57 protein-coding genes and 1 tRNA gene (2 of these 58 running past the window's edge) are annotated in these 55987 nt (G+C 62.7%); 33 read left to right on the plus strand and 25 right to left on the minus strand.

Annotated elements, in window-relative coordinates; all coding sequences use genetic code 11:
• Together KY465_RS05220 and KY465_RS05225 are read left to right on the plus strand one after the other, a co-directional pair.
• Positions 1–432: the 3' portion of an ABC transporter ATP-binding protein gene (locus KY465_RS05220; protein WP_219200464.1), read on the plus strand. It extends 267 nt beyond the left edge of the window; the window shows 432 of its 699 coding nt (coding positions 268–699); its start codon lies beyond the left edge, outside the window; the stop codon is at positions 430–432.
• Positions 429–1199, plus strand: coding sequence for an alpha/beta fold hydrolase (locus KY465_RS05225; RefSeq protein ID WP_219200466.1), 771 nt, complete (start codon positions 429–431; stop codon positions 1197–1199). Before KY465_RS05220 ends, KY465_RS05225 begins: the two co-directional genes overlap by 4 nt.
• A gap of 60 nt (positions 1200–1259) precedes the next feature.
• On the opposite strand, the gene KY465_RS05230 is transcribed toward KY465_RS05225, so the two are convergent.
• Positions 1260–3053 carry a PRC-barrel domain-containing protein gene (locus tag KY465_RS05230; protein WP_219200468.1) on the minus strand — a complete coding sequence of 598 codons (1794 nt, stop codon included), beginning with the start codon at positions 3051–3053 and terminating at the stop codon, positions 1260–1262.
• A gap of 4 nt (positions 3054–3057) precedes the next feature.
• On the opposite strand from KY465_RS05230, the gene KY465_RS05235 reads away from it, so the two are divergent.
• Entirely contained in the window at positions 3058–3414 is a 357-nt protein-coding gene (locus KY465_RS05235) for a hypothetical protein (RefSeq protein WP_219200470.1), read from the plus strand.
• 15 nt (positions 3415–3429) lie between these two features.
• Here KY465_RS05235 and KY465_RS05240 read toward each other — a convergent pair whose 3' ends face one another.
• Positions 3430–4362, minus strand: coding sequence for a sugar-binding transcriptional regulator (locus tag KY465_RS05240; protein WP_255561499.1), 933 nt, complete (start codon positions 4360–4362; stop codon positions 3430–3432).
• A 284-nt stretch (positions 4363–4646) separates the two neighbouring features.
• Between KY465_RS05240 and KY465_RS05245 the strand changes: the two genes are divergently transcribed.
• The 5 genes from KY465_RS05245 to KY465_RS05265 are packed head-to-tail and all read left to right on the plus strand — an operon-like array spanning position 4647 to position 10328.
• Positions 4647–5633, plus strand: coding sequence for an ABC transporter substrate-binding protein (locus KY465_RS05245; RefSeq protein ID WP_219200473.1), 987 nt, complete (start codon positions 4647–4649; stop codon positions 5631–5633).
• A gap of 11 nt (positions 5634–5644) precedes the next feature.
• A complete protein-coding gene (locus tag KY465_RS05250; protein ID WP_219200475.1) occupies positions 5645–7348 on the plus strand; it encodes an ABC transporter permease in 1704 nt (567 codons plus the stop codon).
• Positions 7336–8421 (plus strand): ABC transporter ATP-binding protein, encoded by a 1086-nt coding sequence (locus KY465_RS05255; RefSeq protein WP_219200477.1) that lies wholly within the window; start codon positions 7336–7338, stop codon positions 8419–8421. Before KY465_RS05250 ends, KY465_RS05255 begins: the two co-directional genes overlap by 13 nt.
• On the plus strand, positions 8415–9569 hold the full coding sequence (locus tag KY465_RS05260) for an MBL fold metallo-hydrolase (protein ID WP_346432593.1): 1155 nt from the start codon (positions 8415–8417) through the stop codon (positions 9567–9569). The genes KY465_RS05255 and KY465_RS05260 overlap by 7 nt, the downstream gene beginning before the upstream one ends.
• Before the next feature lie 9 nt (positions 9570–9578).
• Complete coding sequence (locus KY465_RS05265) at positions 9579–10328, plus strand: 5'/3'-nucleotidase SurE (protein WP_219200478.1); 750 nt, start codon at positions 9579–9581, stop codon at positions 10326–10328.
• A gap of 16 nt (positions 10329–10344) precedes the next feature.
• Here the strand turns inward: KY465_RS05265 and KY465_RS05270 are convergent, their stop codons facing one another.
• The 7 genes from KY465_RS05270 to KY465_RS05300 form a co-directional block, all read right to left on the minus strand.
• On the minus strand, positions 10345–12018 hold the full coding sequence (locus KY465_RS05270; protein ID WP_219200479.1) for a Na/Pi cotransporter family protein: 1674 nt from the start codon (positions 12016–12018) through the stop codon (positions 10345–10347).
• A 207-nt stretch (positions 12019–12225) separates the two neighbouring features.
• Entirely contained in the window at positions 12226–13242 is a 1017-nt protein-coding gene (locus KY465_RS05275) for a sugar-binding transcriptional regulator (protein WP_255561432.1), read from the minus strand.
• A 101-nt stretch (positions 13243–13343) separates the two neighbouring features.
• Entirely contained in the window at positions 13344–15317 is a 1974-nt protein-coding gene (gene ptsP, locus KY465_RS05280; protein ID WP_219200481.1) for a phosphoenolpyruvate--protein phosphotransferase, read from the minus strand.
• A gap of 69 nt (positions 15318–15386) precedes the next feature.
• Positions 15387–15764, minus strand: a complete 378-nt coding sequence (locus KY465_RS05285) for a PTS glucitol/sorbitol transporter subunit IIA (protein WP_219200483.1) — start codon at positions 15762–15764, stop codon at positions 15387–15389.
• 69 nt (positions 15765–15833) lie between these two features.
• The gene (gene srlE, locus KY465_RS05290; protein WP_219200485.1) at positions 15834–16835 is read right to left on the minus strand and encodes a PTS glucitol/sorbitol transporter subunit IIB; all 1002 of its coding nucleotides are present in this window, start codon (positions 16833–16835) and stop codon (positions 15834–15836) included.
• 16 nt (positions 16836–16851) lie between these two features.
• Positions 16852–17598 carry a PTS glucitol/sorbitol transporter subunit IIC gene (gene srlA / locus KY465_RS05295; RefSeq protein WP_219200487.1) on the minus strand — a complete coding sequence of 249 codons (747 nt, stop codon included), beginning with the start codon at positions 17596–17598 and terminating at the stop codon, positions 16852–16854.
• A gap of 53 nt (positions 17599–17651) precedes the next feature.
• Positions 17652–18089 carry a transcriptional regulator GutM gene (locus KY465_RS05300; RefSeq protein ID WP_219200489.1) on the minus strand — a complete coding sequence of 146 codons (438 nt, stop codon included), beginning with the start codon at positions 18087–18089 and terminating at the stop codon, positions 17652–17654.
• A gap of 189 nt (positions 18090–18278) precedes the next feature.
• On the opposite strand from KY465_RS05300, the gene KY465_RS05305 reads away from it, so the two are divergent.
• Positions 18279–18953 carry an HAD family hydrolase gene (locus KY465_RS05305; protein WP_219200490.1) on the plus strand — a complete coding sequence of 225 codons (675 nt, stop codon included), beginning with the start codon at positions 18279–18281 and terminating at the stop codon, positions 18951–18953.
• A 24-nt stretch (positions 18954–18977) separates the two neighbouring features.
• Here the strand turns inward: KY465_RS05305 and KY465_RS05310 are convergent, their stop codons facing one another.
• The 5 genes from KY465_RS05310 to KY465_RS05330 form a co-directional block, all read right to left on the minus strand.
• Positions 18978–20309, minus strand: coding sequence for a pyruvate dehydrogenase complex dihydrolipoamide acetyltransferase (locus KY465_RS05310; RefSeq protein WP_219200492.1), 1332 nt, complete (start codon positions 20307–20309; stop codon positions 18978–18980).
• Positions 20309–21319 carry an alpha-ketoacid dehydrogenase subunit beta gene (locus tag KY465_RS05315; RefSeq protein ID WP_219200494.1) on the minus strand — a complete coding sequence of 337 codons (1011 nt, stop codon included), beginning with the start codon at positions 21317–21319 and terminating at the stop codon, positions 20309–20311. Before KY465_RS05315 ends, KY465_RS05310 begins: the two co-directional genes overlap by 1 nt.
• Positions 21319–22353 carry a thiamine pyrophosphate-dependent dehydrogenase E1 component subunit alpha gene (locus tag KY465_RS05320; protein ID WP_219200496.1) on the minus strand — a complete coding sequence of 345 codons (1035 nt, stop codon included), beginning with the start codon at positions 22351–22353 and terminating at the stop codon, positions 21319–21321. The genes KY465_RS05315 and KY465_RS05320 overlap by 1 nt, the downstream gene beginning before the upstream one ends.
• Before the next feature lie 76 nt (positions 22354–22429).
• A complete protein-coding gene (locus KY465_RS05325; RefSeq protein ID WP_219200498.1) occupies positions 22430–23749 on the minus strand; it encodes an NAD(P)H-dependent oxidoreductase in 1320 nt (439 codons plus the stop codon).
• A 356-nt stretch (positions 23750–24105) separates the two neighbouring features.
• Positions 24106–24195: transfer RNA gene (locus tag KY465_RS05330), tRNA-Ser, on the minus strand.
• 376 nt (positions 24196–24571) lie between these two features.
• Between KY465_RS05330 and KY465_RS05335 the strand changes: the two genes are divergently transcribed.
• The 15 genes from KY465_RS05335 to KY465_RS05405 all read left to right on the plus strand — a co-directional run bounded on the left by KY465_RS05335 (position 24572) and on the right by KY465_RS05405 (position 37921).
• Positions 24572–25219, plus strand: a complete 648-nt coding sequence (locus KY465_RS05335) for a 50S ribosomal protein L21 (protein WP_219200500.1) — start codon at positions 24572–24574, stop codon at positions 25217–25219.
• An 84-nt stretch (positions 25220–25303) separates the two neighbouring features.
• Positions 25304–25573: a 50S ribosomal protein L27 gene (rpmA, locus tag KY465_RS05340; RefSeq protein ID WP_219200503.1), complete on the plus strand. Its 270-nt coding sequence runs from the start codon at positions 25304–25306 to the stop codon at positions 25571–25573.
• A 137-nt stretch (positions 25574–25710) separates the two neighbouring features.
• Positions 25711–26397 carry a GNAT family N-acetyltransferase gene (locus KY465_RS05345; protein ID WP_346432594.1) on the plus strand — a complete coding sequence of 229 codons (687 nt, stop codon included), beginning with the start codon at positions 25711–25713 and terminating at the stop codon, positions 26395–26397.
• A 158-nt stretch (positions 26398–26555) separates the two neighbouring features.
• Entirely contained in the window at positions 26556–27617 is a 1062-nt protein-coding gene (gene obgE / locus KY465_RS05350; protein ID WP_219200504.1) for a GTPase ObgE, read from the plus strand.
• 28 nt (positions 27618–27645) lie between these two features.
• A complete protein-coding gene (gene proB, locus KY465_RS05355; RefSeq protein ID WP_428982945.1) occupies positions 27646–28764 on the plus strand; it encodes a glutamate 5-kinase in 1119 nt (372 codons plus the stop codon).
• Positions 28765–28855: 91 nt separating this feature from the next.
• On the plus strand, positions 28856–30136 hold the full coding sequence (locus tag KY465_RS05360) for a glutamate-5-semialdehyde dehydrogenase (protein WP_219200508.1): 1281 nt from the start codon (positions 28856–28858) through the stop codon (positions 30134–30136).
• A gap of 43 nt (positions 30137–30179) precedes the next feature.
• A complete protein-coding gene (locus KY465_RS05365) occupies positions 30180–30773 on the plus strand; it encodes a nicotinate-nucleotide adenylyltransferase (RefSeq protein ID WP_219200510.1) in 594 nt (197 codons plus the stop codon).
• A gap of 92 nt (positions 30774–30865) precedes the next feature.
• On the plus strand, positions 30866–31339 hold the full coding sequence (rsfS, locus tag KY465_RS05370) for a ribosome silencing factor (protein WP_219200778.1): 474 nt from the start codon (positions 30866–30868) through the stop codon (positions 31337–31339).
• A 111-nt stretch (positions 31340–31450) separates the two neighbouring features.
• On the plus strand, positions 31451–31933 hold the full coding sequence (gene rlmH / locus KY465_RS05375) for a 23S rRNA (pseudouridine(1915)-N(3))-methyltransferase RlmH (protein ID WP_219200512.1): 483 nt from the start codon (positions 31451–31453) through the stop codon (positions 31931–31933).
• Positions 31934–32006: 73 nt separating this feature from the next.
• Positions 32007–33485: a murein hydrolase activator EnvC family protein gene (locus KY465_RS05380; RefSeq protein WP_219200513.1), complete on the plus strand. Its 1479-nt coding sequence runs from the start codon at positions 32007–32009 to the stop codon at positions 33483–33485.
• Positions 33475–34797, plus strand: a complete 1323-nt coding sequence (locus tag KY465_RS05385; protein WP_219200515.1) for a S41 family peptidase — start codon at positions 33475–33477, stop codon at positions 34795–34797. Before KY465_RS05380 ends, KY465_RS05385 begins: the two co-directional genes overlap by 11 nt.
• A 375-nt stretch (positions 34798–35172) precedes the next feature.
• A complete protein-coding gene (locus KY465_RS05390) occupies positions 35173–36120 on the plus strand; it encodes a divergent polysaccharide deacetylase family protein (protein ID WP_346432595.1) in 948 nt (315 codons plus the stop codon).
• A gap of 10 nt (positions 36121–36130) precedes the next feature.
• Positions 36131–36706 (plus strand): RNA pyrophosphohydrolase, encoded by a 576-nt coding sequence (locus KY465_RS05395; protein ID WP_219200519.1) that lies wholly within the window; start codon positions 36131–36133, stop codon positions 36704–36706.
• Positions 36703–37398 carry an aspartate/glutamate racemase family protein gene (locus KY465_RS05400; protein WP_219200521.1) on the plus strand — a complete coding sequence of 232 codons (696 nt, stop codon included), beginning with the start codon at positions 36703–36705 and terminating at the stop codon, positions 37396–37398. Before KY465_RS05395 ends, KY465_RS05400 begins: the two co-directional genes overlap by 4 nt.
• Before the next feature lies 1 nt (position 37399).
• Complete coding sequence (locus KY465_RS05405; protein WP_219200523.1) at positions 37400–37921, plus strand: GNAT family N-acetyltransferase; 522 nt, start codon at positions 37400–37402, stop codon at positions 37919–37921.
• Positions 37922–37995: 74 nt separating this feature from the next.
• On the opposite strand, the gene KY465_RS05410 is transcribed toward KY465_RS05405, so the two are convergent.
• The 7 genes from KY465_RS05410 to KY465_RS05440 form a co-directional block, all read right to left on the minus strand.
• Positions 37996–38403: a F0F1 ATP synthase subunit epsilon gene (locus KY465_RS05410; protein ID WP_219200525.1), complete on the minus strand. Its 408-nt coding sequence runs from the start codon at positions 38401–38403 to the stop codon at positions 37996–37998.
• Positions 38404–38513: 110 nt separating this feature from the next.
• Positions 38514–40040, minus strand: coding sequence for a F0F1 ATP synthase subunit beta (atpD, locus tag KY465_RS05415; protein ID WP_219200527.1), 1527 nt, complete (start codon positions 40038–40040; stop codon positions 38514–38516).
• 22 nt (positions 40041–40062) lie between these two features.
• Positions 40063–40947: a F0F1 ATP synthase subunit gamma gene (locus KY465_RS05420; RefSeq protein ID WP_219200529.1), complete on the minus strand. Its 885-nt coding sequence runs from the start codon at positions 40945–40947 to the stop codon at positions 40063–40065.
• 29 nt (positions 40948–40976) lie between these two features.
• Positions 40977–42506, minus strand: coding sequence for a F0F1 ATP synthase subunit alpha (gene atpA, locus KY465_RS05425; protein ID WP_219200531.1), 1530 nt, complete (start codon positions 42504–42506; stop codon positions 40977–40979).
• Complete coding sequence (locus tag KY465_RS05430; protein WP_219200533.1) at positions 42506–43066, minus strand: F0F1 ATP synthase subunit delta; 561 nt, start codon at positions 43064–43066, stop codon at positions 42506–42508. Before KY465_RS05430 ends, atpA begins: the two co-directional genes overlap by 1 nt.
• Positions 43067–43336: 270 nt before the next feature.
• Positions 43337–43726 (minus strand): AGROH133_08824 family phage infection protein, encoded by a 390-nt coding sequence (locus KY465_RS05435; protein WP_219200534.1) that lies wholly within the window; start codon positions 43724–43726, stop codon positions 43337–43339.
• 199 nt (positions 43727–43925) lie between these two features.
• A complete protein-coding gene (locus KY465_RS05440) occupies positions 43926–44756 on the minus strand; it encodes a helix-turn-helix domain-containing protein (RefSeq protein WP_255561433.1) in 831 nt (276 codons plus the stop codon).
• Positions 44757–44898: 142 nt separating this feature from the next.
• Between KY465_RS05440 and KY465_RS18765 the strand changes: the two genes are divergently transcribed.
• Complete coding sequence (locus KY465_RS18765) at positions 44899–45099, plus strand: DUF2061 domain-containing protein (RefSeq protein WP_219200539.1); 201 nt, start codon at positions 44899–44901, stop codon at positions 45097–45099.
• Positions 45100–45212: 113 nt separating this feature from the next.
• Positions 45213–45545, plus strand: coding sequence for a hypothetical protein (locus KY465_RS05450; RefSeq protein WP_219200541.1), 333 nt, complete (start codon positions 45213–45215; stop codon positions 45543–45545).
• Between the two features lie 15 nt (positions 45546–45560).
• Here the strand turns inward: KY465_RS05450 and KY465_RS05455 are convergent, their stop codons facing one another.
• Positions 45561–47696, minus strand: a complete 2136-nt coding sequence (locus tag KY465_RS05455) for a primosomal protein N' (protein ID WP_428982946.1) — start codon at positions 47694–47696, stop codon at positions 45561–45563.
• 240 nt (positions 47697–47936) lie between these two features.
• Between KY465_RS05455 and fsa the strand changes: the two genes are divergently transcribed.
• The 7 genes from fsa to KY465_RS05490 all read left to right on the plus strand — a co-directional run bounded on the left by fsa (position 47937) and on the right by KY465_RS05490 (position 54454).
• The gene (gene fsa, locus KY465_RS05460; RefSeq protein WP_219200546.1) at positions 47937–48590 is read left to right on the plus strand and encodes a fructose-6-phosphate aldolase; all 654 of its coding nucleotides are present in this window, start codon (positions 47937–47939) and stop codon (positions 48588–48590) included.
• A 108-nt stretch (positions 48591–48698) separates the two neighbouring features.
• Positions 48699–49727 carry an MBL fold metallo-hydrolase gene (locus KY465_RS05465; RefSeq protein WP_219200548.1) on the plus strand — a complete coding sequence of 343 codons (1029 nt, stop codon included), beginning with the start codon at positions 48699–48701 and terminating at the stop codon, positions 49725–49727.
• A 75-nt stretch (positions 49728–49802) separates the two neighbouring features.
• On the plus strand, positions 49803–49964 hold the full coding sequence (locus tag KY465_RS05470) for a DUF1328 domain-containing protein (RefSeq protein WP_219200549.1): 162 nt from the start codon (positions 49803–49805) through the stop codon (positions 49962–49964).
• A 143-nt stretch (positions 49965–50107) separates the two neighbouring features.
• Positions 50108–50986: a diaminopimelate epimerase gene (gene dapF, locus KY465_RS05475; RefSeq protein WP_219200551.1), complete on the plus strand. Its 879-nt coding sequence runs from the start codon at positions 50108–50110 to the stop codon at positions 50984–50986.
• Between the two features lie 68 nt (positions 50987–51054).
• Positions 51055–52299, plus strand: a complete 1245-nt coding sequence (gene mtaB, locus KY465_RS05480; RefSeq protein WP_219200779.1) for a tRNA (N(6)-L-threonylcarbamoyladenosine(37)-C(2))-methylthiotransferase MtaB — start codon at positions 51055–51057, stop codon at positions 52297–52299.
• Positions 52290–53783 carry a signal recognition particle-docking protein FtsY gene (ftsY, locus tag KY465_RS05485; protein WP_219200553.1) on the plus strand — a complete coding sequence of 498 codons (1494 nt, stop codon included), beginning with the start codon at positions 52290–52292 and terminating at the stop codon, positions 53781–53783. Before mtaB ends, ftsY begins: the two co-directional genes overlap by 10 nt.
• Positions 53780–54454 carry a septation protein A gene (locus KY465_RS05490; RefSeq protein WP_219200555.1) on the plus strand — a complete coding sequence of 225 codons (675 nt, stop codon included), beginning with the start codon at positions 53780–53782 and terminating at the stop codon, positions 54452–54454. The genes ftsY and KY465_RS05490 overlap by 4 nt, the downstream gene beginning before the upstream one ends.
• A gap of 14 nt (positions 54455–54468) precedes the next feature.
• Here the strand turns inward: KY465_RS05490 and KY465_RS05495 are convergent, their stop codons facing one another.
• The 3 genes in view from KY465_RS05495 to KY465_RS05505 are tightly spaced (each overlapping or abutting the next) and all read right to left on the minus strand, a layout consistent with a single transcriptional unit that may run on beyond the window.
• A complete protein-coding gene (locus KY465_RS05495; protein ID WP_428982926.1) occupies positions 54469–55107 on the minus strand; it encodes a DsbE family thiol:disulfide interchange protein in 639 nt (212 codons plus the stop codon).
• Entirely contained in the window at positions 55104–55277 is a 174-nt protein-coding gene (ccmD, locus tag KY465_RS05500; protein ID WP_219200557.1) for a heme exporter protein CcmD, read from the minus strand. The genes KY465_RS05495 and ccmD overlap by 4 nt, the downstream gene beginning before the upstream one ends.
• Positions 55274–55987 carry the 3' portion of a heme ABC transporter permease gene (locus KY465_RS05505; protein WP_219200560.1) on the minus strand. 48 nt of this gene lie beyond the right edge of the window, so 714 of the gene's 762 nt are visible here — the last part of the coding sequence; the start codon falls outside the window, past its right edge; it ends in the stop codon at positions 55274–55276. Before KY465_RS05505 ends, ccmD begins: the two co-directional genes overlap by 4 nt.

Raw genomic sequence — 55987 nt, forward strand, 5'->3', positions numbered from 1 at the left:
GGGCTGACGGTGCAGGAAAACCTCGAACTCGGGCTGCTCGGGCTGAAGGGGGCCAAGCCCGCTTCGAAGCTGAACCCCGTTCTTGAGAGATTCCCGCGGCTGGCCGAACGCGCCAAACAGTCGGCAACCACTTTGTCAGGCGGTGAGCAACAGATGCTCTCGCTTGCGCGCATCATGGTTGCCGAACCGCGCGTTGTCCTGATCGACGAGCCTTCCGAAGGCCTGGCGCCGATGATCGTTGCCGAAATCTTCGCCATCGTTCGCGAGATGCGAGACGCCGGCTGCGCAGTCGTGCTCGTCGAACAGAACATCCACGAAGCGCTGGCAGTCTGTGACCGCTTTGTCCTGATCGAGCGGGGCGCAGTCGTTTTTGCAGGCGCGGCGGAAGACGATGCTGCCCGGGCCGCCCTTCTGGAGAAACTGGCGGTGTGACGACGGTTGAGGAGACGCCTGTCGGGCCGATCGAGACGCTCTGGCGGGGAGCGAGGACGGGGCAAGCCGTGGTCTTTCTCCATCACGGTTTCGGAACTGCAGAATCGATGCGCCCGCTCATGGACGTGTTCTCGCGGCACCGGCCAGATCTTTCTCTCCTGTCCTATTCGCGTCCCGGCTGCGGACGCTCACCGGCCCGTGCCGCGCACAAGTCCCCGGACTATCTCGAATACGAGGCGCTGCATGTTCTGCCGGCCATCCTGCGGGCCACCGATTTGAGTCCTGTGCACCTGGTCGGTCACAGCGATGGCGGAAGTATCGCGCTGATCGCCGCTGCCCAGGGCGCGCTGGACATTCGATCCGTCACTGCCATCGCGCCCCACAGCTTTATCGAGGACCGCACGATTGCGGGGGTGCGTGCGGTCGCCAAATACCGTGATGATCCCGCATTCATGGCCGCGCTTGCCCGGCGTCATGACGATGTCGAGGCGGCTTTTGGCTCTTGGCTCGACATCTGGCTCGCGCCCGAAATGCAGTCCTGGTCGATTTGTGACCTGTTGGGACAGATCCGCTGTCCGGTGGGCATCATACAGGGCACAGAAGATGATTTCGGAACCGGCGCACAGCTCGATGTGGTCGCGAAGGCACTGCCGCAATCCCGGGTCCGCACCCGTCTGATCGGCGGCGCCGGGCATGACGTCTACAAGGAGCAGCCAGCAGCTATCTTCGAGTTTTGGCAAGAGGTGGGGCGATTGCCCCGGCTTTGAGACGAGAAAAATCCGCCTGGCTTGACCAGGCGGATTATCAGTTCAGCTATTTTCGCTGCATCAGTTCATATTGACTTCGATCTGCTCTTCATCCGGCAGTTCCAGATCATCGTCATAGTCAAAATCATCGGCTGCCTCGATCTGATCCTCGGTGAGGGTCGTGATCACCAGCTGGTCGCCGCGAAGATTGACGTTCGTCATCGGCACCGGAACTTCTTTCTCGCCAATGCCGAGGAAGCCGCCGCTTCCGACCACCAGATGCGTTTCACCGTTGATCTTGATGAAGCCTTCCGGTTCGCCGAGATCTTCACCGCCAGCGGTCACCACTGTCATGTCCATCAGCTGATCGACGGTCATGGTCTGAGCGGAGGTCGCCTGCGGCTGGTCACTGGAAGCAGTGTCGCTGGCCATCTCTTCTGCCGGCTCTTCAGTGGAATTCATGTCACTGGCGGCCTGGTCTGCCGCCTGGTCTGCCGGCTGTTCGGCTTCTGTGCCTTCGTCCGGAGCCAGTTGGCCGGTCGCCGATGCATCCTGCTGCGGCTGTTCCTGCCCCTGCTGCTGCATCTGCTGGCGGCGCTGCTCGCGCTCTTCCGCCGTTTCCAGAATAATTTCGGCTTCACCGCTCTGCTGGATTTCGATCGACGGCTTCTCCGACATCATCACCGAAACCTTCGGCTCGACCCGCTGATACGAGATGCGCGGCTCGCCACTTTCATACGAGTAGCTGGGCTGGTTGTCCGTACCGACGATCTCAACCTGTGGCTCCGACTGGACGAGCTGGGTATCACCCTCGACGCGCTGCGTACCATCGTCGGCCATCGCGTTCTGTTGCGTGCCCTCTGCGCCGTCGGCTTGTTCGTCAAGATCGATGTCGACATTCAGCTGCGGATCGCCCTGGGTCACTGTGATTTGCGGCTCGCCCTGGGTGACCTCGATCTGCGGATCAGGATCACTCACCTGCACCTGAGGCTCGGAACGCAGGACGTAAACGCGCGGTGCCGGGATATCGACACGGACAATGATTTCAGGGATTTCGACCGAAACGTTCGGCTGTTGTTGTTCGAGCTCGACCTCGAGGCCCTCCTGCGTGATATCAACCTGCGGCTGCTGTTTGGTCACCCGAACATTTGGCGCCGGCACCTGCACGTCGACATTCGGCTCTGGAACCGTGACCTCGGCCTCGCCTTCGACAGTCACCGTCTCTGAAACATCGACTTCTTCACTGAGCTTCTCGCTGTCTTCGGCGCGCACCTCTTCGCTATCCTCGGCGCGCATATCCGCATTGCCGGCGTCGGCAATCTGTTCCTGCAACGTGCTGCACTCTTGCGCCCGGTCCTCGTTCAAAGCTGCGACCACAGCCTCCGCCGAAACCGTGTCCACCGGCTCCTGGCGGTCCATGATCAACTGCCCGAGCTCGCGGCATTCCGCGCTCTTGCCTTCCAGCTGTTCAGGATTGATCTCGATGGTCTGCGCTGAAGCACTCATCGTGAAGGGAAGGACGAAGGCCGTGCTGATCAACAGCTGGCGGTGGGTCAAATATTTTAGCATCTCAATCTCCCGGTTGCGTATAGCGAAAAAACCACGACCGTCCGCTGCTCGCTCCATTGCGGCGGGCCGACAGGTGAAGCAGCGATCGGGTGTTGCAAACCAACGTGCTAGGGTGGGAAACGTTCCGCCGAACCAGTGAGAAAGGAAGGCGACGGCTAAGGGGGCCCCGTGCGGCACGCCACCTCCAACGTCTTCGAGGCAAACGCGCAGAGATGCCCACTTGTCGGTCGAGCCGATGCCCTCGCGGCAGGCACTCGCTTGTTGCCTCGGTTTCAAACTCAGGCTAGGTTTGATGCAAAGGAGCATCGTGATGCACAGGGATCCCACAACGTTTCTCGACCGGATGCTATCCGGAACACCGACCGACGTCCGGCTTCTTGCTCAGCGGTTCCGCGACCACGCCATTGAACCGCGTTGCTCGATTGAGGAAACGCGCGAATTGGTGGCTGACCTCGGCTATGAAAGCATCGAAGCCTTCTGCGCGGCTGCCGGTCTTCCTGCGCATCTGGCGGCGCGCTGGGAACGATTCGGTGCCTCAGGCAGTGTGCGGCAATTGCTGTTGATGATGCGCAGCCAGCGTGAGGCAGTGGCCGCCGCTGTTGAGGATTTCGAGTCCTCCACCCATGTCGGTCTTGATGATTTCATGCGCGAGCGCGGCATCATCTGATCGGCTGATTTGCCGTCAGTCCTCATCCACTTGCCTGCGCTCGATCAATGCCTGGGCTGTTTCACTATCTGTAATCAGGGTCCTGGCCGGCACCGCGCGCAGGGCGGCCTCGATCGCCGGGATTTTGTTGCGCCCCCCGGCAGCCAGCACGACATGTGGAATGGCTGCAACCACCGGAAGATCGACCGCCATGATGCGCTGGTTGATACCGTGATCCACAAGACATCCCCGCCCGTCAATGAAATAGCACAGCATGTTGGCCACCGCGCCGCGCTCGCGAAGCGGCGCAATCAGATCCTTGGGGACAATGTTATGCCGAAAGATCGTCGCATCGGGTGAGACATCCCCGACCGTCAGGACCGCCATGTCCGCCGCCGCGGCGCGGTCACGCACCTCTTGCAGCAAGGGCTGCTCCCAGAGGCGCTGGCGCAAGCCGGCATCGTCAACGACCACCGGCGCGCTGATCTGATAACTGTCGACGCGCATCCGTTCCGCCACTTTTGTCGCGACGACAGAGGGATTGATCCACTGTGAATGCGGCAGACTGCCGACGAGGCCGATTACGGTCGCGTCCTTTAACTCGCGCTGCTGCAGGAAACTCAGGCTGGAATGCAGCGTCGCTCCACCCCCGATCGCAAGCGTCATGCCGTCCTGGAACTGAGTTGCCAGATATCGGGCGACGGCGTGACCGATGGCCCTCTCCAGATTTCGAGATTCGACGGGGGTCGGCACCACCACGGCACTGTGCAGATCCCAGTGCTGTTCAAGCGCGCGTTCGAGCGCCACCTGCTCGACCGTGTCGGCATTGATCGTGGTGACGACCATGTTCTCGCTGGCGCTGGTGGCCAATGCGCGCATGACCTTCATGCGGCTGACGCCCAGCAAGTTAGCGATGCCTTCCTGGGTCATCCCTTCCACGTGATACAGCCAGGCCATTTTCACAGCCATGTCGGCGGAAACGAGTGTGGGTCGCGAGACCGCGCCCTTCGGTTTGCGTGACACCGGGTGCTCTCCTGTCATCTGGCCTCTGCGGCGCAATCTGTCGACCACCCTAAAGAGCGAGGCATCGCCGTCAACGAAATTTTATTGCGTTCTTTTGTTATTGACGTATTACAGATGTGCATATTGAATGGTCGTGCGCAATCGTCACATTGCAGTGTCGTTGCGGAGGTAGGGAGGGGGTCCTGCGTGATTATCAGGCAGGATCCGCAATCGATTAGGAGTTCGTTCCCATGGCAAAATTGACACGCAAATTCACGTTCGCAGCCGCTCTGCTCGGCTCGACGCTACTGGCATCGGCGACCCTCGCCGAACCGCTGGTGCTCTATACTTCGCAACCCGACGCGGATGCCGCAAAGACAGTAGAGGCATTCGAGGCGGCCAACCCGGGCATTGAAGTGGAAATCTTCCGCTCTGGCACCAGCGACCTGATGACCAAGCTCGCGGCCGAGTTCTCGGCAGGCAGTCCGCAGCCGGACGTGTTGCTGATCGCCGATGCCGTGAGCATGGAGACCTTGAAAAAGGACGACCGGCTCATGGCCTATCCCGAAGCGAATCTCGAGGGATTCGAGGAAGCCGCCTATGATGCTGACAAGACCTATTTCGGCTCCAAGCTCATCACCACCGGCATCGCCTACAATACCGCGGCTGAACAGAAGCCCGAGCACTGGTCCGACCTGACCGGTGAGGCCTACAAGGGGCTGACCATCATGCCCAGCCCGCTGTACTCCGGCGCCGCCGCATTTCTCCTGTCGGCCTTCGTCAACCGCGACGATCTCGGCTGGGAGTATTTTGAAGCCCTCAAGGAAAACGACCATGTGGCGGTGCGCGGCAACGGCGCGGTTCTGAAATCGGTCGCCAGTGGCGAGAAGGCCTATGGCATGCTGGTCGATTTCATGGCCATGAACGCCAAGAAGGACGGCTCGCCAATCGAGTTCGTGTTCCCGGAAGAAGGTGTGACCGCGGTCACCGAGCCGGTCGCCATCCTGTCGACGGCGAAGAACCCCGAAGGCGCCAGGAAGTTTGTCGACTTCATCCTTTCTGATGAGGGTCAGAAGCTGGCACTCGAGCAGGGCTACCTTCCCGCCAAGCCGTCCGTCGGCTCGCCCGACTGGCTGCCGGAAGGCACCGATATCAAGATCATGCAGGTCGACGTGCAGAAGGTGGTCGACGAGATCGGTGAGAACAAGACGAAGTTCTCCGAGATGTTCGGCGGCTGAGGTCTCCGCGCATGCTCGCGTATATTCGTGATCGTCAGGGCCAGCAATTGGCCCTGACGATCGGCATTGTCGCCCTTATCGTCATCTTTTCCCTGCTGCCGATGGGCCGGCTTCTCCAGGAAGTCGTGCTGCCGGGCGGCACGCTTTCGCTCGATATCATCCGCAACGGTCTTTTCAGCGAGACGACCTGGGTCGCCACTTGGAACACGATCGTCGTCGGGCTGGGCGGCACCCTGTTTGCGCTGGTGCTCGGCGTGGCCGTGGCACTCCTCGTGTCGCTGACCAATGTGCGCCAGCGGCAGGCATTCGTGCTCTGTTTCGTCACCCCGCTGATGATCGCGCCGCAGGTGACTGCTTTGGCCTGGCTGCAACTGTTCGGACCTTCCAGCCCGCTGCTCAACATTCTTGGCATTGCACCGCCGCTTGGCACCCGCAATCCGCTTTATTCTCCCGAGGGCATCATTCTGCTGCTCGGCATCCAGTATGCGCCGCTGGTGTTTCTCATCGTGCGTGCCGGGCTGCGCAAGCTGCCGCGGGAACTCGTCGAAGCCGCGCAATCAAGCGGCGCCGGCTGGTTTCGCGTCCTTCGCACCATCATCCTGCCGCTGATGACGCCGTCCGTCGTCGGCGCTGCCGCTCTCACCTTCGTCTCCTGCGTCGGCAATTTTGGCATTCCCGCCTTTCTCGGCATTCCGGCGAACTATCTCGTTCTGCCGACTCTCATCTATCAGCGCCTGGCCGGTGGCGGTCCAGCCGTGCTGTCGGACGTGGCATTCCTTTCCGTTCTGATCGGCATCATCGCGATGTTCGGTATCGTCCTGCAGGACCGCATCGCCAGCCGGCGCGACTTCCGCATCTCCTCGACCTCGCTGCCCGCCGCACCCTACGGTCTCGGAAAATGGCGGCCGCTCGTCGAAACCGGCATGTGGGCGCTGATCCTCGTGATCCTCGTGCTGCCGCTGGTCGGACTGATCCTCACCTCGCTGGTGCGCGGTTACGGTATCACCCTGACCGCCGAAACCGCCACGCTGGAAAACTACGCCTTCGTCATCTTCGAGCACGCGGCGGCCCGGCGCGCCTTCGGCAACAGCCTGTACCTGTCTGCAGCCGCTGCCATCTTCGCGGTCTTCGTCGCGATCCCGCTCGGTTACGTCATCGCCTGGGGCAAGCAGCGCTGGATCAAGGTGCTCAATCTGGCGGTCGAGCTGCCTTACGCGCTGCCGGGCGTTGTCCTCGCGATCGCCTCGCTGCTGTTGTTCCTCAAGCCGATGCCGATCACCGGCGTTCAGATCTACAACACCGTCTGGATCATCCTTTATGCCTACCTCGCCAGGTTCCTCATCCTGGCAGTCAGGCCGACGGTGACCGGCTATTTCCAGCTCGACCGCGCGCTGGAAGAGGCGGCGCAGGTTGCCGGGGCCGGGCTGTTCACACGCATGCGCACGATCATCTTCCCGCTCATCGCGCCGGCGGCAGTCGCCGGAGGCCTGCTGATCTTCATGACGGCGCTGTGTGAACTGACCGTTTCGGCACTGCTGTGGTCTTCCGGCGCCGAAACGATCGGCGTCATCATCTTCGCATTCGAACAGGGCGGTGATTCCAAATATGCAGCAGCCGTCTCGGCCATCATGGTCGCGACCACCTTCCTGTTGATGCTGGTCGCCAGCCTTTTTGCAAACAGATTACCGGACGGGGTCCTTCCATGGCGGGATTGAGCATTCAGAGAATCAGCAAGCATTTCGGCGCCGCCAAAGCCCTGGATGATGTTTCCATCGAGGTCGCCGATGGCGAGTTTCTCGCCGTTCTGGGTCCCTCAGGCTGCGGAAAGACGACGCTCCTGCGTATGATTGCCGGCTTTGAGGACGTCAGCGGCGGCAGCATCGAGATCGGCGGCGTAGAGGTCTCCTCGCTGGAAAGCAGCCTGCCGCCGGAAAAACGGCGCGTCGGCATCGTCTTCCAGAACTATGCGCTCTGGCCACACATGACCGTCGCCGAAAATATTGGCTACGCCCTCAAGGTAGCCCGGGTACGCCGCGCCGAGCGCGACAAACGCGTTGCGGATGCGCTGGCCCTCGTCGACATGCAGCAATATGGCGACCGGCGCCCGGCCAACCTGTCGGGCGGTCAACGCCAGCGTGTGGCGCTGGCACGGTGCCTCGTGGCCGAACCGCGGCTGGTGCTGTTCGACGAGCCGCTGGCCAACCTCGACGTGCATCTTCGTGCCTCGATGGAAGACGAGTTTGCGAAGTTTCACAAGCGGACCGGGACGACAATCGTCTACATCACCCACGACCAGGCGGAAGCAATGGCACTGGCCGACAGGATCGCTGTCATGGACCAGGGCCGTCTGATGCAGCTGGCAACGCCGCACGAACTCTACCATGAGCCGGTGAACGAGATGGTTGCCTCCTTCATCTCGCAGGGCATGGTGCTTCCGGCCGAGGTTTTGACGGCGGAAAGCGGTGGCCAGTGCCGGGTCCGCCTCCTCGGTCACGAACTGGATGTCCGCTGCCGGGCCGGCGAACAGCCCGATCCGAATGCGAAGATCTGTATCCGCCGCTCGCAGATTGCCGCTGCCGACGCCGACGAACCCGGATTCGACGGCACGGTCGTCAAGGCAATCTATCGCGGTGGCGCCTCGCGGATCGAGTTCGAGCCCGATGCCCTGCCGGGGACCCGTCTGCACTTTGACGAGGCCGATCCGGTGCGCTGCGAAACGGGCCAACGCCTGCGGCTGAAGTTGACGAATGGCTGGCTGATCCCGGAGAGGGAAGCGGCTGGATGTTGAAACTGAGCCTTCAGGGCGGGTTTGGCGAGAAGGGTCGCACCAGCGTTGCCGTCGAAGATAACGGCACGAGGGTGATGCTCGACGCAGGAATCAAGGTCGGTGCCACCGGCCACGAGTATTACCCGATGCTGGCGGGGCCGGCGGACGAGATCGACGCGCTGATCATTTCCCATGCCCACGAGGATCACGTCGGCGCTCTATGCCGACTGATCGCATTGGGGTACGGCGGCCCGATCTACATGACGGCCGAAACGCGTCAGGAAATGCCGACGACCCTGGCACAATATGCCGAGGCCGGCGACCTGAATGCCTATCTTCCTCCCGATGATCAAATCCACCTCTTCCAGCCCGGCGAAACGCTGGTTTGTGGCGACCTGATGGTGACGACGGGTGCCTCGGGCCACGTGGCCGGAGGCGTCTGGATGGCGGTCGCGAGCGGCGGAAAACAAGTGGTCTACGCCGCCGACATGGTGCCGGAAAGCACGGTCTTTGCGATGGATCCGCTGCCGGCCTGCGACCTGCTCATCCTCGATTGCTCCTATGGTTGCGACGAGGTCCCGGGCACGGTGCGGGCCCGCGAAATTGCGCAGTGGGTGGCTGAGCATCCGGACGGCTGCCTGCTGCCGACGCCGCTGTCGGGTCGCTCGCTCGAATTGATGGCCGCTCTCGACACCCCCTTCGCGATCGAGAAGGGAATGCGCCACGCCCTGCATGACCAGATCATGGCTTCGAACGCGTTGCGCGCATCTGCTTCTGAGCTGCTTCGCGCCCGCCTTGCGGCAGCTATAGATTGGGAGGTGGGCGAGCCCTTGCCCGCTTCGCCTCTCATCGTCCACGACGGAATGGGGGTTGCCGGCCCTTCCCGTGCGGCGATCGCAGCGGCCGATGCCGCCGGCATGCCCGTTCTCCTGACAGGTCATCTGCCGCCGGGATCACCTGCCGATCTTCTGCGCAGGCGCGGCCGCGCCGACTGGATTCGCATGCCGACACATCCGACGCTGAACGAGAACGTCGCCCTGTGGGAGAATGCCGGCCGGCCCGCCGTGCTCGGCCATTCCTGCGAAACGGCCGTGCTTCGGCAGATGCAGGATGCCATTCCAGCCTTGAAGACCGAGCTCCATACCGGTCAAAGCTACACCATTGATTGAGGATTCTTGATGCGCATTCTGATTTCCAACGACGACGGCATCGAAGCCCCCGGCATTGCGCTTGCCGCGGAGGCCGCGCGCCAGATCAGCGACGACGTTTGGATCGTTGCTCCCGACGGCAAGCGCACCGCCGCTGGCACCTCCCTGACCATCGCCCGGCCGCTGACCATGCGCCGTCTCGACCCGCAGCGTTATTCCTGTTCGGGGACACCCGGCGACTGCATCGTCACGGCCATGACATGGCTGTTCAAGGGCGACCGTGCTCCGGACCTGGTGGTCGCCGGCGTCAATGACGGCCGCAATGTGGCCGAGGATCTGGCCTATTCGGGAACGCTCGGAGTGGCGCGCGAGGCAACATTCTGGGGCATCCCGGCTATCGGTTTTTCCCAGGTGAAGGAAGCCGACCGGCAGCCCGGCGATGCCGCATGGCTCGCCGATCTGATCGGCCGCTTATGGCAACAGCGCGCCGACTGGACGCTCGAGGGCCATTGGCTGAGCGTCAATCTTCCCGCCAGCCTGCCTGCGTCATTCAATCAGCCGCAGATCGGCCGGGACAAGATCGCGCGCCAGTGCAAGGTGAGAAAAGACGAGGGCGACATTGTGGAGCTCGTCGTGCCACGCGGCCGCGCCCATTCCAGCACAGCCGGTGACGAGAACAGCTATCTGGCCGCCGGCGAGGCCACCGTGACGCGGGTGAACTGGTTTGGAAATACCCCGCTCGCCGAGGGCTTCATTCGCAATCTGTCGCCCAGCAACTGAGGCTGCCTTCGGCAGCTTACAGGCGCTTCAACCGGGACTCGCTCAAGAGGCCGCGCTCCTCGAGAACCGGGTAGGCCAATGTGGCGAGGAGCGAGTTGATCTGCTTGAGATCGCGGATCGTGTCGAGGTGAAGTGAGCTGGTTTCCACGCTCTGTTCAGTCCCCTGTCTCAGACGCTCGAAATGCCGCTGGCTGGTTTCCTTCTCCACTTCGCGCAAATCGTCCTTCTCCTTCACGAGTTCGCGCGCCGTGTCCGGATCCTGCGTCACCAGAAGATTGAAGGCTAGGCGCGCATTGGCAAGGACCGCGGCATGGAAATTTGAAAGTTCCCGCCATCCTTCATCGGTGAACTCGACGCGCCGATCCATCTTCTTCTTGACGTGCGGCAGCATGTTGCGCACGAGAATGTCGCCAACCTGCTCCAGCTTGACGGAAACGCCGAGAAGGTCCTGACAGCGCTTTGCCATGTCCTCGGTCATTTCGTTGCGCGTTATCCGAGCGAGATACAGCTTGATAGCCGCATGCCGCCGGTCGACCTCGTCGTCAAGCGCCGCGAATGCCTTGATGCTGCGCGAATCCGCATCCTCGTACAATTCGAGGATCCGTTGCAGCATGTATTCGATGGATTCGCACATTTTAACCGCTTCGCGCGTCACATTTGCCAGGGCCTGCGGCGGATTGGCGAGCGCGCTGTCATCAAGCGCACTCGTCTCTGCCACGGCAGCGGCACCGTCCACCTCTTGGTTCGATGCGTCTGTCTGCAGCGCGACCAGTGCTTCCGTTGCCCTCAGCACCAGTCCTGAAAGCGGGATACCGGCGAAGAGGATGAGCAGATTGAAGACGATGTGCGCGTGGATGATCCGGTTTTCCGGCGTGCTCCCGAGCATGTCGAGCGGGGGTGCGAAGAAAACCACGATGATCAGCACCACGATTGATCCGGCGCCGCGCATCAAGAGGTTGCCCTGCGGGACGATGCGATAGGCCGGTGGCGCACCGCGTGTCAGCATCGGGGCGATAAAGGAACTGCCGAGATTGACGCCGAGCACCATGACAATTCCAAGTTCGGGAGAGACGATGCCCTGGGCCGCAAAGGTTGTCAGCAGGAGCACCGCCGCGATGCTCGAGTGAAACAGATAGGTGACCACCGCTGCGAGCAGGAAGGCGGTGATCGAATCGTTGGAAAGATATTCGACGATCAGGGGAACGATGGTGCTTTCACGCAGGGGCGCCGAAGCTTCGCCCATCATGTCGAGCGAGAGGATCAGGAGGCCGATGCCAACGAGGATACGGCCCATCTGTCGCCATTGGCGGCGCTCCGTTGCCAGGAATATGAAGGTTCCAACCAGAAGGCAGATCGGCACAAGCAGGGTCAGATCGAAACTGAGGATCTTCACGACCAGGGCAGAACCTACCTCGGCTCCGCGCACGGCGAGAATACCGGCAAGCCCCGTGACGATACCCAGCCCGGCAAAGGACCCGACCAGCAACGTCACTGCGGTCGAACTCTGCAGCGCAACCGCCAGCGCCATGCCGGTCAGTGCCGCCAGCACGGGATTGCCCAGCGTTTTGCGCAGCTTCTGGCGCAGGATATTGCCGTATGCACGCTCGACGCCGGTGCGGACCATCCGCGTTGCCCACAGCAGGAGCGCGACCGCCCCCGCCATATGCAGAAAGAATACCGAACCGCTCATCGATGGAATTGCCTCTGGATCCGATTGCTGAACGCCGGCGGTCACCGGCACAATGCGACACGCTGCGACGATGCGGCGCAAAGACGATGTTACATTGGTAATTTCAATATTACAATTGTTCAGCCGGAGGGCGGCCGCAGAATCCTTGCTCCGATCGGCGGCCGAAGCTGACCCTGCAAGCGGGAGCCGGCGCGGGTCGAGACTTCATCACCCCTTCAGCAGGGCGCGGGCGGTATGCTCGTCGGTGATGAACACGGTAGGGCCCAGCAACTGCATTGCGCCGCGCAGGGCCTGGATTTTTTCGGCGCCGCCGGAGGTCAGGATGCGAAGCGGTGCCTTCCTCAAACAGGCGATCTCGACCGACATCCCGCGGTCATTGATCTCGTGATCGACCAGTCGCCCGTCACTGTCGAAGAAGTGGAAGAGCAGGTCGCCGACCGCACCCTTCGCTGCCAGTTCCTCACGCTCTTTTTCGCAGAGGTAGCCGCCACGGTAGAAGGTGGTCACCGAGTCGATGTCACCCACGGACACAACCACCGCATCGAGCGCTTCGGCCATCGCCAGCACGTCGTTCAGTCCGCAGCGTTCGATCAGAGCGCGCTTGGTCTCTACGCTGTCAACCACGGCGGGAGCCGGGATGAGATAGCCATCGCCCTTGAAGATCTGCGCAAAGCGCCAAGCGAATTCCGGAGGGTTGAAGTCGCGTGCGATGCCGACGCCTCCCAGAAGGGCGATCGCTTTGAAGTCGTCCAGCGGCCGGGCGCGGATGTAGGCGATCGAACTCGACAAAGTGCGCCCCCAGCCGACGCCGACCGACATCCCTGACATCATCGCTTTCGATAGATAGCCGCCTGTCGCTGCCCCGATAACAGAAATTGGATCGGCAGTGGCATCGCTTATCGGTGCGACCACGGCCTCATCAAGTCCAAAACGCTTTTCAAGTTCACGCTCGAGACGGATGATCTCTGTCAGCTCCGCCTCGATGCTGATCTTGACTTCCTGGCGCGTGCGCGCCTCGGCGAGCATGCGCACGACGCTGACGCGGCCAATACCGAGCACCTCGGCAATCTCGTTCTGGGTCATCTGCTCGATGAAATACATCCACGCGGCGCGCGCGCGCAATCGATCCGAGCGCGTGTTCTCCGTGGCTTCCGGCAGTGAGGAATCGGCGCCTCGATTTCGGCTGGTCGATCGCGCGCTCTTGTTCCTTCGATCCCTGCCCATGCACCCTACCCTGCTCGATCCTTGGCTCGCGGCGGGCTGTCAATGCGGATCCGGGCGGAGGAGACCTGCGCGCCGCGAACCAACCGCCCTTGCGGAGAGATCTACTCGTTTTCCAACAGTTCGCACACCTGCTTTTTGACGGAAAGAATGGATGCCGGGCTCATTGAGAGCTCGGTCAGACCCATTTCCAGGAACCGGGGCACCAGGTCTTCACGCGCGGCCACCTCGCCGCACATTCCGATTTCAATGCCGGCTTCGCGCGCAGCGGCGGCGGCCTGGGCAATTGCGCTCATCACCGCCGGATGGGCTGCATCGTTGAGAGCGGCAACCGCCGGATTGAGCCGGTCGGCGGCCATCACATACTGGGTGAGATCATTCGTTCCGATGGAGAAGAAAGCCGCCTCGCGGGCCAGAAGCGGAGCGGAGAACACGGCCGCGGGGGTCTCGATCATCACGCCGAGCTCGAAATCGGAGTGTGCGTGTCCCTCCTGCGTCAGCTCGGCCTTGCATTCATCGATAAGCGCTCGCGTGAGGCGCAACTCTTCGATGCGAGATACCATCGGCAGCATGACCTTGAGATTTCCGCTCACCGCTGCGCGCAGAAGAGCCCGCAACTGCGGCTTGAAGATGTCCGGTCGATCAAGACACATCCGTATCCCCCGCCAGCCGAGAAACGGGTTGTCTTCTTCGACGAAATCAATGCCGGCTATCGGCTTGTCCCCGCCGACATCGAGCGTGCGGATGATCACCGGATGCGGTGCGAACGCCGCCGCGAGCTTCGCATAGGTTTCCGTCTGCATATCTTCCGACGGCAGATGCATGTGACGCATGAACAGAAGTTCGGTTCGAAACAGCCCGACGCCCATTGCACCGGCTTCAAGCGCCACATCGATCTCATCAAGCGAGCCGAGGTTTGCAGCAATGTGGATCAACTGGCCGTCCGCGCGGCGGGGCTCCGCCGTCCGGAACGCTTTCAGGGCCGCCCGTTCTTGCTCGTCGGCCGCGATCTCCTCCTCTAGCCGCACGCGGGTATCCGCGTCCGGATCCGCAAAGACGAGACCACGCGTACCGTCAACGCCAATCTGTTCGGCGTTTCGCATCTGCTCAACGCTGTCCCCGATCCCGAGAACGGCCGGAATGCCGTGAGTGCGGGCGATGATCGCCACATGCGAGGTTGCCCCGCCGTGACCGCAGACAATGCCGCCGAGCCGCTTCAAAGGCGCGCGCGCAAGGTCCCAGGCGCCGATGTCACTGGCAACGAGAATCGCCCCTTCGGCGAGATCGTCCAGTCGAACTTCCTCCTCGCCGAGCAAGGCCAGGCAGATCTGCCGCGCGACCGATTGCAGATCCTCCGCGCGCGCCCTGAGATAGGCATCTTCAAGCTTGGAAAATTCATCGACAAGGCGCGTCGAAGCGGCGATCACCGCCGAGACGGCATCCAGGCCGCCGTCGATAATGGCCTCGCTGGCACTCTTCAACTCATCGTCGCCCGCTATATCGCGCAGGGCCTGCAAAATCTGGCGGTCGGTGTCGGCAATGCCAGGGTCGGAAATGGAAGCATCAAGGCGGCGCTCCACCGTCGTCACCGCCTGCGCCAGGCGGGCTTTCTCCTTCGGGCGATCCGCCGGCGCCAGCGACACTTCGGCCGGCACGATCTTCGGTGGAAAATGCGCGAAAACCGGTCCGAGGGCGATGCCGCGGCTGGCCGCGGCTCCGGGAACCGCATTGCTAGGAACTGAGACTGCCGCTTCGCGATCCACCGGAGCGGCATCCGAAGGCGCGCCGTCCGAAGCCATGGTGCCGCCGGCCTCATCAATACCGGCGGCAGAATCCTCAAGGTAGGAAATCAGCATCTCGACGGCCTCGACAGCATCAGCGCCCTCGGCACTGATCGTCACCTCGTCATTTTCCTTGACGCCGAGCAGCATGACCTTGACCGAACTCTTGGCGTTCGCCTGCTTGCCGCTCTTGCGGATCTCGATAGTGCTTTCAAAGCTCTTGGCAAGCTTGACAAAGCGTGTGGCGGGGCGAGCGTGCAAGCCCTCATGCACTCTGACGATGGTCGAGCGTTCCATAATTTCAACCTGTATTTGCTAGCGGATCGTCGTCGCCCCAGCGCTGCTGGCGGAGCGGCTATCGATTGTCTATTCGCCGATTATGATTTCGGCGCCGGCCACGAGGCTGGCAGCCAGAGCGGTCGCATCCACTTCCTCGGCGCAGATCTCGCCCGGCCGCTCTGCCGCACTGGCACCGTTGAAGGAGATCACCACGTGGCCAATCTCCTGCACCTTTTTCCAGGCCGTCTCACCGAGCGCGGTGATCCGGCTCGATAGTGTCCCGATGCGGATCGTCGTCCCGACAGCCGGTACATCCGCCGCCGGCGCATCACCCTTGTGCAGGACAGATACCTCGGCAAGTTCGTCGGGTGCACCATCGGCGAACAGGATGACCACCCCGCCTTCGGCGAGATCGGCGACTTCCGGCCCCACGGCAGTGATGCGCGTTCTCAGATACACCGGCATGCAAATGGCTCCGTCATTTGGTTATCAATATGGCGGTCGGGACCATGTGGCGTCCCGACCGCCAGGGTTCTACAGAACGAGTAGGCTGACCACCCAGGCCAACAGGACCGAGATCGGCCCCATGAACTGGCGGCTGACCAGAACAGCCGGCACGCCGATCTCGATCGTTTTCGGCTTCGCCTCACCCAGCGCCAGGCCGACCGGGACAAAGTCACAGCCCACCTGCGTGTTGTAGGCAAACAGCGCCGGCAATGCCATCGCCGGCGAGATCGTCCCATTGGCAATCTGCGGGCCGATAATGGCGACACCGATCACCTGGGCGATCACGGCACCTGGTCCGAGGATTGGCGACAGGAAGGGCAGGCCGCAAATGGCGGAGATGACCAGCAGACCGACGATGTTGTTGGCCAACGGCCCCATCGGCTGCGCCAGGATATCGCCGATCCCCGTATAGAGGATCAGACCGATCAGCATGGTCACGAAAGCCATGAACGGCAGCACGTTGCGGATAACCTGATCGATGGTTCGACGGCCGGCATTGAAGAAGATGCTCACGACCCGGCCCATCACGCGACCGATACCCGAGATCATGCCGACAAATCCGCCCTCACTGGAGGCAGGTGCCAACGGCGCTGTGGCCGCCTTCTGGCTCGATAGCGGTTCCTGCGTGCCAGCCGCGATTGCCGCTTCAGACCCATCGGCGAGAGCGATGTTCTCCGCCGTCACGCCGGACACATAGATGTCCTCGGTGATGAATTCTGCCAGCGGGCCGGCCTGTCCGACCGGGGTCAGATTGACGGTGGGGATGCGCTTGCGCGGATACACCCCGCAACGTGCGGTGCCACCGCAGTCGACAACCACCACAGCCATTTCCCCCTCGACGGGCGGTGACTTGAAGCCGTCGACAGCTTCGGCGCCGGTCAGGTCGGCTATTCTCTGCGCCACCGGATGGATTCCGCCCCCGGTGACCGAGACCACCTTGTTACGCTCCATGGTTGGCTGGATGACCAGCGGGCCACCCCAGCCACCTGAGCCCTTTGATATGCGGACTGCTTTGTATTCGTTTGCCATTGTCTTCCCCCCGACCTTACAGCTCGATGCCCTGACGGCGTGCCATGATGGCGGTGATACGCTCGGTGAGAATGCCCTTGAGCAGGATCACGACGAGGCCGACGAGGGCGTACCAGATGGCGACCTGGATGTGATAACCGTCAGGCACCACCCCGTTGCCCTCAAGTTCCAGCAGCGCCACCAGGATACCGCCCCAGACGAAGTATTCGCCGGGATTAATGTGCGGGAAAAGACCAAGCGGTGGATGCACGTAGGACACGGCGGCGTCGTAGAAGGCCGGCTTGTGTTTTTCTTCGAGAAACGTCCCGAAAGTGTAAGCCATCGGGTTGGTCAGAAAGAAGACCGCCAGCACCGGCAGCACGGTGTAGCGGGTCAGCGCGATACGACCGGCGCTGCGCGCCAGACCATGCACGCGCTTCTCGCCAACCAGCTCGGTCACGGCGTAAAACGCGGTCATGAGCACCACCAGCGTCGGGATGATGCCGGTCACGAATCCCGCAAAGACCTCTCCGCCCTTCTGAAAGATGCCGATGAAGTATTTGCCGATGCCGGTCAGCCAGCCCAGCTGTTCTTCCTGCGAGACGTTGTCCAGCCGCTCCCGGAATTCCTCTACCGACAATTCGGTACTTGCCTGAGCCAGCACGACCAGGTCGCTGCCGCGCTCCGCCCCCTGTTGCGCAACGTCACCCGCCAGCGCCCCCGCATAGTGCAGATTCTGCGCTGCGAGATCGGCGTGTTGCGCCAATATCGACAAGAATGACATTAGATATCCTCCTCCTGAACCTTTGCCCTCGGTTCACGTGTTTGTGTTGATATTCAGGCCGAGGCGAGTGCCGTCGGCATGGCCAGTGCGGGCTCTTCACCCGCCTCCAACTTCCGGTCAATTTGTTCGACGGCCTGGGCAACGGCTGCCGTGACTCCCGGTCTGCTGTCCCCAAAGATCGCCGGGTCCGCACGAAGTTTTTCGAGCGGCAGATCTTCGAATTGCTGTTGACGCTGAAACTTTGTGAACACCGACCAGCCCGACATCACCAAAAGCCGCTGCACTTTCAGATCAGAGGATACGACGAGAATGACGATCGCCCCTTTTCGCAGCCGCCCCTGACGACTGCCCGCGCCGACATAGCCATCGGTGAATTTTTCAGTGATGCCCTTGAAGACGTCGGAATAATGCCGCATCTGCAACCAGACGCCATAGGACTGCAAAGCCCAGACCACGCCCAGAAGCAACAAACCCCACTGCCAGATTGCCATCCGGTTTCCCTCCCCAAGAGCCGCGCCCGTCACCCTGCACGGGCTGCTCGGCAAATTAAGAACATTTGTATTCTTCAATGTCAATTTGTATATGTGCAAAACAGCGTCTTGATCGCGCTGTCGCCATTGAAAAACATGTCGACCGCGCCTCAACCACCTTGCCCCGATCCAATCATAGAAAGTGCCCCCATGTCTGACATCCTCATGGTCTTCGACTGCGACGGCGTCCTTGTTGACAGCGAACCACTTGCGGCCGAGGCCTATGTGGAGGTTTATCGGCGCCACGGCCTGCAGATCGGACCCGAGGCGGTTGCCGCATGCGTGGGGCTGAAACAGGGCGATATCATCGCCAAGATCGGGGCCGATACTGGCCAGCACCTGCCGGCTGCAGGGACCGACGACATCTGGCCGGTGACCCGCGCTCTGTTCACCGAGCAATTGCAGCCGATGCCGGCCCTGTCCGATTTTCTGCGCCGCCTTGCCAGTGCCCGCTGTGTCGCCTCCTCTTCATCCCTCGAACGCATTCATCACAGTCTTGCCGTCACTCAACTCGCTCCGCTGCTCGGAGACGGGATCTTCTCGTCTTCGATGGTCGCCCGTGGCAAGCCGGCGCCGGATCTGTTTGAGCATGCTGCCCGCGAAATGGGCTTCGCTCCGGAAAAGTGCATCGTCATCGAGGATTCGCCGTTCGGCATCGAAGGCGCCGTTGCCGCCGGGATGACAGCCATCGGCTTTACCGCTGGCAGCCACAGCTACCCAGGTCATGCCGCTGCATTGTCTGCGGCCGGCGCCCATGTGGTGTGCGACTCCTTTTCGGCGGTCGAGCGTCATCTCGCAAGCATCGGAGTAGCGGCGTTCGCCTGAACTGAGCAGCGCGCGCTGCGATCCTCAGACCAGCAGACGCAGCGGATTTTCGATCAGCCGCTGAAAGGAAGCCAGAAGCTCGGCGGCGAGCGCTCCGTCCACAGCGCGATGATCCGTGGAGAGTGTCACCGACATCATCGTCGCAGCACAGATCTTTCCATTCTTCGCCACGGCCCGCTCCTGGCCGGCTCCAACGGCCAGGATGGTCGCATGCGGCGGATTGACCACGGCTGAGAAGTTCTGGATACCGAACATGCCGAGATTGGACACCGCGGTGGTGCCCCCCTGAAATTCCAGGGTCTTGAGCTTGCGCTCGCGCGCCCGTCCGGCGAGATCCTTCACCTCGTTGGAAATGGCGGACAGGCTTTTTTGCTCGGCACGCCGCACGATCGGGGTGATCAGCCCGCCGGGGATCGAGACGGCAACGCCCACGTCCACCTGCTGGTGCAGGACCATCGCATCCTGGGTCCAGGACACATTGGCCTCGGCAATGTCAGCCAAGGCCATCGCGTGTGCCTTGATGATGAAATCATTCACCGACAGCTTATAGGCCGGCGTGCTGTGATCAGACAGCAAGGGAGCAGCCGCGTTGAGCTCCTTCCTCAACGCCAGCAGGGCATCGATCGCGCAATCGAGTGTCAGATAGAAATGAGGGACTGTGCTCTTCGCCTCGGTGAGCCGCCGGGCAATGGTCCGGCGCATGCTGTCATGGCGCCGCAGCTCATAGGTGCCCTCCTGAAAGAGATCGAGCACCTTCGCTGCGTCGGACGACGCTGTGCCTGGATCCTCAGCACCCTCGGTCACGGTTCCTGGCGCCGCGACCGCAGTCGCGGCCGCGGTATTTTCCGCCGAGAATGCATCCAGATCGGCCTTGACGATCCGCCCGCGCGGGCCGGATCCGGCAACCTCTGCCAGGTCGATGCCCAGCTCCCGCGCTTTTCTACGCGCTAGCGGCGTTGCACGGACCGCACCAGACTCAGCAGCCGCCTTGGATGGCGCCGCCGTCGTCGGGCTTGAGGCAGGTTGCGGCTGCAATTTTGCATCCGCCGCATCCGCCTTGTCCTGCTGCGTGTCGGCAGCAGCTGCCGCCGGCTCCGGAGCGGAATCAACGGCCTCGCCCTCGCGATAGATCCAGGCAACCACTTCGCCCACCGGGATGTCAACGCCGGCCTTCCCGGTTACATGACGCAACGTGCCACTTTCGGGCGCTTCGATCTCCATCGCCGCCTTGTCGGTCTCGATCTCGAACAGCACATCGCCCTTCTTGACCGCGTCGCCCTCTGCCACGCTCCAGCTGGAGATCTGTCCCGTCGCCATGTCCATGTCGACTTTCGGCAGGATAACTTCGACAGGCATCAGCGTGCTCCCATAACCAGATCGCGTGCTGCGGAGATGATGTCGTCGACCTGTGGAACGGTCGCCTTTTCAAGCTCTGGATTATAGGGGATCGGAGTTTCCGCGCCGCCCAGACGCACGATCGGTGCGTCGAGATAGTCGAAGGCATCGCTTTCAGCGATCATTGCGGAAATCTCGGCGCCAACCCCGAGCGTCTTGACCCCCTCGTAGACGCAAAGCAGCTTTGAGGTCTTGCAAACGCTGGCAATGACGGTCTTGCGATCCATCGGCCGAATGCAACGCAAGTCGACAACCTCGATCTCGATGCCTTCCTGCGCCAGCTTCTCGGCGGCTTCCAGGGCCTTGTGAACCATGATCGACGTCGCGACGAGCGTGAGAGCGGACCCGGATCGGCGGATCTCCGCCTTGCCGATCGGCGTCGTGTAATATCCTTCCGGGACCGGCCCCTTCGTCTTGTAGAGCAGCTTGTGCTCGAAAATCATTACCGGATCCGGGTCTTCGACCGCGGCCAGCAACAAGCCCTTGGCGTCGTGCGGTGTGGCTGGCTGCACCACCTTCAGCCCGGGCACGTGCCCCAGCCATGCCTCAAGGCTCTGGCTGTGCTGTGCCGCCGCCCCGGTGCCCGATCCGGCCGGAAAACGCATCACCACCGGCACTGAAACGGCACCGCCGAGCATGTAGCGCATCTTGGCAGCCTGGTTGACGATCTGCTCCATCGCCAGCGTGGCGAAGTCGGAGAACTGGAACTCGAAGATCGGGCGCATTCCGGTGACCGCGGCGCCGACGGCCACACCGGCACCGCCAAGTTCCGAGATCGGCGTATCCATCACCCGCTCGGGTCCGAAGCGCTCGACCAAGTCACCGGTCACCTGAAATGCACCGCCATACACGCCGATGTCCTCGCCCATCAGGAAGACACGATCGTCGCGTTCCATGGCGATCGCCATGGCTTCCTGGATCGCCTGGGCATAGGTGAGTTCGCGCGTTGGGGTCTCTTCTGCAGCGGCCATTATGCCTGCTCCGTGTATACGTATTTCTCGAGATTGGCGATTTCGGGCGACGGGCTTTCCTTGGCAAACGCGATGCCCGCCGCGATCTCCTGTTCGACGCCGGCGCGAATTTCGGCGATGCCATCATCGTCGATGACGCCGAATTCGAGCAGTTCCGCCTCGAACAGGGCGATCGGATCGCGCGAGTTCTTCCACTCTTCGATCTCCTCCTTGGTCCGGTAACGGTTGCGGTCGCTCTTCGAATGACCTCGATGACGGTAGGTCTTGCACTCGATCAGTGTTGGACCCTCGCCGGCCCGCGCCCGTTCGATGGCGGCATGCGCCGCTTCGGAGACTTCCGACAGGACGTTGCCGTCCACGATGACACCCGGCATGGAATAGGCCGCCGCGCGCTCGGCGATGTCCTTGACCGCGGTCGAGCGCTCGACCGAGGTCGACATGCCGTATTGATTGTTCTCGCAGACGAAGATCACCGGCAGTTTCCAGACGCTCGCCATGTTGAGCGCCTCATGGAACGCGCCTTCGTTGTTGGCGCCGTCGCCGAAGAACGACACCACCACTTTGCCGGTCTTCATCTTGCTGGCCGTCAGGGCCGCACCGACAGCGATCGGTATGCCGCCGCCGACGATCCCGTTGGCGCCGAGATTGCCGGTGGATACGTCGGCGATATGCATCGAGCCACCCCGGCCGCGGCAATAGCCGGTGGTCTTGCCGAAGAATTCGGCAAACATGCGTTTGACCTCGGCGCCCTTGGCGATGCAGTGACCATGCCCGCGATGCGTCGAGGTGATCTGGTCTTCATTGCCCAGACCCATGCAGATGCCGACCGCGCTGGCCTCCTGGCCGATGGACAGATGCATCGTGCCGTGAACGAGACCGCGCATGTAGCTTTCTTCCGCGCCCTCCTCGAACTGGCGGATCAGATGCATTTTGCGCAAAGCATCGCGCAGTTGCTCATGGCTGTAATGGCGGTACAGAAAGGGCAGATTGCGCCCTTCGCTCGCGCCGGCCTGTTTTTGCGTCCTCTTGGTCATCCTTGGCTCCTTGAAGCGCGCGGCTTTCCGCGCCGCGACCGTCTCGCGGCGAACGACAAGTTCCGCGCGTCTTGTGTCATGCTCCGTAGACGAGCTGGTCCTGCTTGGCGCGCAGCGCGGCGATCTTCGATCCGGCCGGCGGCCGGGCGTTTGTCGAGGTGATCAGTTCGCCCTTGGCGATCGGCGCGGTCACCTCGCCGCCCTGCAGCAGGCCGCAGGGAATGGCTCCGCCGGAGCGCGCTTCCTCGGCGGTCATGATCCAGGCGCGATAGCAATATTCGCCGATGGCATCGAGCCTATCGCCCGGCTTGAGATCCTTCTTCGCCACCGCGCACACTTCCGCCACAGGCCGGGCCAGCGGCACCATGTCCGCCTTGCCGTAGAGGGCGACCCGGGCACAGGTCAGCGGCACTTCCAGTGAGGTCAGATGGTAGGGGCGGTGGAAGGTGAAGTAGGGGCCCTTGCCCATCTTGAGATCTTCCATCCGCTCGGAAACGCGCGGATGCGACATGTCGGCGACCACGAACACGCCGGGCGCCACGCCCTTGCCGATGGAATAATCGACAACGCCGACCTTGGACAGCACGCCGCCATCCGCTTCCGGCACCAGCGTCGACGACAGCTGATCCAGTGTCGCTGCCGGGCCGTGCATCCCGGGCTTGTCCGGAACCAGGCCGGTGGCATTGGCGATCGCCGCCATTTCGACCATTGTCTTCGAGCCGTCGACGAATTCGACAAGCATGCGGACATTCATGTTCCGGCGCCGCGCTTCCTCGGCATAGTCATCCGGGATTGCATCGATGTTGAGCGGATTGTTCTTGCCCTTGCCCGCGGCAACGATGGGATAGCCCATAGCCGAAACGAACTCGACCAGTTCCATGCAGGACGACGGCTCGTCACCGGCGCCGAGCGAATAGGTGACACCGAGACGATCGGCTTCGCTCTTCAGGAAGGCGCCGATGGTCACGTCCGCCTCGACATTCATCATCACGAGGTGCTTGCCGCGCTCCATCGCCTTCAGGCCGATTTCAGCGCCGACGGCTGGCACGCCGGTGGCATCGATCACCACGTCGATCAGCGGATTGTCGAGCACCAGATCGGCATCGTCGGTGACAGCGACCTTGCCCGCTTCCATTGCCTCGGTCATTGCCGCGCCGCTCGTCACATCGCGGGCGTGGCCCGCCTCGCGATACGCAATATCGACGGCTTTCGTCGCGGCGGGCAGATTGAGCTCCGAAATCGCCCCGATTTCGAGCCCCGACATGTGAGCGACCTGGGTGACGATGTCGGTCCCCATCTCGCCGGAGCCGATGAGACCGATGCGGATCGGCTTTCCCGATTTTCCACGTTCATCGAGGTCACGCGCTAAACCTGTCAGCGCAACATTGGCGGCCATCACGATATCCTCCCCTTCAAATGGTCGCCTCAGGCCTATTGAACATCTGTATCCATGTCAATACGAATGTAGCCTTTAGTGATCGCGAGGCATCCCATTCGCAGGCAGCTAGAAATGGTCAGCCCGCCGCCGCAACGCGGGTTAAACGAAGCTGGGCTCAGATGGGCTGCGTGCGGCAAGAGCGGTGCAAAGCGGAACGCGCCCGACCGAATGGGGGATCGGCGACGCGAGAGGGTAATGGCGGAGTATCAGTAAGAGGCTCGAACCCGCAGCCCTCGCAAAACTAAAGGCCGCGCGGGGCCTATGCGAGGCCCGACTGGAGCGAAGACCGATGGCGACAGCGCGAAGTCAGAAAATGGCGGAGAGGGGGGGATTCGAACCCCCGATACGGTCTCCCGTATGCCGCATTTCGAGTGCGGTGCATTCGACCACTCTGCCACCTCTCCGCGTCGTGGTCAGCGCGCTAAGACGCGATCCGGCGCTCTCTTAGCGAGATGCCGGTCCAAGCACAAGGCGAAACTGCAGGGCGGGCTGCGTGCCCATCGTCCCCACCGGCGAAAACCTCGAGAATTGCTTGACTCCCGCCCCCACCTTTTGTATCGGACGCGCAAGCGGCGTGGGAATCCTGCGCCGTTTGTCTTGGTTTGCGCGTTCTTGACCTTCCGGTCGGGCCTCGCTCGAAACCAGACTTTACTTGGCGCCGTTCAGATCTGGTTTGCAGATTCAAACGGCGGCGATGGTTCCCAGACTGGCAAAAAGACGGCCGTCTGCCTGCGATTTGCGCGTGTGGACAGAGCCGGACGAACACGAGAAGGAAGAAAGATGTTCGCAGTCATTAAAACCGGTGGCAAGCAGTACCGCGTGTCGACCGATGATGTTTTGACGCTTGAGAAGCTCGACGGCGAAGCCGGCGATTCGGTGGAATTTGCCGAAGTACTGATGGTTGGCGAAGGCGCCGGTGCGACCATCGGCGCGCCATTTGTCGATGGCGCCATGGTTGTCGCCGAGGTGGTCGAGCAGGGCCGTGCACGCAAGGTTCTGGCGTTCAAGAAGCGCCGCCGGCAAAACTCCAAGCGCATCCGCGGCCACCGTCAGCATCAGACGGTCGTTCGTATCACCGACATTCTGACCGATGGCGCCAAGCCCGCGAAGAAGGCTGCCAAGCCTGCAGCCAAGAAGGCCTCCGAGACGAAGCCGGCGGAGACTGCCCCGAAGACGGAAACCAAGTCGGAAGCCAAGACCGAGACAAAGAGCGCGGCGAAGAGCGCCGACAAGGGCAAGGGCGATGATCTGACCAAGGTCAAGGGCATTGGCCCCGTGGCTGCCGGACAGCTCGCCGATCACGGCATCACCTCCTTCGCGCAGCTTGCGGCACTGTCGGATGACGAGATCGCCAAGATCGATGCAGACCTGCCGTTCAGCGCCGACCAGATCACCGATTGGCGCGATCAGGCGAAGCAACTCGCCTGACCAACCATCAGCCCGAGCCGGGCTCCGGTCTCAAGACGGCCGGCAACACGATAGCGTCTCAAGGGACGAAAAAGGAGCAGATCCATGGCACATAAGAAAGCTGGCGGTTCCTCGCGCAATGGTCGCGATTCCGAATCCAAGCGTCTTGGCGTGAAGAAGTTCGGCGGTGAGCAGGTGCTTGCCGGCAACATCATTGTGCGTCAGCGCGGCACCAAGTGGCATCCGGGCACCAATGTCGGCCTCGGCAAGGATCACACGATCTTTGCCACCAAGCCGGGCGTCGTGGCCTTTGCCAAAAAGGCCAACGGCCGAACCTTCGTCTCCGTAATGGAGCCGGCGGAAGCCGCAGAATAAGCCGGATCCATCGTTGCGGGCCGGCGTTCCATCGACCGGCCGTTCGTCAGACGGCATTCTCCAAGGCAAGAGATACGGGAGGTGGGATGAAAGTCCCGCCTCCCTTTTCGTATCTGAGCCAGTCATAGGAGAAGACCGTGATACAACAGATCGATTCCAGCGGCAGCAATCGGCCGCCGCCTGAGCTTGTCGACCAATTGCCGCCCGATGGACACGCCAGCCATTCAGCCAAGCCGGCGCCTGCCGACCCTGTGCCGTTGCACGATTACCCCGTGCTCAGCACCGAGCGCCTGACCCTGCGCACGCCGCGTAATGCGGACATCGATGCCATTTCCATTCTCGCCAACGATCCGGCCATCGCATTCATGCTGCCGCATATGCCGCACCCCTATGGGCGTGCCGATGCTGCCGACTTCGTGCGAAAAGCGTGCCAGGGCGGCAATGGAAACGGCATCTACGCCATCACCGATACGGCCACCGGACGGTTTCTCGGCTGTTGCGCCCTGCGTCCGGGTTCGACCGGCAGTGCGCTCGAGATCGGCTACTGGGTTGGCCGGCCCTATTGGGGCCGAGGCTACGCTACGGAAGCGGTGCATGCCCTGATCGATCTCGGCTTCAGGGCCACGAGCGTTGATCATGTCGATGCCAGTTGCCGGGTCACCAATCCGGCTTCGCGGCGCGTTCTGCAAAAAAGCGGCTTCCAGTTTCACGGCAGCGAGATGCTTGCCGTCATGGCGCTGAATGCCACCGTCGCCGGTGATCATTTCCGCCTTGATCGCAAGACCTGGTTGTCACTGACCACCTGGCGCACGCAGCAACCCTGACGCGGCGGCAGTTGGGCGCGGCATCCGGGCGCGGCAGGCCGGATCACTGCCGTGACCGGCAAGCTGCCGCGCTTTGCCTTTGACCCGCGCCGCCGCGGCAGTTATCGATCGGCTGCACGCCAGCCCTGCGGCCGGCCAGCCTCCAGAAGGATGACGACATGAAATTTCTCGACGAAACAAAGGTGCACATCCGCTCCGGCAATGGCGGCGCCGGCGCGGTCTCCTTCAGGCGCGAGAAATACATCGAATTCGGGGGGCCGGACGGCGGCGATGGCGGTCGGGGCGGCGACGTCTGGATCGAGGCGGTGGATGGTCTCAACACGCTGATCGATTACCGCTATCAACAGCACTACAAGGCCAAGACGGGGGTTCACGGCATGGGCCGCAACCGCACCGGTGCCAAGGGTGAAAGCGTCACCTTGAAGGTCCCCGCCGGCACCCAGGTCTTTGAGGAGGATCGCGAAACCCTGATCTGTGACCTGGTCAATGTCGGCGACCGCTACCGCCTCGCCGCGGGCGGCAATGGCGGCTTCGGCAATGCGCATTTCAAGTCATCGACAAACCAGGCGCCCCGCCATGCCAATCCGGGTCTGGAAGGCGAGGAGAAGACCCTCTGGCTGCGCCTCAAGCTGATTGCCGATGCCGGCCTTGTCGGCCTGCCCAATGCTGGCAAGTCGACATTTCTGGCAACGGTCACCCGGGCCCGGCCGAAGATTGCCGGCTACCCGTTCACGACGCTGCATCCCAATCTCGGCGTTGCCTCGATCGACGGCCGCGAAATCGTCCTCGCCGACATTCCCGGCTTGATCGAGGGTGCCCATGAAGGCGTCGGCATCGGCGACCGTTTTCTCGGCCATGTCGAGCGCACACGCGTGCTGTGCCACCTGGTATCAGGCGTCGAGGAAGATGTTGCGGCCGCTTATCGTACCGTCCGCCATGAACTCGAGGCCTACGGGCACGGCATCGCTGAAAAGCCGGAAATCATCGCACTGTCGCAGGTCGATAGTCTTGATCCGGAAACGCGCCGCGACAAGGTCCGCGCCCTGGCGGACGCCTGCGGAAAAGCCCCGCACGAGATTTCCGCCGTTTCGGGCGAGGGCATGACCGGCGTCCTGCGTGCCCTGCGCGATGTGATTGTTGCGGCGACCCCCGTGCCGAACGACGCCGCCGATTCGCCGCCGGCAATGGACGAACCCTCTGATGATGGCAGCGATGATTGACCCGTCCTCCCGCCGCCGCGCGGTTGCCATGCATCGGCGCATCGTCGTCAAGATTGGCTCGGCACTCCTCGTTGACCGGGCTGACGGGCTGAAAGCCGGGTGGCTCGCAGCGTTGTGCGCCGATGTTGCGGCGCTGCGCAACGCGGGCGCCGAAGTGCTGGTCGTCTCCTCCGGGGCCATCGCCCTGGGCCGCAACGTCCTGGATCTGGCACCGCAGGCGCTGAAACTTGAGGAGAGCCAGGCGGCCGCAGCCGTCGGGCAGATCGCCCTCGCGCATGCCTGGTCGGAAAACCTTTCGCGCCACGGCCTCGTCGCCGGTCAGGTGCTTCTCACCCTCGCTGACACCGAGGAGCGCCGCCGCTACCTCAATGCACGCGCCACCATGGCCGAACTGCTGCGCCACGGCGCCGTACCGGTGATCAACGAGAATGATACCGTCGCCACCAGTGAGATCCGCTATGGCGACAATGATCGCCTCGCTGCGCGGGTTGCGACGATGGTCGGGGCCGATCTTCTGGTCCTGCTTTCAGACATTGACGGGCTTTACACCGCGCCCCCGGCTCAGGATCCGGATGCGGTTTTTCTTCACGACATCGAGCGCATCACTCCGGAGATCGAGGCGATGGCGGGCGGCGCCGGGTCCGAACTCTCGCGTGGCGGAATGAAGACCAAGATCGACGCCGGCCGCATCGCCACTTCGGCCGGATGTGCCATGATCATCGCCTCGGGCAAATCTGATCATGCCCTGGCCAACATAGACCGGGGCAGTGGCCGCTCGACCTGGTTTGCGCCCGCCGGCACACCGGTCACAGCGCGCAAGACCTGGATTGCCGGCAAGCTCGCACCGGCTGGCCAGTTGCTGATCGATGCCGGCGCGGTCACCGCCCTGCACGCCGGCAAGAGCCTGTTGCCCGCCGGCCTGGCCGGGTGCCGCGGACGGTTCCAGCGCGGTGACACAGTGGCGGTTCTTGATCCGGAGGGACGCGAGATTGCACGCGGTATCGTTGCGTATGATGCGGAGGAAGCCCGCCGCATCACCGGTTGCAGGTCGTCCGAAATCGCAGACCGTCTTGGCTATCCGGGACGCGCGGCAATGATCCACCGCGATGATCTGGTGATGACGGCCCCACAACCACTCGCCCGCTAAAGACCGGCACGGGTCGTGCGCCTTTACCCTCGCCCGCCGATTGCGTATGAACATGCGATCGCAGGGCCTCATGACGAACGGAAAGATCCCCATGCTTGAGCGCAACGAACAAGGTGAAACGGAATCCTTGATGGCCGATATCGGCCGCCGCGCCCGTCGTGCGGCAGCGCCGCTGGCTCTTGCCGGGACCGAAGCCAAGAATACCGCGCTGCTTGCCATGGCCGAGGCCATCGAACGCGGCAGTACGGCCATCCTGGCGGCCAATGCCGACGACATGGCCCGTGCCGAGCAGACCGGGCTCGCCGCCTCCTTCAAGGATCGCTTGAAACTGACCGACGAGCGCATTGCCGCAATTGCTGCCGGCATCCGCGCCATCGCCGCCCTTCCCGACCCTGTTGGCGACGTTCTCGCCGCCTGGGAGCGCCCCAACGGCCTGCGCATCGAGCGCGTGCGTACACCGCTCGGTGTCATCGGCGTCATCTATGAAAGCCGGCCCAATGTCACCGCTGACGCCGGGGCCCTGTGTCTGAAGGCAGGAAACCCGGTGGTGTTGCGCGGCGGCTCGGATTCGCTTGCTTCCTCGCGTGCCATTCACGCCTGTCTGGCGGAAGGCCTGACCACCGCCGGTCTGCCTGCTGACGCCATCCAGATGGTGCCGGTGCCCGATCGGGATGCGGTCGGCGCCATGCTTTCCGGCCTGGACGGCAATCTCGATGTCATCGTGCCGCGTGGCGGCAAGACTCTCGTCGCCCGCGTCCAGCGTGAGGCGCGGGTTCCGGTCTTTGCCCATCTCGAGGGGCTCTGCCATGTCTATGTCGACCGTTCCGCCGATCCCGATATGGCCCGCCGCATCGTCACCAACGCCAAGATGCGCCGCACCGGGATTTGCGGCGCTGCCGAGACGCTGTTGCTCGATGCCCAACTGCCGGTCGAAACGAAGAGCGCCATTCTTGCCGATCTCGCTGCAGCCGGATGCACCATCCGCGGCGACGAGCATGTGCGCGCGCTGTACCCCGAGGCCGAATCAGCCTGCGAGGAAGACTGGTCGACCGAGTATCTCGACGCCATAATCTCGGCGCGTCAGGTCGATGGCATTGCCGAGGCGCTGGCTCACATTGACCGCTATTCCTCGCATCACACCGAGGCCGTGATCGCCGAGGATCCCGACGTCGTCGGCCGGTTTTTCAACGAGGTGGACTCGGCGATTCTGCTGCACAATGCATCCACGCAGTTCGCCGATGGCGCTGAATTCGGCATGGGCGCCGAGATCGGCATCGCCACCGGCAAGATGCATGCGCGCGGCCCGGTTGGCGTCGAACAGCTGACCTCATTCAATTACCGGGTACGTGGCTCCGGCCAGACCAGGCCATGAGTTGAAGGCCGCCGGACCCTCATATCAGCCGCCCTGGCTGCGCATGCCGCATGTTGAAGCCGGCATGCGCGTCGGGTTGTTTGGCGGCTCCTTCAATCCACCGCATGCCGGTCATGTTCTCGTCTCCGAAATCGCCCTGCGGCGCATCGGACTGCAGCAGCTATGGTGGATGGTCACGCCCGGTAATCCCTTGAAAGATCATGGCAATTTGGCCGGACTTGAAGAACGCGTCACCCACAGCCAGCAGCTTGTCGATGATCCGCGCATCAAGGTGACAGCCTTCGAGGCTGCCTACGGTTTACGCTATACCGCCGAGACCCTGGCATTCATTAAGAAGCGGCATCCATCGATCCATTTCGTCTGGATTATGGGGGCCGACAATCTTGCGGGATTTCACCGCTGGCAGAACTGGCGCGGCATTGCCACGACCTTTCCGATCGCCGTCATCGATCGCCCCGGCTCGACGCTCTCCTATCTGTCGGCGCCGGCGGCAAAAACCTTCGCGCGGGCGCGCCTTGATGAAAGCGACGCGCGCGCCTTGCCGACTGCGCGGCCGCCGGCCTGGACCTTCATCCACGGACCGCGCTCGACACTGTCCTCGACCGCCCTGCGCGCTGCGCGGGCCGAGACAGACTGACCTCCACGACAGATCTGAGGACAATGGCGTTGCCGCGCCACCTTGAAAACAACAGGCAGCCATGCCTATCTTAGCAAAGCGCGTTGCAAGTGATGTCGCGACGTGCGCGATCTGTCTGTTCGAAACTGAAAGGAACGACGCTGAGGACAGCACAACCGAAGGGAAATGCCGAAGGTACTTTCTCACCCGTTGCGGAGAACAGCGGTAATGCCGCGCTTCGTCAACTTCAACTGATTCGCGACAGTCTCGCGGATTCAAAAGCTCAAGACATCGTCTGCATCGATATTACCGGCAAATCGGCTCTCGGAGACCATATGATCGTGGCATCCGGGCGTTCCAGCCGTCACGTCACGGCGATCTGCGACCATCTGATGCGCGACATAAAGAACAACGGTTTCGGGGCCCCGAAGATCGAAGGTTTGACCACCGGCGATTGGGTGCTGATTGATTCGGGAGACGTGATCGTTCACGTGTTCCGGCCGGAAATACGGGAGTTCTACAACATCGAGAAGATGTGGCAGGCCCCCGAAATTCCGATGGCGGCCGAAACCGAACAGCTGCACTGACCGCAGGGCAGCTCAGGCAAAACCACGTCACCTGCCGGAAACTGCTTCCGCGCCGGGCGGAAGCAAGTCGGCGGGCTTGACGTGAATATGTCCCCGGGCTGAATGCATGCCATGAAGATCACCCTGTTTTCCATCGGCCGGTTGAAAGCCGGAGCCGAGGCGGACCTTGCGGCCCGCTATCTTGAGCGACTGACGCGATCAGGCCCGCCGATCGGGCTCGAATTCTCCCGCCTGATCGAGTTGCCGGAAAGCCGCGCCCGCACGGCTGCGCAGCGCAAGGCCGAAGAAGCGGCTGAACTGTTCAAGGCGCAGCGGCCCGGCGCAAACCTCATTCTTCTTGATGAGCGCGGTCGCAACCTCGACTCCGTCGGCTTTGCAACCCATCTCGGCCGCCTGCGCGACGAAGGATGCCGCGATTTGCTCGTCGCCATTGGCGGGCCGGACGGCTTCGATGCATCAGCGCGCCAGCACGCGGATCTCCTTCTCTCCTTCGGTCAGATGACCTGGCCGCATCAGCTGGTCCGCGTCCTTGTTGCCGAACAGCTCTACCGCGCCACCACCATCCTGTCTGGCCATCCCTATCATCGCAGTTGACCGCCGACATGAGCACTTCCCCTCACGAAAAGGTTCATGGTGCGTTAACAGGCAATTGGGTAGGGTTCCCCCCATGATTCCGCGCTTCTCATTCGCTCTGCAATCCGGCATTTCGCCTTTGGCGTTGCAGGCCGCACGGGCAATGCTCGCTTTGGTGTGCGCCGCCTGTCTTTCGGCTGTGCCCTTGCAATCCGCGCGGGCGACTGAAACCGGCAGCAATGCCGAACTTCTGAACGCTGATGGCGACATCGCGAGCGAAACTGCCGGCGGTTCCGGCGAAGCACCGGTTGCGATTGATCCGGCCTTGCAGGAAGAACATCTCGAAAATGTCGATGCGCTCGAAGCCACGCGGCATGACGCCGAAGCGGCGGAAAAAGCGTTGCAGTTGCTTGAGGACGATATTGCCGGCTTGCGCGACGAACAGCAGGAACTGCAGACAGCGCTCGAGGCCGCCCGGTCGCGCCGCAATGAACTGGACCGCCAAGTTGGGGAAGGTGAAACCCGTCTCGCCGATCTGAACCGCCGTCAGGAAACGCTTCGTCTCTCCCTGCTTGCCCGGCGCGACGTGCTGGCCGAGGTCCTCGCCGCATTGCAGCGCATCGGACGCAATCCGCCGCCTGCGCTCTTTATCGCCCCTGACGATGCTCTCTCTTCGGTGCGCAGTGCCATCCTGCTGGGGGCTGTCGTTCCCGAAATCCGCGCCGAGACCGACGCCCTGGCACGCGATCTCGAGGAATTGGCGACGCTGCGCGCCACCATCGCCGAGGAGCGCCGAACCTTGGCCGCGGCGCTTGAAGAGAACGATCGCGAAAGTGAAAGGCTGGCAGCCCTGGTCATCGAAAAGCTGGCCCTGCAGGATGAAAGCGAGCGTCGCCTTGCGCTCGAACGCCGCAGAGCCGGAGCGCTGGGTGAAAAGTCTGCCGCGCTGGAATCGGCAATCGCCGAACTCGAACAGCAAATCGACAGCCAGCGCCAGGCGACGCTTGCCGCCCGCCGTGCCGAGCAGGAGCGCCGCGAGCAACTGGCAGAACAGATGCAGCGCGCCCGCGAGCTGGCCCTGGCCAAGGTGCCTGAGAAAAACCGCATTATTCCGGCATACGCCTTCTCAGCGCTCAAGAACACGCTGGTTCAGCCAGTATCCGGCAGCAAGCTCGGAGCATTTGGTGCCGCCGATGGCAGCGGGCATGGGCTGGCTGGCGAATTGATTGCTGTCGGCGAGAATGCCGTGGTTCGCGCGCCGGCCGATGGCTGGGTGGTCTATTCGGGCCGGTTTCGCTCTTATGGTCACACTCTGATCATAGATGTCGGCGAGACCTACCATGTTGTTCTGGCCGGATTGAGCGAGAACACGGTCCCCGCGGGCAGGTTTGTCCTGGCCGGGGAACCGATCGGGACGGTCGCCGCGAGGCGAATGGCAGGGGCAGCGGCATTGACACTGGCATCGGATGATCCGACCCTTTACATTGAGTTCAGAAAAGGCGGCAAGCCCGTCGATCCCCGCCCCTGGTGGAAGGACGCATGGTCTTTAGGAAAGGCAAGCAATGATTCGTAAGGTGACACTTTTGGCGGTTGGCGCCCTGATGGGAGCGACGGCATTCGGCGCTGTGCAATCCTACGGGACCTCTGCCAGTGCAGCGGGCAGCGAGACCTATCGGCAGCTCGCGATCTTCGGAAACGTGTTTGAGCGCGTCCGCGCCCAATATGTCACCCCGCCCGAGGAAGCCGAACTCGTTGAATCTGCGATCAACGGCATGCTGACTTCGCTCGATCCACATTCCAGCTACCTCAATCAGGACGATGCCGACGACATGCGGACCCAGACGCGTGGCGAGTTCGGTGGGCTTGGTATCGAGGTGACGATGGAGGATGAGCTGGTCAAGGTGGTCACCCCGATCGACGACACCCCGGCAGCCCGCGCCGGAGTCCTTGCCGGTGACTTCATTTCAGAGATTGATGGCGAGCCGGTCCGCGGCTTGTCGCTGTCGGACGCCGTTGACAAGATGCGCGGTCCGATCAACACCTCGATCGAACTGACCATCCTGCGCGACGGTGCCGATGCCCCGATACAGATCGAAGTCATCCGCGACATCATCTCGGTCAAGGCGGTCAAGTACCGCGTTGAGGATGATCTCGGCTATCTTCGCATCATCTCGTTTACCGAAAAGACCTACGGCGATCTCGAGGATGCCATCGAGGCCATCACCGAGGAAGTCGGTGCCGACAAGCTGAAAGGCTTCGTACTCGATCTTCGCCTCAATCCCGGTGGACTTCTCGATCAGGCCATCAGCGTCTCCGACGCCTTTCTCGAGCGCGGCGAGATCGTGTCCACACGCGGTCGCAACCCTGAGGAAACCCGCCGGTTCAATGCCCGGCCGGGCGACCTGACCGATGGCAAACCGCTGATCGTCTTGGTCAATGGCGGATCGGCCTCGGCATCCGAGATCGTTGCCGGCGCGCTGCAGGACCACAAGCGTGCCACGGTGCTGGGCACACGCTCCTTCGGCAAGGGTTCAGTGCAGACGATCATTCCGCTTGACGAGACGACCGCCTTGCGACTGACCACGGCCCTCTATTACACGCCCTCCGGCAAATCGATCCAGGGAACGGGAATCATGCCGGACATCGAGCTCGAAGAGCCGGTGCCCGAGGAGCTGCGCGGCCGGGTCCGAGCCGCTGGCGAATCGCAGTTGCGCGGTCATATTCAGGGCGACGCCGAAACGGATGAAGGCTCCGGCTCGATTGCCTATGTGCCGCCGGATCCGAAGGACGACCAGCAGCTCAACGAGGCCTTCAAGCTTCTGCGCGGCGAGGTCACCAATGCGGCCTTCCCGCCAAGCCCCGAGACGGCCGAAGTCGAGAACTAAGAGCCGAGAATTGAACCTTCACGCCGGCCCGGACCATGTTCGGGCCGGCGGTCTTTGTGGCCCGCCCGATCTTCGCCCTTGCCTGCAGCCCGACACCTTGATTCAATGGCAACAGGCAGCGAATCGGAACAACTGATGCGGGAACCCGACATCCACGCCCCCCTTTTGGGCAAGCCGCGGCGCGAGGCTGCATCTCGGCGGGGTCAGCGAGGGGTTCGCGCGCTCCCGGCCTGTTCGGCACTCCTGCTGGTGATCGCTGGCAGTGGCTGGGCCGCGTGGCAAGCCCGTATTCCCGTCGCAACACAGCCAGGCGAAGCGACAGAGGCCTCCCTGGACCCGGCGTTCACCGGTACCGTGCCGGATCCGGCAAGCCCTGTGCTGCAGAACGAGCCCGAGAACTCCGATCAGCCGCAAATCACGATCATCGATGGCGCCGGAGCGTCTGGTGATGCGTCGGACCCGCTCGAAGAGAATTATCCTGATGTCAGCGCCCCACCGGGGCCCAGAGGCCAGGACCGGCGCCTTGCCCATCTGCCGGATCCGGCAGTGCTCGAGACGACAGCCATTGGCAAGCTGCCGGTTCTGGGTGCGGCCGGTGAGCGCGCCTTTGATATCTATGCGCGCCCCTGGTCCGGGGCACGCGGCACCCGCATTGCCATTCTCATCGGCGGGCTCGGCCTCAGCCAGACCGGAACACAGCACGCATTGCAGGTCCTGCCCGAGGAAATCACCGTCGCCTTTGCTGCAAATGGCAACAGCCTGCAGCGCTGGATGCAGCAAGCCCGGCGGGATGGCCGCGAGATCATGCTGCAGGTGCCATTCGAGCCATTTGACTATCCGCGCAACAATCCTGGCCGGGGGACGCTCACTGTCGATGCCGGAGCGGAACGCAACCTGGCAGACCTGCATGGTGCGATGGCCCGCATCACCAATTACACCGGCATCACAAACTTCATGGGAGGGCGCTTTCTTGCCTCTCCGGAAGCCATGGCGCCGGTGATGGACGACCTTGCCGGTCGCGGCCTCATGTTTCTGGATGACGGCACGGCGGCGCAATCCCTGGCCGACAGTTTTGCCCAGCGCCTTGCCATCCCCTTCGCCGCCGCCGATCTGGTCATCGACACCAGCCGGCAGCGCGGCGACATTCTTGCCCAGCTTGATACGCTGGAGCGGATCGCGCGCCGCAATGGCACGGCCATCGGGGTCGGGTCGGCGTTTGAGATCACCGTCGATACCGTGGCGTCGTGGACCAATGAGGCGAAGGCGCGTGGTATCGAAATCGTTGGCGTCGCTGCCCTGGCAGACGATCCGCAAAGAAACTGAGGCCAGATCGATGGATGGCACTGACGGACAGGACGCTCCGCAAGGCAAGAAAAACGGTCCTGCCGTTCAACCGGTGGCAAAGGACAGCCTTCCCTACCGCCCGTGCGTCGGCATCATGGTGCTCAACGCCAAGGGGAAAGTCTGGGTCGGACGCCGGCTCTCGGTTGGCAATTCTGAAGCTGGCGGCGTACCGCAGCTCTGGCAAATGCCCCAGGGCGGCATCGATCCCGGCGAAGATCACCAGGCCGCCGCCCGCCGCGAACTCTATGAGGAGACGGGCATGCGTTCGATCTCCTTGCTGCGCGAAGCACCGGACTGGATCAGCTATGATCTTCCCGATCACCTGATCGGCGTTGGGCTGAAGGGGAAGTATCGCGGCCAGAGACAACGCTGGTTCGCCTATCGCTTCGACGGCGACGAAAGCGAGATTGCCATCAACCCTCCACCCGATGGGCACACCCCGGAATTCGACGCCTGGAAGTGGGCCAAAATGGCAACCCTCCCGGACCTTGTTGTCGGCTTCAAGAAGCAGCTGTACCGCCAGGTGGTTGCCGCCTTTACCCCGCTGGTCGACGAACAGTCATGAAACTGATCGGTCTTCTCGGCGGCATGAGTTGGGAATCAACCGCACTCTACTACAAGATGATCAACGAGACGGTGAAGTCCGAGCGCGGCGGCCTGCATTCGGCACGGATCCTGTTGCATTCGGTGAACTTTCACGAGATCGCCGCATGCCAGCACGATGGCGACTGGGCCGGCGCCGGGCGCCTGCTCGTGGCGGCCGCCCAGTCGCTGCGTGCTGGCGGTGCTGACTTTCTGGTCATTGCAACCAACACGATGCACAAGCTCGCCCTGGAGATCGAAACGGCCGGCAATTTGCCGCTGCTGCACATCGTCGATCCGACCGCCGAGGCCCTGCGCGCCGACGGCCATCGTCGTGTCGCCCTGCTCGGCACCCGCTTCACCATGGAAGAAGATTTCTACCGCCGGCGTCTGACCGATCGCTTCGGCCTCGAAGTTTTCGTTCCGGACCAGACCGGGCGCGAGACGATCCATCGCATCATTTATGAGGAATTGTGCCGCGGCACGGTCAATCCGGCTTCAGCAGAATTGTTCCGGGATGTCATCACCACGCTCAAGGCGTCCGGAGCCCAGGCGCTGATTCTCGGCTGCACCGAACTGACCATGATCATCGACAGCGACACCAGCGCGCTGCCTCTCTATGATACGACGCTCTTGCATGCCACCAGAGCCGCAAGGTTTGCCATGGAGACCTAGGATGCCCCACGGGCGTATCGCCGTCAGCCAATGTCGTTTCCGCGCCGCCGAAGCCAATGATCGCGCCGCGATAAGCGCCGTTGAGGAAGCCGCATTCGGCCGCAGCGCCGAGGCTGAACTCTCGCACGCGCTCAATGCCTCCCCCGACATTGCCACACTCTCGCTGGTGGCCGAGCGTGCCGGCGACATTATCGGGCATGTGCTCTTCTCTGCCATCGAGGGGCCAGGGGGCGCGCTTGCCCTGGCGCCGCTGGCGGTCGCCCCCGCCTGGCAGGACATGCATGTTGGCACCGAACTCGTGCGGCGCGGGCTTGACGCGGCAGCACAGGCCGGTTGGCGCGCCGTCTATGTCCTCGGTGCTCCTGGCTACTATTGTCGTTTCGGCTTTCGATCCGAGCTTGCCGATGCTGCCACGGTGCCGTGGCAGGGACCGGAATTCATGGCAATCGAGCTGACGGAAGATGCACTGCGTGGCTGGACCGGAACGCTGCGCTATCCGGCGCCCTTCACCGCTCTGGGCTAAGGCCGCCACGCCCGGCTGAACGAGAAACGGGCCCGCAGCGGGCCCGTCCAATACGCGTTCCTGCGGCCGTTACGTCAGGCCGGCAGGATGGCCCCTTGCAGGGTCGTCAACTGATCGAGAAACTCGCGTGCCTTCTGTTGCTGCACGTCGTGCTGCGCTTCGACGACAGCCTTTTCGGCGGAGGCGATCTGCGCCTTGATCATTTCGGCATCGATCGCATCAACATGAATGGCTGATTCGGCGAGGACCGTGCAGGCATCCGGCAGAATGTCGGCAAAACCGCCGAACACCACATAGCGGTCTTCCTGCCCGTCGGCACCCGCCAAGGTGACGATGCCGGGACGGATCGTCGCCATGGTCGGCGCGTGGTCGGCCATCACCGTCATGTCGCCTTCCGATCCCGGAATGACCACCGAGGTGATCTCCCGCGAAACGAGAAGCTGTTCCGGCGAAACGAGTTCGAATGTGAAGCTGTTGGCCATGGATTGTGAGCGGCACGCATTGGCGATCGACTTGAACCGGATCCCGTTTGATCCGCTCTTGCCTGTTCAACGCGCGCGCTGCTCCTCCTGTTCGCTGATCCGTTTCCTGCTCAGGCCGCTTCCGCGGCCAGCTTCTGGGCTTTCTCGATGGCTTCATCCATCGAACCGACCATGTAGAAGGCGGGTTCCGGCAGGTGATCGTACTCACCTTCCACAAGGCCCTTGAAGCCCTTGATGGTGTCCGCGAGGTCGACCAGTTTACCCGGTGCGTTGGTGAACACTTCCGCCACGAAGAACGGCTGCGACAGAAAGCGCTCGATCTTGCGCGCGCGGCCAACGACCAGCTTGTCCTCTTCCGACAGCTCATCCATGCCGAGAATGGCGATGATGTCCTGCAGCGACTTGTAGCGTTGCAGTGTCGACTGCACCTTGCGGGCCACTTCGTAATGCTCTTCCCCGACGATCATCGGATCGAGCATGCGCGAGGTGGAATCGAGCGGGTCGACAGCCGGGTAAATGCCCTTTTCCGCGATCGAGCGGCTGAGCACCGTCGTCGCGTCAAGGTGAGCAAAGGTCGAAGCCGGAGCCGGGTCGGTCAGGTCGTCGGCCGGAACGTAGACGGCCTGCACCGAGGTGATCGATCCCTTGGTGGTCGTCGTGATGCGCTCCTGCATGGCGCCCATATCGGTGCCGAGCGTCGGCTGGTAGCCCACGGCGGAGGGGATGCGGCCGAGCAGAGCCGACACTTCCGAACCGGCCTGCGTGAAGCGGAAGATGTTGTCGACGAAGAACAACACGTCCTGACCCTGATCGCGGAAATGTTCCGCCACCGTCAGCCCGGTCAGCGCGACGCGCGCACGGGCACCGGGCGGCTCGTTCATCTGGCCGTAGACCAGGGCCGCTTTCGAGCCCTCGCCGCCGCCTTCCTTGTTGACGCCGGACTCGATCATTTCGTGGTACAGATCGTTGCCTTCGCGCGTGCGCTCGCCAACACCGGCAAACACCGAATACCCACCATGCGCCTTGGCGACGTTGTTGATCAGCTCCATGATCAGAACGGTCTTGCCGACGCCGGCACCGCCGAACAGGCCGATCTTGCCGCCCTTGGCGTAGGGCGCGAGAAGGTCCACGACCTTGATGCCGGTGACGAGAATCTCGCCTTCCGTCGCCTGTTCGACATATTCCGGTGCGTCCTGGTGAATGCCGCGGCTGGTGGCCGTCTTGATCGGGCCGGCTTCATCCACGGGCTCGCCAATGACGTTCATGATGCGGCCGAGGGTTTCCTCGCCGACCGGCACGGAGATCGGCGCGCCGGTGTCAACGACTTCCTGGCCCCGCACCAGACCTTCGGTCGAGTCCATGGCGATCGTGCGAACAATGTTCTCGCCGAGATGCTGCGCCACTTCGAGCACCAGGCGCTGGCCCATATTGGTGGTTTCCAGCGCGTTCAGGATCGGCGGCAGATGATCTTCAAATGCCACGTCGACGACGGCGCCGATGACCTGAGAGACCTTGCCCTTGGTGCCGGCTGCCTGCGCCGAGCTGGTGGTGGACGCTGCCGATTTTGCCGGCGCCTTGCGCGCCGCGGGCTTCTTCGCCGCTGCGGGCGTGGTTGCCGAGGTAGCTGCCTTAGCCATGTTTGATACCCTCTTGTGTTCCTTAGAGCGCTTCGGCGCCCGAAATAATCTCGATGAGTTCCTTGGTGATCTGCGCCTGCCGCTGGCGGTTGTAGCTCAACGACAGTTTGTCGATCATCTCGCCCGCATTGCGCGTCGCGTTATCCATCGCCGACATCTTGGCGCCCATTTCACCGGCGACATTTTCCAACAATGCCCGGAAAATCTGCACCTTCACCGAACGCGGGGCCAGATCGGCAAGAATGGCCGAGGCATCGGGTTCGTATTCATAGGCGGCAACAGCACCAGATTCCGCACCCTGCTCGATCTCCGGCGCCTTCACCGGAATGATCTGCTGTTTGGTCGGGACCTGGCTGATCACCGACTGGAACTCGGAATAGAACAAGGTGCAGACGTCAAACTCGCCGGCATCGTAGAGAGCGAAGACCTTGCCGGCCACCAGTTCGGCCTCGGCAAAGCTCATGCGCTTGACCTCGCGGAATGTGATCCGCTCGATGATCAGGCTGGCGAATTCGCGGCGCAGGATATCGTAGCCCTTCTTGCCGACACACATGATCTTGACCGTCTTGCCTGCTGCGAGCAGCTGGCGGATGTGATCACGTGCATGCCGGGCGATCGCCGAATTGAAACCGCCGCACAGCCCGCGCTCGGCGGTCGCGACGATCACCAGATGCGTGTCGTCCTTGCCGGTGCCGGTCATGATGGCCGGGGCATCGTCGCCCCCACCCACGGCCTGGGCGATGTTGGCCATCACCGAAGCCATGCGTTGGGAATACGGCCGGGCGGCTTCCGCCGCCTCCTGCGCCCGCCGAAGCTTCGCCGCGGCAACCATCTGCATTGCCTTGGTGATCTTCTGCGTCGCCTTGACGGAGGCGATCCGGTTCTTCAGATCCTTGAGTGAAGGCATCCGTTACTGGTCCTTGCGGTCTGTTCGCCTCAGGCGAAGGTCTTGGCGTAGGTGTCGATGGTGTCGGTCAGTTTCGACTTGATCTCATCGGTGAGCGCCTTCTCGGTGCGGATGGCCTCGAGAATGTCCTTGCCCTCGCCACGCATATAGGCCAGCAGGCCCTGCTCGAATTTCTGCACCTGATCGAGGGCGATCTTGTCGAGATAGCCGTTGACGCCGGCATAGATCACCGCCACCTGCTCCTCGGTCTTCAGCGGCGAGAACTGCGGCTGCTTGAGAAGCTCGGTTAGGCGGGCGCCGCGGTTCAGGAGCCGCTGCGTGGCGGCATCGAGATCGGAACCGAACTGTGCAAATGCCGCCATCTCGCGGTACTGCGCCAGTTCCCCCTTGATCGAGCCGGCAACCTGCTTCATCGCCTTGATCTGCGCCGAGGATCCAACGCGCGACACCGACAGGCCGACGTTCACCGCCGGGCGGACACCCTGGTAGAACAGGTCGGTTTCCAGGAAGATCTGGCCATCGGTGATCGAGATGACGTTGGTCGGAATGAACGCCGACACGTCATTGCCCTGGGTTTCGATGACCGGCAGCGCGGTCAGCGAACCGGCGCCATTGTCCTCGTTCAGCTTGGCGGCACGCTCCAAAAGGCGCGAGTGCAGATAGAACACGTCACCCGGATAGGCTTCGCGGCCCGGAGGACGGCGCAGGAGCAGCGACATCTGACGGTAGGCGACGGCCTGCTTGGACAGATCGTCATAACCGATCAGCGCATGCTGGCCGTTGTCGCGGAAATACTCGCCCATTGCACAGCCGGCAAAAGGCGCCAGGAACTGCATCGGCGCCGGATCGGAGGCCGTTGCAGCGACGATGATCGAATAGTCGAGCGCGCCGCGCTCCTCGAGCACCTTGACGAACTGCGCCACGGTCGAGCGCTTCTGACCGATAGCGACATAGACGCAGAACAGCTTGTCCGCTTCCGGACCGTTATCATGAATCGGCTTCTGGTTGAGGAAGGTGTCGAGCAGAATGGCGGTCTTGCCGGTCTGGCGGTCGCCGATGACCAGTTCGCGCTGGCCGCGGCCAACCGGGATCAGCGCATCGATGGCCTTCAAGCCGGTCGACATCGGCTCATGCACCGACTTGCGCGGCATGATGCCCGGCGCCTTGACGTCGACACGGGCCCGCCGCGTCGCGTTGATCGGACCTTTGCCGTCGATCGGATTGCCGAGCGCGTCGACGACGCGGCCGAGCAGTTCGGGGCCAACCGGCACGTCCACGATGGCACCAGTCCGCTTGACGGTGTCACCCTCTTTGATGTCGCGGTCAGCACCGAACAGCACGACGCCGACATTGTCGCTTTCCAGGTTCAGGGCCATGCCCCGGATGCCACCGGGGAATTCGACCATTTCGCCCGCCTGGACGTTGTCGAGCCCGTATACGCGAGCAATACCGTCACCGACGGACAGAACCTGACCGACTTCCGAAACTTCAGCTTCACTGCCGAAATTTTTAATCTGGTCTTTGAGAATTGCGGAAATTTCCGCGGCGCGGATGTCCATCAGCCAACCTCTTTGAGTGCGTGCTTAAGGGTGGAAAGCTTCGTGCGAAGCGATGTGTCGATCTGGCGGGAGCCAACCTTGACCACGAGACCGCCGAGCAAGGCCGGATCCACCGTAACACGGGTGGAAACCTTTTTGCCGGTGGCGCTCGACAAGGTCGAAGCCAGTTCCTGCTCCTGTGCCGACGACAGCGCGTGAGCTGAACGCACATAGGCGGTCACCTCGCCGCGCTCCCGCGCCACGATCTGGTGGTAGGCGGCCATGATGCCAGGCAAGACGTCAAGTCGTCCGTTCCTGGCGACCACCTTGAGAAAATTGCCGGACAGCGGACCGAGGCCGGATTTGGCAACAATGGCCGAAATTGCGCCGAACTGATCGTCCGAGGCGAAGACCGGGCTGGAGATCAGCCGCTTCAGTTCGTCGTTGCCTTCGATCAGGGCATTGAACTGGTCGAGATCCTTGGCAACGGCATCGATGGCATTGTCTGCAGACGCCAGTTCGAAAAGCGACGATGCATAGCGTTCGGCAACACCGGAAATTCGCTGCGATTGTTCGGCCACGGGCGGGTTTTTCCCTCGTTTCTGTTCAGGGTCTCGCCGACGCTCCGGAGTGAGTCTGGCAAAATCCTGATTTCATTACGTAATTTTTTGAGGCTGTGCGGCCATTCGGCTGCTTTTTCCCAAAATTCGCGGTTCGTCTAGCATAGAGCGGTGGGACTCGCAACACGCTGCGAGCCGGTTATCCGCTTCCCTTCGGGTCCCGATGCTATCGCTTTCGCGCCGCCCCTGGGCCGGCTTGATCCGCAGGCACTGCATGCAGAGCTCAGCCGGTTACATCACACTCACGGCATAGAGCAATGGTGCGGCGGCTAGGGCGGCCTCGATGCACACGGAAATCAGGTTGAACAGCGTCAGTCCGCGATCGAACAGCATCGACATCAGCCGGCCGAGCGCGGTAAATCCCCAGCCGGCACCAAGCGCGATGTAGAGCAGCGGCTGCGCGAACACGATCGCACACAATCCCACCCCGAGATAAAAGCCGGCCATCGTGCCGCGTCCTTCGGCCACAGCTTCCGGATGGCGCGGCACCGTCTGGATGCGCAGGATTCGAAATGACAGCCGCGGCGCAACCAGCAGCAGCAGGCCGAAAAAGATTGTCACGAGCGCTGAAACCCAGGCCAGCAACTCGCTGGTTTCGCTCGGGACATAAAATGAAAGCATCGCGGTTCCCCTATCGACAAGTCGCGGCGCGAACCCCCGTTCGCAATGACACCCGACGACGGCTCACCTGCCACCGATCGGTCCTTCGATATTACCCGTTTAGCATGCTCGCCGCCGGCATCAAGGCCGCGTCGCGCCGCCGGCGCTGAAATCAGTTCATCGCCTCCGTCAGCCTTCATCAGCGCAAGCGGGAGGCTCGTCAATCGCGCAAAAAGCCCCGAATGGTGCGCGCCGCACCGCGCGCTTCCACCGCCGCCTCGCGCACCAGCCCGTCAAAATGCTCGGTCAGCGCCTGCACTTGCCGGCTCTCGCGATAGACCAGATACACCTGTCCGACATATACAGCGGCCAGCAGCCGGCCAAACACGGTAATCGGCGCTGAAAAAACCTTGCGCGAATCGTACATGTAGAGCCGCAGCGACGGATAGAGTTCGGCGCAGCGACCGGCCATGAACTCCACTTGCGCACGCCGCGTCTCAGGGTCGATGCCCTGCCAGTAGCCCTCTCCCTGCGCCAGGGCACGCACCAGGTCGATCGGCACACAGATCTCGTAGTCCGAGCCCGGTGCCTGCATCCAGTTGATCGTATCGCGCATCGTCTCGCGGGCCTGGCTTGGCGTCTTGTCGAGAAAGGCCGCATATTCCCAGTCGAGCAAAGCCTCTGTCTTCAGCATGTCCGGCAAGGTCGCCGGCACGTGCCGGATCTTGCTGCCGGCCGCCTCCTGGTGCCAGGCAAGGATCTGATCGTCAGAGGGCGTTCGAGCAGCCGTTTCCATCCGCAGACTGGTTGAGAGGACCTCGGCAGCAGACTCCGGGCGGTCGGACAGGCCGAGAAGCCAATCGACGCTGACACCCAGGGCCGCTGCGCATTCCGCAACCAGATGCGCATTCGGCATGCGCAGCTCATCCCCGGCAAGCAATTGCGCGATCGTCGAGCGATCAACCCCGGCCTGGCGTGCCAGGCCGCTGCGGCTGATGCCGCGCTCGTTCAAGCGTTGCGCCAGCCGCGACCGAAAAAGGGAAGCTCGCATCTCTTTTTGCATTGTTTTGTTTTATACCCACTGTGGTTTTTTTTCAACATTACAGTTTTTCTGCAGCAAAAATACAGAATTCCCGCGATCGTTGAGTGATGCTACGCCACAGTCGACCCATTTTCAGGAAAGGACCCGTTACGTGACCGAATCGCCTGCCCGCACGCTCGTCAAAGCGCTCAGTTGGCAAGCTCTCGGGGTGATTACCACCGCTGCGCTCGCCTGGATGTTTACCGGCTCAATCACCGCCGGAGTGTCCCTTGCCCTGTCGTCGGCACTCAGCGGCACCGCGTTCTTCTTTCTCCACGAACGCCTTTGGCAGCGCGTTCGCTGGGGCCGCTGAGCCTTGGGCTTGGCCGTGCAATGCCGACCACTTGAATCCCCTGCCATCGGCATCTGACACGTAGAGCGGGAGATTTATTACGTTGCGCCAGTCTTCTGGTCATAAATAGCGTCATGATGTCCGTCTCCGCCCACCGCGCAACCGATTTGCCCCGGCGCAACTGGGGGCCGTGGCAGCTGCAGGGCGCTGTGACTGCGCTTTTCGCCCATCCCGGCCATGAGCTGTTCATCCTCACCCTGCTGTCGGACTGTGGCGCGACCATCAATTGCGTGTCGGATGGATCGGGCGGCGCCGCTGCAGATCGCTCGGCCATCTCTCGGGACCTGATGTCAGCGTGCGGCTGCAGTCTGGGTCCCGTCCACGCCGAAATCGTGCGAAAGGAACGACAGCACGACCACGGCCTCGACCGTCTGGAGGACCTCTACGCCCAGATCCTGTCCAACTGAGGGGCGTGCCGCACTCTACAGAAAGCTTTGCGGATCAATATCCAGCTGCACGTGGATCGCGCCGCGCGGCTTGGGGGCCGCCGCCGCCATCGCCCGCAGGAAACCCTGAATGTCGCTTTGCCGGTCCCCATGCACCAGCAGCCGAAACCGGTGCCGGCCCCGAATCAACGCCAGCGGCGCTTCCGCCGGGCCGAGCACCGATACGTCCGAGCTTGCCGGCGCCGCATTCCGCAGAGCCCGCGCATGGCTCTCCGCTGCGGCCCGGTCCGGCGCCGAGATGATCACCGCAGCCAGCCGTCCGAAGGGCGGCAGCAAGGCTTTGCGCCGCTCATCCGTTTCACGCTCGTAGAAGGCTTCGGGATCGCCCGAAACGATCGCCTGCATTACCGGATGCACCGGCTGATAGGTCTGGATAAGACCGCGGCTGGCCAACCCGCTGCGTCCCGCGCGACCGGTAACCTGCGACAGCAGCTGATAGGTGCGTTCGGCAGCGCGCGGGTCGCCATTGGCCAGGCCAAGATCGGCATCGACCACGCCCACCAGCGTCATGTTCGGAAAGTTGTGCCCCTTGGCGACCAGTTGCGTGCCGATGATGATGTCCGCCTCGCCACGCGCGATCGCCTCCAGTTCGATGCGCAGACGCCGCGTTCCTCCGGCCATGTCTGACGACAGGACGATCGTTCGCGCCTCGGGAAAGTGGCGGTCGACCTCTTCGGCGATGCGTTCGATGCCGGGGCCGCAAGCCACGAGATGATCAAGCGTGCCGCATTCCGGACAGGCCTGTGGCACGGGCTCGCCATGACCGCAGTGATGACACTGCAACTGGTTGCGAAACCGATGCTCGACCAGCCAGCTGGAACAGTCTGGACACTGGAAACGATGGCCACACACTCGGCACAGGGTCAGCGGTGCATAGCCGCGCCGGTTGAGGAACAGCAGCGATTGCTCTTTTTTCTGCAGGGTCTCAGCGATCGCCTCGACCAGCACCGGCGACAGAAAGCCGCCCCGCGCCGGCGGATTTCGGCGCATGTCGATCAGCGTCAGGTCCGGCAGGCGCGCCTCGGCGAAACGCGAGGGCAGACGCAGCGAGCCGTAGCGCCCCGACGCCGCGTTCACCCGCGTCTCGATCGACGGTGTCGCCGAGGCAAGGATCACCGGGATATCGCAGATCCGCGCCCGCACCACCGCCATGTCGCGGGCATTGTAGTAGGCGCGGTCCTCTTGCTTGTAGGCCGGGTCGTGCTCCTCATCGACGACGATCAACCCCAGATCGCGAAACGGCAGGAACAGCGCCGAGCGGGCCCCGGCAACCACACGGACATCGCCGGTCACCACTTGCCGCCAGACTTTCTCACGCTGCCGCGGCGAGACGTCCGAATGCCATTCCGCCGGCCGGGCGCCGAAGCGGTCGTGAAAGCGGTCGAGAAACGCGGCCGTCAGGGAGATTTCCGGCAGCAGGATCAGCACCTGCCGGCCCTGCCGCACCGCTTCCGCAACGGCCTCGAAATACACTTCCGTCTTGCCCGAACCGGTCACGCCGTCGAGCAAGGATGGCTTGAACCCGCTTTCTCTGACATCGTCACGCACCAGTTCGGCAACGTCACGCTGTTCGCCCGACAGCGCCGTCTCGGCATAGTTCGGATCCGGCACGGCCACGACGGGAGGCGCCGGCAACATCACGCTTTCGAAGATGCCCTGCGCCACCAGGCCGTCGATGACGCTGGCCGACACGCCGGCCGCATGCGCCAACCCGGCTTTCGTCCAAGCCGCACCATCCCCGGCCTGAGCCAGGACCCGTCGGCGCGCCGGAGTGGTTCGTTCCGGCTCACGTCCGGTCCATCGCAGGGCCGCGACAGGTGGTTCCGGCTCGAACGCCGCCGGTGCCCGCAATGCCATCCGCGCCACCAGGCCGGGCGGCGTCAGCGTATAGCGTGCCACCCAGTCGATGAAGGCACGCATCGGGGCATCGAGCGGCGGACAGTCGAACACTTTGAGGATTGGCCGCAATTTTTTCGGATCGACCTGGTCTGCTGGCCCCTCCCAGACAACGCCAGGAACCTTTCGCGGCCCGAGCGGGATCTGGACAATCTGCCCCGGTGCGACATCTTGCCCCTCAGAAACCATGTAGGAAAAAGCGCGGTCGACCGGCATGGGAACGAGGACGGGCACCGCTTTGCCCGGCCTTGCCGTCCTACGGCCCGTATCGGTGTCGCTTGATCTCGGAGCAGTCGGCGACTGAACCGCCTCGGCCTCGCTCCCGGGCGGGATTAATGGAATTTGCTGCGAATCTCTGGCCATGGATCGTGACCTTGCCCGTGCGATGGTTTAAAGGAAAGCCGCAAATCGGCTCATGTCGGGAAGGACCCGGCGCAAAGATGGATGGAGCAATACATGAAATTCTTTGTCGATACGGCGGACGTTGCTGAAATCCGCACGCTCAACGAGTTGGGGCTGATCGACGGCGTGACGACCAATCCCTCGCTCATCCTTAAATCCGGCCGCAACATCACCGAAGTGACCAAGGAGATCTGCGACATCGTCAAGGGTCCGGTCTCCGCCGAAGTCACCGCGGTCGAGTATGAGCAGATGATCCGCGAAGGCGAGGTGCTCGCCAAGATCGCCTCCAACATCTGCATCAAGCTGCCGCTGACCCTCGATGGCCTGCGCGCTTGCCGCACGCTGACCGGTGATGGCCACAAGGTCAATGTGACCCTGTGCTTCTCGGCCAACCAGGCGCTGCTGGCCGCCAAGGCCGGCGCCACATTCATCTCGCCCTTTATCGGCCGCCTCGACGACATGTCGATCGATGGCATGGACCTGATTCGTGAGATCCGGCAGATCTACGACAATTACGGTTTCCAGACCGAAATTCTGGCCGCCTCGATTCGCACCGTCAATCATGTGCGCGAAGCGGCACTGATCGGCGCCGACGTCGCCACCGTGCCGCCGGCCACGATCAAGGCGTTGGTCAAGCACCCGCTGACCGACAAGGGTCTCGAGCAGTTCCTGGCCGACTGGGAAAAGACGGGTCAGACCATCGCCTGACCGCTCGGCCGCCTTTATGATCGAGGCGGTTTTCGGCCGCCTCCTTCATTCCGCTTGCCGCGGAAGCAGGCGCAGCCGCATGATGAGCGCGATCCCGGAGACAACCGCATGGCTGCTGGGCGCAATCCTTACTATTCCGGGCCGAAGAGCGCCCATTTCGATGGACAGCGTTTTTACAACCCCGAGGGCGCCGGCCCGAAGGGGCTGCGCGATTTGCTGCGTTGGCAGCTTACCGAAAAGCGCGCGCGATGGCCGCGCCAACTCGCCAATGGCGAGCCGCCTCCGGCGCCGCTTCCGCGAATCGCAGCCGATGATCTGCGCGTAACAATGATTGGCCACGCCACGCTCTTGATCCAGACTGCGGGGCTCAACATTCTCACCGACCCGGTCTGGTCGGATCGGGTCAGCCCGCTGTCGTTCCTCGGACCGACACGGCGCCGATTGCCTGGTATCGCTTTCAATAAGCTGCCGCCGATCGATCTCGTTCTGCTCACCCACAACCACTATGACCATCTCGACCTCAACACGCTGGCACGCCTCAAGGCCAAGCACGATCCGCAGGTGATCACGCCGCTCGGCAACGAGACGATCATTGCCGCGAAGGTGCCGGACATGAGGGTCGCAACGGGCGACTGGGATGACACCGTCCACTGCGGCCCGCTCACGGTTCATTTCGAACCCTGCCATCACTGGTCCGCGCGCGGCATACGCGACCGCTCGATGGCCCTGTGGTCCGCCTTTACCCTGGAAACCGCGACGCGACGCGTATTCCACGTCGGCGACACCGGCTTCGACAATGGCAGACCTTACCAACGGGCGCGTGCCAAGCATGAACGCTTCGATCTGGCGATCCTGCCGATTGGTGCCTTCGAGCCACGCTGGTTCATGCGCGATCAGCATCAGAACCCGGAGGAAGCGCTCGCGGGACTCAAGATCCTCGGTTGTCCCTTTGCCCTCGGCCACCACTGGGGCACCTTTCAACTGACCAGCGAAGCGGTGAATGAACCAGTGGAACGGCTTGAAAAGGCGCTTTCCAGCGATTCGCGCGGCTCGGTCGCGGCCGCGATGCAGCGCCAGTTCCGCACCTTGCTCCCAGGCGAGGCATGGGATGTGCCGCTGTCTTCCGGGCGCGACTGAGAGCGTCGATGGAACCGCCGGGCCAGTCATGCGTTGCAGAATTGCACCACTTATTCCATCAGGAGGCGGAACATCATGATCAAATGGATTCTTATTCTTCTTGTCGTCGCGGCCATTGCCGGCCTGCTTGGCTTTAATTCGATCTCCGGAGCCGCGCTGACGGGCGCCAAGATCCTGATTGCCATTGCCCTGATCCTCTTCCTGCTGGTGCTCTTCGGGGTCTTTGCCATCGCGTGACCGGCGTCTGATCGTGCCCGCATCCGGCAAAGATGGACGGGGCACCGCTGCTTCCGGAATGTGGAAGTGAGCCCGGACCAGGCTGCCATCGGACAATCGGTGGCAGGCTGGTAATCTCCGGCGCTTTCCGCCATATAGCGCGCATGAACACTTGCGTCGCTTTTGCCCGGATGAACGGGTTGGGAAATGAGATTCTCGTGGTCGACATGCGCGGCCGCGACGGTTCCGTCGCGCCGGCAGCAGCCCGTGCCCTCGCTGCCGATCCGGCCACCCGTTTCGATCAGATCATGGCAGTTCACGACGCCCGTAGCGACGAGAGCGATTATCGCATCGAGATCCTCAACAGTGACGGCTCGGAGGCAGAAGCATGCGGCAATGGCACACGCTGCGTGGTTCAGGCTCTGGCAGCAGAGACCGGCCGCAAGTCCTTTTCCTTCGACACGCGCGCTGGCCGGGTCAGCGCCCTGGAACTGGAGGACGGGCGCATCTCCGTCGACATGGGGATTCCCGCTTTCCGCTGGGACCAGATTCCGTTGAGCGAAGAATTCGCCGATACGCGCGCCATCGAGTTGCAGGCCGGGCCGATCGATGCGCCGATTCTGCATTCGCCGTCGGTTGTGTCCATGGGCAACCCACATGCGATTTTCTGGGTCGATAAAGATATCTGGGACTACGATCTTGCCCGGCTTGGCCCGATGCTGGAACAGCATCCGATCTTTCCCAATCGCGCCAACATCACCATCGCCCGGCCGCGCGACGCCAACACCATCGAGATTCGAACCTGGGAGCGGGGCGCCGGTCTGACCCGGGCCTGCGGCTCGGCCGCCTGTGCAGTGGCCGTCAGCGCCGCCCGCACCGGCCGCGCCGGCCGTTCTTCGACGATCATTGTTCCCGGCGGACCTCTGGCACTCGAATGGCGCGATGACGATCACGTCATCATGACGGGGCCTGCCGAATGGGAATGGGCTGGCCGACTCGATCCCTCTAGCGGTGACTGGCAGCGCCTGGAGGAACCGGTTTGACCGCTGCAAAACAGCCTGTCGACACGCTGACCTTCGGCTGCCGTCTCAACATCTACGAAACCGAGGCGATGCGCCGTGCCGCCGATGAGGCCGGCCTAAAAGACGCGCTCCTCGTCAACACCTGCGCGGTGACGGCAGAGGCCGTGCGCCAGGCGCGCCAGCAAATCCGCCGGGCCCGGCGTGCCAATCCGCAACAGCGCATCGTCGTCTCCGGCTGTGCGGCCCAGACCGAACCGCAGACATTTGCCACCATGCCCGAAGTCGACGCCGTTATTGGCAACGATCTCAAGACGGCAAGCGAGACCTATCGCAACCTGCCTGACTTCGGCGTCGCCGACAGCGAGAAAATCCGCATCAACGACATCATGAGCATCCGCGAGACCGCCCCGCAGATGGTGGAGGCGATCGAACATCATTCCCGCGCCTTCGTTCAGGTGCAAAATGGCTGTGATCATCGGTGCACCTTCTGCATCATTCCCTTCGGCCGCGGCAATTCACGCTCGGTGCCGATGGGCGCCGTGATCGATCAGGTCGCCCGCCTCGTGGACAACGGCTATTGCGAGATCGTTCTGACCGGCGTCGACGCCACCAGCTACGGCGCCGATCTGCCCGGCACCCCGACGCTCGGGCAGCTGGTTCGCACTGTCTTGCGGCAGGTTCCGGGATTAAAGCGCCTGCGCCTGTCTTCGATCGATTCGATCGAGATCGACCCGACCCTGCGCCAGGTGATTGCCGATGAGCCGCGTTTCATGCCCTATCTGCATCTGTCCCTGCAGCATGGCGACGATCTCATTCTCAAGCGTATGAAGCGCCGTCACAACCGCGCCGACGCGATCCGCGTGGCCGAAGACTTGCGCGCCCTCCGCCCCGACATCGCTTTCGGCGCCGATCTGATCGCCGGCTTTCCCACCGAAACGGAGGCGCGATTCATGCAGTCGCTGCACCTGATCGAGGAGGTCGGAATCGCCTTTCTGCATGTGTTTCCTTACTCGCCGCGGCCGGGCACACCCGCTGCCCGCATGCCGCAACTGGCCCGGCCACTGATCAAGGAACGTGCCGCCCGGCTGCGCACCGCCGGAGCCGCCTATTACCGGCAGCATCTGGATCGCATGGCGGCTGCCGGCGAGGTGGAAGCGCTGGTGGAAACCGGCGGCATCGCCCGCACTGCCAATTTCACCCCGTTGCGTGTGCCGCCCGCCTGGCCGCGCGGCTTGCGGACAGTCCGCCTTGCCGGCCACGCCGACGGGTCCCTGTTAAGCCGCGATGTCGCACAACCCGCCCCTTGTGCCCAGGATAGTCTGTCATGGCCATGAACTTCATCAGGAAGGTCTTTTCCTTCGGCAAGAAGGACGGGCCTGCAGCCTCCGATGCACCGGCACCCGCGGCCGACACCAATGCTCCGCAACCGGACCAGGAGGTCACTTCACCGCAGCTCTCGGACAGCGAGAATGCAACCCAGCCGCCTGCCACTGAGACCCCCGCCCCCGACGCGCACTTCCCAACCGAAGGGGCCATGCAGTTCACACCGGAAACGCTGCCGGCTGACGATGTCGCTGACGACACGTCGCCGGAGACAGGTGAAGCAGGCAAGCACGACGATGAAGTGCGCGCGTCTCACTTCTCTACCCCGCCGCCGATGACCGAACAGACTGGCGGCGAGCCACCGCCGCTGCCGGTCAGCTCTGAGACCAAGCCCGAACCGGAGCCTGGCGCGGAGCCGGCAAAGCCCGAGCAATCTGAGCCGCCCAAGCAATCCGAGCCGGCCGAGCAATCTGAATCTATGTCCGCGCCGCCGCGGCAGACCGTTTCCATCGGTGCCGAGACCGCTCCGGATCAGCCGTCACCGCCCGGCACCGGCAGCGAAGCCGCCGCCGCGAAGCCGAACTGGTGGCAGCGCCTTCGTTCGGGCCTGGCGCGCTCCTCGTCGCAGCTTTCCAATCAGGTCACGGGCATCTTCACTCGCCGCAAGCTGGATGAAGACACGCTGCAGGACCTCGAGGATGTACTGATTCAGGCTGACCTCGGCATTGAGACCGCGATGCGCATAACGGACACGCTGTCAGCAGGCCGCTACGGCCGCGACGTCTCTTCCAAGGAAGTGGCGCAGGTGATGGCCAGCGAGATCGAGAAAGTGCTGGCGCCCGTTGCCCGGCCGCTGGAACTTGATCTGTCGCACAAGCCGCATGTCATCCTTGTCGTCGGCGTCAACGGCACCGGCAAGACCACCACCATCGGCAAGCTGGCAGCAAAGCTGGCCGCTGCCGACCTGAAGGTCACCCTTGGCGCCGGTGATACATTTCGTGCCGCCGCCATCGAACAGTTGAAAATTTGGGGCGAGCGCACCAGATCAGAGGTGGTATCGACCAAACTCGGCGCCGACGCTGCCGGATTGGCCTATGAGGCTTTCGAAGTCGCGCGGAAGAACGGCTCCGACGTACTGATCATCGACACCGCCGGCCGCTTGCAGAACAAGGCCGAGTTGATGGACGAACTGGCCAAGGTGGTTCGCGTCATCGGCAAGTTGGATCCGGAAGCGCCGCATACGGTGCTGCAGACGCTCGACGCGACGACCGGTCAGAACGCGGTCAACCAGGTGGAGATCTTTCGCAATATCGCGGGGGTCAACGGGCTGGTGATGACCAAGCTCGACGGTACGGCCCGCGGCGGCATACTCGTGGCAATTGCGGCAAAACATAAACTGCCGGTTTATTTTATTGGCGTAGGAGAAGGGATCGAGGATCTCGAACCCTTTGAGGCGAAAGATTTCGCCAGCGCGATTGTGGGAGAAACAGAATGAGCCGAGATGGCACACCGATTGCCCTCGAACGGGACCCGTCCGACCCGAAGCGCAAGCATGTGAATCCCATTCTCAAGCTGGCACTTGAGCTCGGGCCGCTGCTCGTCTTCTTTTTCGGCAACGCCAAGGGAGCCTGGCTGGCTGAACAGTTTCCAATTCTCGCCGCCCTCGGCGGTCCGATCTTCGTCGGCACAGCGCTGTTCATGACGGCTGTCGCCATCGCTTTTACCATTTCCTGGATCATTACCCGGACCATTCCGATCATGCCGCTGCTGTCGGGGGCGATCGTTCTGGTTTTCGGCGCCCTCACCTTGTGGCTGCATGATGATACCTTCATCAAGGTCAAGCCGACGATCATCAATTCAATGTTCGGGGCCATCCTGCTTGGCGGGTTGTTCTTCGGAAAGTCCTTCCTCGGCTATGTGTTCGATTCGGCCTTCCGGCTCGATGCCGAGGGCTGGCGCAAGCTGACCTTCCGCTGGGGCCTGTTCTTCTTCTTCATGGCCGGCGTCAACGAAGTGATGTGGCGCAATTTCTCCACCGACATCTGGATAGCCTTCAAGGTCTGGGGAAATATGCCGATGTCGATCCTCTTCATGATGGCGCAATTGCCAATGATGAAGCGTCACGCCTTGCCCGATGAGGATGAAGTCGCTCCGGCTGAGGCCTGAGGCCGGCCGGTTGTTTATTCCCGAGGATCGATCAGAGCGGCCTGTTCGGCGATCAGTGGAAGAAGCTCGTTCTCAATCTTCGCGACCGTGAAGGGTCCGATCTGCTTGAACAGAATTGTTCCATCCGGCGCCACCAGATAGGTTTCCGGAATCCCGTAGACGCCCCAGTCAATCGATGATTGTCCGCGCGGATCGACACCGACGGCATCATAGGGGTTGCCAAGTTCACGCAGAAACCGCAGGGCGTTCTCAGGCTGATCCTTGTAGTTGATGCCGACCACCGTCACGCGCTCATCGGCGCTCAGTTGCATCAGCAGCGGGTGTTCCTGCCGGCAGGGCACACACCAGGACGCAAAAACATTCACCAGCGCCAGCCGCCCGGCGATTGCCGCGTCGCTCAGCCCGGGCACCTGAGAGCCGTCGGCCATCAGGCCGTCCAGCGGCTCGAGATCAAGTGATGGCGCCTGGGTGCCGATCAGCACCGAGGGAACTTCGCTGGCATCCTTGCCGCTTTGCAGTTGCAGCAGGAACACCGCCGCCAGCGCCGCAAAGATCAACAGCGGCAAAAAGGCCAGCAGGCGCCGGGATCGCCCCCCTCTTTCCTGTCGGGAATCCACAGTCTCAGCCGGTTTTCCCGCGTGCATGTCGTTCATGCGCCCATGCCCTCATTGCGCCCGGCTGACCGGCGGCGAATCCCCTGCGCCTCGAGCGCTGCAATCTCGGCGCGCCGCGCCCGGCCGTCCCGCCAGATCGCCAGCACCAGTCCACCGACCAGCAAGAGTGCCGCTCCGTAGGACAATGCCACATATGTTGCATGGCTCATCGGCTCTCTCCGATCTGCCGCGCGGCGTTGCGCCGCAGCACCTGGACCCGCCGGCGCAGGATCTCATTGCGCATCGCGACAAGGTGTAATGTGAAAAACAGCAGCGTGAAAGCGATCGCCATGACGAGCAGCGGCACGAGAAGCGAGGGATGTATCGTCGGCCCATCGACTCTGAGCACGCTGGCCGGCTGATGCAGGGTGTTCCACCAGTCGACCGAAAACTTGATGATCGGAATATTGATGAAGCCGACCAGCACCAGAATGGCCGACAGCCGGCCCGAACGCGCTGGATCATCAAGGGCGCGATGCAACGCGATCAGCCCCAGATACATCAAAAACAGAACGAAAAATGAAGTCAGTCGCGCATCCCACACCCACCAGGTGCCCCACATCGGCTTGCCCCACAGCGATCCCGTGATCAGCGCCAGCGCCGTGAAAACCGCGCCGATGGGTGCCGCGGCCCGCACAGACACGTCTGCAAGCGGATGCCGCCAGACCAGGGATCCGATGGCCGAAAGGGCCATCACCGTATAGCACATCATCGCCAGCCAGGCGGCCGGCACATGGATGAACATGATGCGCACCGTGCTGCCTTGCTGATAATCCTCGGGCGCCTGGAATCCGAGATAAAGCCCCACCGCCAGTGTTAGCACGGTTCCACCTGCAAGCCACGGCCCCAAGCGGTTCGACAGCGCCAGAAACCGGCTCGG

It is taken from the genome of Neohoeflea coraliihabitans (assembly GCF_019334345.1).
Taxonomy (GTDB): domain Bacteria; phylum Pseudomonadota; class Alphaproteobacteria; order Rhizobiales; family Rhizobiaceae; genus Pseudohoeflea; species Pseudohoeflea coraliihabitans.

What these genes read in the sequence shown, in the direction of transcription:
- KY465_RS05230 (WP_219200468.1), bottom strand. Translation starts at nt 3,053, where the DNA reads ATGCTCCTTTGCATCAAACCTAGCCTGAGTTTGAAACCGAGGCAACAA.
- KY465_RS05235 (WP_219200470.1), top strand. Translation starts at nt 3,058, where the DNA reads ATGCACAGGGATCCCACAACGTTTCTCGACCGGATGCTATCCGGAACA.
- KY465_RS05240 (WP_255561499.1), bottom strand. Translation starts at nt 4,362, where the DNA reads ATGGCTGTGAAAATGGCCTGGCTGTATCACGTGGAAGGGATGACCCAG.
- KY465_RS05245 (WP_219200473.1), top strand. Translation starts at nt 4,647, where the DNA reads ATGGCAAAATTGACACGCAAATTCACGTTCGCAGCCGCTCTGCTCGGC.
- KY465_RS05250 (WP_219200475.1), top strand. Translation starts at nt 5,645, where the DNA reads ATGCTCGCGTATATTCGTGATCGTCAGGGCCAGCAATTGGCCCTGACG.
- KY465_RS05255 (WP_219200477.1), top strand. Translation starts at nt 7,336, where the DNA reads ATGGCGGGATTGAGCATTCAGAGAATCAGCAAGCATTTCGGCGCCGCC.
- KY465_RS05260 (WP_346432593.1), top strand. Translation starts at nt 8,415, where the DNA reads ATGTTGAAACTGAGCCTTCAGGGCGGGTTTGGCGAGAAGGGTCGCACC.
- KY465_RS05265 (WP_219200478.1), top strand. Translation starts at nt 9,579, where the DNA reads ATGCGCATTCTGATTTCCAACGACGACGGCATCGAAGCCCCCGGCATT.
- KY465_RS05270 (WP_219200479.1), bottom strand. Translation starts at nt 12,018, where the DNA reads ATGAGCGGTTCGGTATTCTTTCTGCATATGGCGGGGGCGGTCGCGCTC.
- KY465_RS05275 (WP_255561432.1), bottom strand. Translation starts at nt 13,242, where the DNA reads ATGGGCAGGGATCGAAGGAACAAGAGCGCGCGATCGACCAGCCGAAAT.
- ptsP (WP_219200481.1), bottom strand. Translation starts at nt 15,317, where the DNA reads ATGGAACGCTCGACCATCGTCAGAGTGCATGAGGGCTTGCACGCTCGC.
- KY465_RS05285 (WP_219200483.1), bottom strand. Translation starts at nt 15,764, where the DNA reads ATGCCGGTGTATCTGAGAACGCGCATCACTGCCGTGGGGCCGGAAGTC.
- srlE (WP_219200485.1), bottom strand. Translation starts at nt 16,835, where the DNA reads ATGGCAAACGAATACAAAGCAGTCCGCATATCAAAGGGCTCAGGTGGC.
- srlA (WP_219200487.1), bottom strand. Translation starts at nt 17,598, where the DNA reads ATGTCATTCTTGTCGATATTGGCGCAACACGCCGATCTCGCAGCGCAG.
- KY465_RS05300 (WP_219200489.1), bottom strand. Translation starts at nt 18,089, where the DNA reads ATGGCAATCTGGCAGTGGGGTTTGTTGCTTCTGGGCGTGGTCTGGGCT.
- KY465_RS05305 (WP_219200490.1), top strand. Translation starts at nt 18,279, where the DNA reads ATGTCTGACATCCTCATGGTCTTCGACTGCGACGGCGTCCTTGTTGAC.
- KY465_RS05310 (WP_219200492.1), bottom strand. Translation starts at nt 20,309, where the DNA reads ATGCCTGTCGAAGTTATCCTGCCGAAAGTCGACATGGACATGGCGACG.
- KY465_RS05315 (WP_219200494.1), bottom strand. Translation starts at nt 21,319, where the DNA reads ATGGCCGCTGCAGAAGAGACCCCAACGCGCGAACTCACCTATGCCCAG.
- KY465_RS05320 (WP_219200496.1), bottom strand. Translation starts at nt 22,353, where the DNA reads ATGACCAAGAGGACGCAAAAACAGGCCGGCGCGAGCGAAGGGCGCAAT.
- KY465_RS05325 (WP_219200498.1), bottom strand. Translation starts at nt 23,749, where the DNA reads ATGGCCGCCAATGTTGCGCTGACAGGTTTAGCGCGTGACCTCGATGAA.
- KY465_RS05335 (WP_219200500.1), top strand. Translation starts at nt 24,572, where the DNA reads ATGTTCGCAGTCATTAAAACCGGTGGCAAGCAGTACCGCGTGTCGACC.
- rpmA (WP_219200503.1), top strand. Translation starts at nt 25,304, where the DNA reads ATGGCACATAAGAAAGCTGGCGGTTCCTCGCGCAATGGTCGCGATTCC.
- obgE (WP_219200504.1), top strand. Translation starts at nt 26,556, where the DNA reads ATGAAATTTCTCGACGAAACAAAGGTGCACATCCGCTCCGGCAATGGC.
- proB (WP_428982945.1), top strand. Translation starts at nt 27,646, where the DNA reads ATGCATCGGCGCATCGTCGTCAAGATTGGCTCGGCACTCCTCGTTGAC.
- KY465_RS05360 (WP_219200508.1), top strand. Translation starts at nt 28,856, where the DNA reads ATGCTTGAGCGCAACGAACAAGGTGAAACGGAATCCTTGATGGCCGAT.
- KY465_RS05365 (WP_219200510.1), top strand. Translation starts at nt 30,180, where the DNA reads ATGCCGCATGTTGAAGCCGGCATGCGCGTCGGGTTGTTTGGCGGCTCC.
- rsfS (WP_219200778.1), top strand. Translation starts at nt 30,866, where the DNA reads ATGTCGCGACGTGCGCGATCTGTCTGTTCGAAACTGAAAGGAACGACG.
- rlmH (WP_219200512.1), top strand. Translation starts at nt 31,451, where the DNA reads ATGAAGATCACCCTGTTTTCCATCGGCCGGTTGAAAGCCGGAGCCGAG.
- KY465_RS05380 (WP_219200513.1), top strand. Translation starts at nt 32,007, where the DNA reads ATGATTCCGCGCTTCTCATTCGCTCTGCAATCCGGCATTTCGCCTTTG.
- KY465_RS05385 (WP_219200515.1), top strand. Translation starts at nt 33,475, where the DNA reads ATGATTCGTAAGGTGACACTTTTGGCGGTTGGCGCCCTGATGGGAGCG.
- KY465_RS05395 (WP_219200519.1), top strand. Translation starts at nt 36,131, where the DNA reads ATGGATGGCACTGACGGACAGGACGCTCCGCAAGGCAAGAAAAACGGT.
- KY465_RS05400 (WP_219200521.1), top strand. Translation starts at nt 36,703, where the DNA reads ATGAAACTGATCGGTCTTCTCGGCGGCATGAGTTGGGAATCAACCGCA.
- KY465_RS05405 (WP_219200523.1), top strand. Translation starts at nt 37,400, where the DNA reads ATGCCCCACGGGCGTATCGCCGTCAGCCAATGTCGTTTCCGCGCCGCC.
- KY465_RS05410 (WP_219200525.1), bottom strand. Translation starts at nt 38,403, where the DNA reads ATGGCCAACAGCTTCACATTCGAACTCGTTTCGCCGGAACAGCTTCTC.
- atpD (WP_219200527.1), bottom strand. Translation starts at nt 40,040, where the DNA reads ATGGCTAAGGCAGCTACCTCGGCAACCACGCCCGCAGCGGCGAAGAAG.
- KY465_RS05420 (WP_219200529.1), bottom strand. Translation starts at nt 40,947, where the DNA reads ATGCCTTCACTCAAGGATCTGAAGAACCGGATCGCCTCCGTCAAGGCG.
- atpA (WP_219200531.1), bottom strand. Translation starts at nt 42,506, where the DNA reads ATGGACATCCGCGCCGCGGAAATTTCCGCAATTCTCAAAGACCAGATT.
- KY465_RS05435 (WP_219200534.1), bottom strand. Translation starts at nt 43,726, where the DNA reads ATGCTTTCATTTTATGTCCCGAGCGAAACCAGCGAGTTGCTGGCCTGG.
- KY465_RS05440 (WP_255561433.1), bottom strand. Translation starts at nt 44,756, where the DNA reads ATGCGAGCTTCCCTTTTTCGGTCGCGGCTGGCGCAACGCTTGAACGAG.
- KY465_RS05450 (WP_219200541.1), top strand. Translation starts at nt 45,213, where the DNA reads ATGATGTCCGTCTCCGCCCACCGCGCAACCGATTTGCCCCGGCGCAAC.
- KY465_RS05455 (WP_428982946.1), bottom strand. Translation starts at nt 47,696, where the DNA reads ATGCCGGTCGACCGCGCTTTTTCCTACATGGTTTCTGAGGGGCAAGAT.
- fsa (WP_219200546.1), top strand. Translation starts at nt 47,937, where the DNA reads ATGAAATTCTTTGTCGATACGGCGGACGTTGCTGAAATCCGCACGCTC.
- KY465_RS05465 (WP_219200548.1), top strand. Translation starts at nt 48,699, where the DNA reads ATGGCTGCTGGGCGCAATCCTTACTATTCCGGGCCGAAGAGCGCCCAT.
- KY465_RS05470 (WP_219200549.1), top strand. Translation starts at nt 49,803, where the DNA reads ATGATCAAATGGATTCTTATTCTTCTTGTCGTCGCGGCCATTGCCGGC.
- dapF (WP_219200551.1), top strand. Translation starts at nt 50,108, where the DNA reads ATGAACACTTGCGTCGCTTTTGCCCGGATGAACGGGTTGGGAAATGAG.
- mtaB (WP_219200779.1), top strand. Translation starts at nt 51,055, where the DNA reads ATGCGCCGTGCCGCCGATGAGGCCGGCCTAAAAGACGCGCTCCTCGTC.
- ftsY (WP_219200553.1), top strand. Translation starts at nt 52,290, where the DNA reads ATGGCCATGAACTTCATCAGGAAGGTCTTTTCCTTCGGCAAGAAGGAC.
- KY465_RS05490 (WP_219200555.1), top strand. Translation starts at nt 53,780, where the DNA reads ATGAGCCGAGATGGCACACCGATTGCCCTCGAACGGGACCCGTCCGAC.
- KY465_RS05495 (WP_428982926.1), bottom strand. Translation starts at nt 55,107, where the DNA reads ATGAACGACATGCACGCGGGAAAACCGGCTGAGACTGTGGATTCCCGA.
- ccmD (WP_219200557.1), bottom strand. Translation starts at nt 55,277, where the DNA reads ATGAGCCATGCAACATATGTGGCATTGTCCTACGGAGCGGCACTCTTG.